Origin of the sequence: Psychrilyobacter piezotolerans (genome assembly GCF_003391055.1) — a bacterium.
Taxonomy (GTDB): Bacteria; Fusobacteriota; Fusobacteriia; order Fusobacteriales; family Fusobacteriaceae; genus Psychrilyobacter; species Psychrilyobacter piezotolerans.
In genome coordinates this window covers 1-57,671 of record NZ_QUAJ01000020.1, presented here as the reverse complement: position 1 = coordinate 57,671, position 57,671 = coordinate 1, and the positions used below count along the sequence as shown (strand labels likewise).

Annotated in this window: 54 protein-coding genes and 1 pseudogene (1 of these 55 running past the window's edge); 23 read left to right on the top strand and 32 right to left on the bottom strand. The window is 34.6% G+C overall.

All coding sequences use genetic code 11. The features are described 5' to 3' along the window. The 16 genes and pseudogenes from DYH56_RS11220 to DYH56_RS11140 all read right to left on the bottom strand — a co-directional run. Positions 1 to 865, bottom strand: partial view of a uroporphyrinogen decarboxylase family protein gene (locus DYH56_RS11220; protein WP_114642965.1) — the 5' portion only. 143 nt of this gene lie to the left of the window's left edge; 865 of the gene's 1,008 nt are visible here — the first part of the coding sequence; the start codon lies at positions 863 to 865; the stop codon falls past the left edge of the window. Between the two features lie 25 nt (positions 866 to 890). After that, the gene (gene saoL, locus DYH56_RS11215) at positions 891 to 1,544 is read right to left on the bottom strand and encodes a MerB-like organometallic lyase SaoL (protein ID WP_264328338.1); all 654 of its coding nucleotides are present in this window, start codon (positions 1,542 to 1,544) and stop codon (positions 891 to 893) included. An 11-nt stretch (positions 1,545 to 1,555) separates the two neighbouring features. Further along, positions 1,556 to 2,305, bottom strand: coding sequence for an ABC transporter ATP-binding protein SaoA (gene saoA, locus DYH56_RS11210; protein ID WP_114642963.1), 750 nt, complete (start codon positions 2,303 to 2,305; stop codon positions 1,556 to 1,558). Next, positions 2,305 to 2,439 (bottom strand): nitrate ABC transporter substrate-binding protein, encoded by a 135-nt coding sequence (locus DYH56_RS16530; protein WP_114642962.1) that lies wholly within the window; start codon positions 2,437 to 2,439, stop codon positions 2,305 to 2,307. The genes saoA and DYH56_RS16530 overlap by 1 nt, the downstream gene beginning before the upstream one ends. Before the next feature lie 39 nt (positions 2,440 to 2,478). Then, a complete protein-coding gene (locus DYH56_RS11200; RefSeq protein WP_114642961.1) occupies positions 2,479 to 3,108 on the bottom strand; it encodes an ABC transporter permease subunit in 630 nt (209 codons plus the stop codon). Beyond that, the gene (gene saoB, locus DYH56_RS11195) at positions 3,057 to 3,791 is read right to left on the bottom strand and encodes an ABC transporter substrate-binding (seleno)protein SaoB (protein ID WP_311144030.1); all 735 of its coding nucleotides are present in this window, start codon (positions 3,789 to 3,791) and stop codon (positions 3,057 to 3,059) included. Before saoB ends, DYH56_RS11200 begins: the two co-directional genes overlap by 52 nt. Positions 3,792 to 3,793: 2 nt before the next feature. Next, positions 3,794 to 4,846 (bottom strand): ABC transporter substrate-binding subunit SaoX, encoded by a 1,053-nt coding sequence (gene saoX, locus DYH56_RS11185; RefSeq protein ID WP_114642958.1) that lies wholly within the window; start codon positions 4,844 to 4,846, stop codon positions 3,794 to 3,796. A 25-nt stretch (positions 4,847 to 4,871) separates the two neighbouring features. After that, entirely contained in the window at positions 4,872 to 5,345 is a 474-nt protein-coding gene (saoC, locus tag DYH56_RS11180; protein WP_114642957.1) for a Cys-Cys-COOH (seleno)protein SaoC, read from the bottom strand. Further along, on the bottom strand, positions 5,342 to 6,403 hold the full coding sequence (gene saoE, locus DYH56_RS11175; protein WP_114642956.1) for an efflux transporter SaoE: 1,062 nt from the start codon (positions 6,401 to 6,403) through the stop codon (positions 5,342 to 5,344). The genes saoC and saoE overlap by 4 nt, the downstream gene beginning before the upstream one ends. Position 6,404: 1 nt before the next feature. Further along, positions 6,405 to 6,593 (bottom strand): annotated as a pseudogene (gene saoT / locus DYH56_RS11170) (thioredoxin-like (seleno)protein SaoT); the annotation flags it as partial. Between the two features lie 407 nt (positions 6,594 to 7,000). Next, on the bottom strand, positions 7,001 to 8,716 hold the full coding sequence (locus tag DYH56_RS11165; protein WP_114642954.1) for a DUF4091 domain-containing protein: 1,716 nt from the start codon (positions 8,714 to 8,716) through the stop codon (positions 7,001 to 7,003). Positions 8,717 to 8,725: 9 nt separating this feature from the next. Then, positions 8,726 to 9,823 (bottom strand): GNAT family N-acetyltransferase, encoded by a 1,098-nt coding sequence (locus DYH56_RS11160; protein ID WP_255414709.1) that lies wholly within the window; start codon positions 9,821 to 9,823, stop codon positions 8,726 to 8,728. An 11-nt stretch (positions 9,824 to 9,834) separates the two neighbouring features. Beyond that, positions 9,835 to 10,635 carry a carbohydrate ABC transporter permease gene (locus tag DYH56_RS11155; protein ID WP_114642952.1) on the bottom strand — a complete coding sequence of 267 codons (801 nt, stop codon included), beginning with the start codon at positions 10,633 to 10,635 and terminating at the stop codon, positions 9,835 to 9,837. Between the two features lie 9 nt (positions 10,636 to 10,644). Then, positions 10,645 to 11,580, bottom strand: coding sequence for a carbohydrate ABC transporter permease (locus DYH56_RS11150; protein WP_158539133.1), 936 nt, complete (start codon positions 11,578 to 11,580; stop codon positions 10,645 to 10,647). A gap of 13 nt (positions 11,581 to 11,593) precedes the next feature. Continuing rightward, positions 11,594 to 12,862, bottom strand: a complete 1,269-nt coding sequence (locus DYH56_RS11145; RefSeq protein ID WP_114642950.1) for an ABC transporter substrate-binding protein — start codon at positions 12,860 to 12,862, stop codon at positions 11,594 to 11,596. 1,215 nt (positions 12,863 to 14,077) lie between these two features. Beyond that, a complete protein-coding gene (locus tag DYH56_RS11140) occupies positions 14,078 to 15,664 on the bottom strand; it encodes a sensor domain-containing diguanylate cyclase (protein WP_114642949.1) in 1,587 nt (528 codons plus the stop codon). A gap of 128 nt (positions 15,665 to 15,792) precedes the next feature. On the opposite strand from DYH56_RS11140, the gene coaBC reads away from it, so the two are divergent. Together coaBC and DYH56_RS11130 are read left to right on the top strand one after the other, a co-directional pair. Then, the gene (coaBC, locus tag DYH56_RS11135) at positions 15,793 to 16,977 is read left to right on the top strand and encodes a bifunctional phosphopantothenoylcysteine decarboxylase/phosphopantothenate--cysteine ligase CoaBC (RefSeq protein ID WP_114642948.1); all 1,185 of its coding nucleotides are present in this window, start codon (positions 15,793 to 15,795) and stop codon (positions 16,975 to 16,977) included. A gap of 77 nt (positions 16,978 to 17,054) precedes the next feature. Continuing rightward, positions 17,055 to 17,459, top strand: a complete 405-nt coding sequence (locus tag DYH56_RS11130) for a LysM peptidoglycan-binding domain-containing protein (RefSeq protein WP_114642947.1) — start codon at positions 17,055 to 17,057, stop codon at positions 17,457 to 17,459. A gap of 82 nt (positions 17,460 to 17,541) precedes the next feature. Here the strand turns inward: DYH56_RS11130 and kdsB are convergent, their stop codons facing one another. Beyond that, complete coding sequence (gene kdsB / locus DYH56_RS11125; protein WP_114642946.1) at positions 17,542 to 18,279, bottom strand: 3-deoxy-manno-octulosonate cytidylyltransferase; 738 nt, start codon at positions 18,277 to 18,279, stop codon at positions 17,542 to 17,544. 216 nt (positions 18,280 to 18,495) lie between these two features. On the opposite strand from kdsB, the gene DYH56_RS11120 reads away from it, so the two are divergent. The 15 genes from DYH56_RS11120 (at position 18,496) to DYH56_RS11055 (ending at position 35,704) form a co-directional block, all read left to right on the top strand. Then, complete coding sequence (locus DYH56_RS11120) at positions 18,496 to 19,131, top strand: Rrf2 family transcriptional regulator (RefSeq protein ID WP_114642945.1); 636 nt, start codon at positions 18,496 to 18,498, stop codon at positions 19,129 to 19,131. Between the two features lie 195 nt (positions 19,132 to 19,326). Next, positions 19,327 to 20,583 (top strand): alpha/beta fold hydrolase family protein, encoded by a 1,257-nt coding sequence (locus DYH56_RS11115; RefSeq protein WP_114642944.1) that lies wholly within the window; start codon positions 19,327 to 19,329, stop codon positions 20,581 to 20,583. Then, on the top strand, positions 20,580 to 21,350 hold the full coding sequence (locus DYH56_RS11110) for an MlaA family lipoprotein (protein WP_114642943.1): 771 nt from the start codon (positions 20,580 to 20,582) through the stop codon (positions 21,348 to 21,350). Before DYH56_RS11115 ends, DYH56_RS11110 begins: the two co-directional genes overlap by 4 nt. 106 nt (positions 21,351 to 21,456) lie before the next feature. Next, entirely contained in the window at positions 21,457 to 22,713 is a 1,257-nt protein-coding gene (locus DYH56_RS11105) for an alpha/beta fold hydrolase family protein (protein ID WP_114642942.1), read from the top strand. Continuing rightward, the gene (locus DYH56_RS11100; RefSeq protein ID WP_114642941.1) at positions 22,710 to 23,462 is read left to right on the top strand and encodes an MlaA family lipoprotein; all 753 of its coding nucleotides are present in this window, start codon (positions 22,710 to 22,712) and stop codon (positions 23,460 to 23,462) included. The genes DYH56_RS11105 and DYH56_RS11100 overlap by 4 nt, the downstream gene beginning before the upstream one ends. A gap of 59 nt (positions 23,463 to 23,521) precedes the next feature. After that, positions 23,522 to 24,079, top strand: coding sequence for a TetR/AcrR family transcriptional regulator (locus DYH56_RS11095; protein WP_114642940.1), 558 nt, complete (start codon positions 23,522 to 23,524; stop codon positions 24,077 to 24,079). 95 nt (positions 24,080 to 24,174) lie between these two features. After that, positions 24,175 to 26,481, top strand: coding sequence for a TolC family protein (locus DYH56_RS11090; RefSeq protein WP_158539132.1), 2,307 nt, complete (start codon positions 24,175 to 24,177; stop codon positions 26,479 to 26,481). Positions 26,482 to 26,503: 22 nt separating this feature from the next. Next, a complete protein-coding gene (locus DYH56_RS11085; protein WP_158539131.1) occupies positions 26,504 to 27,586 on the top strand; it encodes an efflux RND transporter periplasmic adaptor subunit in 1,083 nt (360 codons plus the stop codon). 12 nt (positions 27,587 to 27,598) lie between these two features. After that, the gene (locus tag DYH56_RS11080) at positions 27,599 to 30,757 is read left to right on the top strand and encodes an efflux RND transporter permease subunit (protein ID WP_114642937.1); all 3,159 of its coding nucleotides are present in this window, start codon (positions 27,599 to 27,601) and stop codon (positions 30,755 to 30,757) included. A gap of 86 nt (positions 30,758 to 30,843) precedes the next feature. Further along, positions 30,844 to 31,128, top strand: a complete 285-nt coding sequence (locus tag DYH56_RS11075; protein WP_114642936.1) for a GNAT family N-acetyltransferase — start codon at positions 30,844 to 30,846, stop codon at positions 31,126 to 31,128. Positions 31,129 to 31,489: 361 nt separating this feature from the next. Next, on the top strand, positions 31,490 to 32,851 hold the full coding sequence (pepV, locus tag DYH56_RS11070; RefSeq protein ID WP_114642935.1) for a dipeptidase PepV: 1,362 nt from the start codon (positions 31,490 to 31,492) through the stop codon (positions 32,849 to 32,851). A 447-nt stretch (positions 32,852 to 33,298) separates the two neighbouring features. Further along, complete coding sequence (locus DYH56_RS16005; protein ID WP_158539130.1) at positions 33,299 to 33,448, top strand: hypothetical protein; 150 nt, start codon at positions 33,299 to 33,301, stop codon at positions 33,446 to 33,448. Beyond that, positions 33,435 to 33,809 carry a hypothetical protein gene (locus tag DYH56_RS11065; protein WP_114642934.1) on the top strand — a complete coding sequence of 125 codons (375 nt, stop codon included), beginning with the start codon at positions 33,435 to 33,437 and terminating at the stop codon, positions 33,807 to 33,809. The genes DYH56_RS16005 and DYH56_RS11065 overlap by 14 nt, the downstream gene beginning before the upstream one ends. A 56-nt stretch (positions 33,810 to 33,865) precedes the next feature. After that, positions 33,866 to 34,207, top strand: a complete 342-nt coding sequence (locus tag DYH56_RS11060; protein WP_114642933.1) for a hypothetical protein — start codon at positions 33,866 to 33,868, stop codon at positions 34,205 to 34,207. Between the two features lie 597 nt (positions 34,208 to 34,804). Beyond that, a complete protein-coding gene (locus DYH56_RS11055; RefSeq protein ID WP_114642932.1) occupies positions 34,805 to 35,704 on the top strand; it encodes a DMT family transporter in 900 nt (299 codons plus the stop codon). A 58-nt stretch (positions 35,705 to 35,762) separates the two neighbouring features. Here the strand turns inward: DYH56_RS11055 and yihA are convergent, their stop codons facing one another. The 12 genes from yihA to rimP all read right to left on the bottom strand — a co-directional run bounded on the left by yihA (position 35,763) and on the right by rimP (position 49,228). Continuing rightward, positions 35,763 to 36,401, bottom strand: coding sequence for a ribosome biogenesis GTP-binding protein YihA/YsxC (gene yihA / locus DYH56_RS11050; RefSeq protein ID WP_114642931.1), 639 nt, complete (start codon positions 36,399 to 36,401; stop codon positions 35,763 to 35,765). Between the two features lie 166 nt (positions 36,402 to 36,567). Further along, complete coding sequence (locus tag DYH56_RS11045; protein ID WP_114642930.1) at positions 36,568 to 37,134, bottom strand: nitroreductase family protein; 567 nt, start codon at positions 37,132 to 37,134, stop codon at positions 36,568 to 36,570. 11 nt (positions 37,135 to 37,145) lie between these two features. Beyond that, complete coding sequence (gene lon / locus DYH56_RS11040) at positions 37,146 to 39,452, bottom strand: endopeptidase La (RefSeq protein ID WP_114642979.1); 2,307 nt, start codon at positions 39,450 to 39,452, stop codon at positions 37,146 to 37,148. 70 nt (positions 39,453 to 39,522) lie between these two features. Further along, entirely contained in the window at positions 39,523 to 40,773 is a 1,251-nt protein-coding gene (gene clpX / locus DYH56_RS11035; protein ID WP_114642929.1) for an ATP-dependent Clp protease ATP-binding subunit ClpX, read from the bottom strand. Between the two features lies 1 nt (position 40,774). Continuing rightward, positions 40,775 to 41,359 carry an ATP-dependent Clp endopeptidase proteolytic subunit ClpP gene (gene clpP / locus DYH56_RS11030; RefSeq protein WP_114642928.1) on the bottom strand — a complete coding sequence of 195 codons (585 nt, stop codon included), beginning with the start codon at positions 41,357 to 41,359 and terminating at the stop codon, positions 40,775 to 40,777. 163 nt (positions 41,360 to 41,522) lie between these two features. After that, on the bottom strand, positions 41,523 to 42,812 hold the full coding sequence (gene tig / locus DYH56_RS11025; protein WP_114642927.1) for a trigger factor: 1,290 nt from the start codon (positions 42,810 to 42,812) through the stop codon (positions 41,523 to 41,525). Between the two features lie 102 nt (positions 42,813 to 42,914). Then, positions 42,915 to 44,609, bottom strand: coding sequence for a single-stranded-DNA-specific exonuclease RecJ (gene recJ / locus DYH56_RS11020; protein WP_114642926.1), 1,695 nt, complete (start codon positions 44,607 to 44,609; stop codon positions 42,915 to 42,917). A gap of 11 nt (positions 44,610 to 44,620) precedes the next feature. Then, positions 44,621 to 44,974: a 30S ribosome-binding factor RbfA gene (gene rbfA / locus DYH56_RS11015; protein ID WP_114642925.1), complete on the bottom strand. Its 354-nt coding sequence runs from the start codon at positions 44,972 to 44,974 to the stop codon at positions 44,621 to 44,623. Positions 44,975 to 44,976: 2 nt separating this feature from the next. Continuing rightward, positions 44,977 to 47,079 (bottom strand): translation initiation factor IF-2, encoded by a 2,103-nt coding sequence (gene infB, locus DYH56_RS11010; RefSeq protein ID WP_114642924.1) that lies wholly within the window; start codon positions 47,077 to 47,079, stop codon positions 44,977 to 44,979. Between the two features lie 16 nt (positions 47,080 to 47,095). Continuing rightward, the gene (locus DYH56_RS11005) at positions 47,096 to 47,614 is read right to left on the bottom strand and encodes a DUF448 domain-containing protein (protein ID WP_114642923.1); all 519 of its coding nucleotides are present in this window, start codon (positions 47,612 to 47,614) and stop codon (positions 47,096 to 47,098) included. Beyond that, a complete protein-coding gene (gene nusA, locus DYH56_RS11000; protein ID WP_114642922.1) occupies positions 47,607 to 48,731 on the bottom strand; it encodes a transcription termination factor NusA in 1,125 nt (374 codons plus the stop codon). The genes DYH56_RS11005 and nusA overlap by 8 nt, the downstream gene beginning before the upstream one ends. Positions 48,732 to 48,751: 20 nt before the next feature. After that, positions 48,752 to 49,228, bottom strand: coding sequence for a ribosome maturation factor RimP (gene rimP, locus DYH56_RS10995; RefSeq protein WP_114642921.1), 477 nt, complete (start codon positions 49,226 to 49,228; stop codon positions 48,752 to 48,754). A 467-nt stretch (positions 49,229 to 49,695) separates the two neighbouring features. On the opposite strand from rimP, the gene DYH56_RS10990 reads away from it, so the two are divergent. The 6 genes from DYH56_RS10990 (at position 49,696) to DYH56_RS10965 (ending at position 55,321) form a co-directional block, all read left to right on the top strand. Further along, positions 49,696 to 51,252: a sodium-dependent transporter gene (locus DYH56_RS10990; RefSeq protein WP_114642920.1), complete on the top strand. Its 1,557-nt coding sequence runs from the start codon at positions 49,696 to 49,698 to the stop codon at positions 51,250 to 51,252. Positions 51,253 to 51,290: 38 nt separating this feature from the next. Further along, complete coding sequence (locus tag DYH56_RS10985) at positions 51,291 to 51,392, top strand: MetS family NSS transporter small subunit (protein WP_114642919.1); 102 nt, start codon at positions 51,291 to 51,293, stop codon at positions 51,390 to 51,392. A 241-nt stretch (positions 51,393 to 51,633) separates the two neighbouring features. Next, positions 51,634 to 53,187: a sodium-dependent transporter gene (locus DYH56_RS10980; protein ID WP_114642918.1), complete on the top strand. Its 1,554-nt coding sequence runs from the start codon at positions 51,634 to 51,636 to the stop codon at positions 53,185 to 53,187. Between the two features lie 23 nt (positions 53,188 to 53,210). Beyond that, on the top strand, positions 53,211 to 53,318 hold the full coding sequence (locus tag DYH56_RS10975; protein ID WP_114642917.1) for a MetS family NSS transporter small subunit: 108 nt from the start codon (positions 53,211 to 53,213) through the stop codon (positions 53,316 to 53,318). 329 nt (positions 53,319 to 53,647) lie between these two features. Next, positions 53,648 to 55,183 (top strand): sodium-dependent transporter, encoded by a 1,536-nt coding sequence (locus DYH56_RS10970; protein ID WP_114642916.1) that lies wholly within the window; start codon positions 53,648 to 53,650, stop codon positions 55,181 to 55,183. Between the two features lie 36 nt (positions 55,184 to 55,219). Beyond that, positions 55,220 to 55,321 carry a MetS family NSS transporter small subunit gene (locus DYH56_RS10965; protein WP_114642915.1) on the top strand — a complete coding sequence of 34 codons (102 nt, stop codon included), beginning with the start codon at positions 55,220 to 55,222 and terminating at the stop codon, positions 55,319 to 55,321. Positions 55,322 to 55,372: 51 nt separating this feature from the next. Here DYH56_RS10965 and DYH56_RS10960 read toward each other — a convergent pair whose 3' ends face one another. The 3 genes from DYH56_RS10960 to DYH56_RS10950 form a co-directional block, all read right to left on the bottom strand. Continuing rightward, the gene (locus DYH56_RS10960) at positions 55,373 to 55,774 is read right to left on the bottom strand and encodes a VanZ family protein (RefSeq protein WP_114642914.1); all 402 of its coding nucleotides are present in this window, start codon (positions 55,772 to 55,774) and stop codon (positions 55,373 to 55,375) included. A gap of 245 nt (positions 55,775 to 56,019) precedes the next feature. Further along, positions 56,020 to 56,316 (bottom strand): hypothetical protein, encoded by a 297-nt coding sequence (locus DYH56_RS10955; RefSeq protein WP_114642913.1) that lies wholly within the window; start codon positions 56,314 to 56,316, stop codon positions 56,020 to 56,022. Positions 56,317 to 56,464: 148 nt separating this feature from the next. Further along, the gene (locus DYH56_RS10950) at positions 56,465 to 57,445 is read right to left on the bottom strand and encodes a glucosamine inositolphosphorylceramide transferase family protein (protein WP_114642912.1); all 981 of its coding nucleotides are present in this window, start codon (positions 57,443 to 57,445) and stop codon (positions 56,465 to 56,467) included. Positions 57,446 to 57,671 lie beyond the last annotated feature (226 nt).

Genomic DNA, 57,671 nt, shown 5'->3' with positions numbered 1-57,671 from the left:
CATGTAATTCTGCGGTTTTATCAGCTACCTCCTGTACACTCCCCCTTCCGAGAAGGTATACAGGATCTAAATTTCCTATAACGACTTTATCTTTAGGAAAATTTTCTATAATCTTTTCCATATCCATAATCTGGTCAAAACTAAATGCATCTATTTTCGTTTTTAATATATATGGATATATCTTAGTTGTATCCCCGCATATATGTACGCATTTCCAGCAATTTAAATTTTCAAAAATTTTATTTAAATTATCTACTACTATCATAGGGAATTTTTTTGGTGCCAGCATAACTGTAGATGGTTCCGCTATGGAGATCATCTTTACGCCTGCTCCTACTATGGCCCTTGCGTATCTATCCACTACCTCCCCTGTAAACTCCAAAAGTTTTTTTACAAAGTCAGGATTCTTTATAGTTGCCTTGAGTAACTCTGTAGCCCCGGCTAATTGTACAGCCAGAGTAAACGGCCCCTGGAGCGATACAAATAACGGTTTATCTATATTTTCTAAAATAAGCTTTAAACTTTTTAAATTTATTTTCATCCTTTCATTGGTATATGGATCCGGGATCTCTAATTTTTCCAGATCTTTTATACTTTTTACCGGATGAGTCATCACCATGGAAAAGTCATACTCTGGTTTTTTGAGAGGGACTCCCAATACATCACAGAATATATTCCCTTCATCCAAGGCATAGATAAAATCACTGGGGAATTTCTCATTCATTTTCTCTGCCAGGATCAGCTGCTCTTGGGGAGAACTATATATATCCTCCATAGTTTTCCCTGTCATAATAGGACCACTGGCTCCCATAAATGGCAGGAGATATCCCCTCTTTTCTTGATTTATATATTCCATCAAAGTCATAATCCGGCTCCTTTATAAATTTTTCTTAAATTTCAAACAACAATTTACTCACTTTAAATGCATCTTTTACCGGAAGGCAGTATATCCCGTCTTGGGTGTTATTCCTGTTTATCCAGTTTTTCAGTTCTTTCTCCCCACGGAAGAAATTCATAATATTTCAGCAGTCTCCTGCCCAGTTAGTGTGGTTGTTTAAATCCACATGAAGTATATGCAGGTCCTCGGGAGAATATGAAACCAGTTTTCCATCTGATAATTTTAAATTTACGCTTTCTCCGGTCTCACAGCATTTAGAATTAATCTCAATATCCTGGTGGAAGGTAAAGTGGGTTCCCATTGAATCTATTCCGCACATGGAATAAAATTCTTTTCCATCTTTTCTTTTTACCCTGTGAGGTGTAGGCAGTGCTGAAACAGGATATATAAATTTAACATCCTCATCAGCTACAAAAACTCCTTTTTTCTGCATCTCTATTAAAATATCATCTATATCCGGATATTTATTTTTTAATTCATTTTTTATATCTTTTAGAGAGGTTTTTGAATCAATTACAGACTCCATAATAAAAAGTCTGACATCCTGATATTTTTTCTTTAAATCCTTATATCTTTGTTTTAAATACAGCTCCTGGCTGGTATAATTTTCAAATTCCAGTTCTAAAAATTCTTCTTTTGTATACATCTGTTCTCCTTTTATATCCCTTTTAATGCTCTTTCCAGCAGTTTTTCAAGTTCTTTTTTATAATCTTTATATTCCTCAAATTCTCTGTTACGGGGTCTTTCCATCTCAACTTTAAAGTCTTTTATGATTTCCCCTTTATTTTTAGACATTACTATTACTCTGTCACTGAGATAGAGGGCCTCCTCTACATCATGGGTAACCATTACAGTTGTAATTTTAGTTTCCTGCCAGAGTTTTTCCAGCTGTACCTGGATAGATTTTCTCATCTGAAAATCTATTGCCCCCAAGGGTTCATCTAAAAGTAAAATTTTAGGGTTCCCTGCCAGAGCCCTTACAAAGGCTGTCCTCTGTTTCATCCCCCCCGATAATTCCTTGGGATATAGATCTTCCTTCCCCTGAAGGTGGGCAATTTTTATTAATTTTTTAAATCGTTTACCCATCTCATCTTTTGCTAATTTTTGTTGTTTCATGGGATAGAGTATATTTTCCCTGACCGTCATCCAGGGAAAAAGTGCATAATTTTGAAATACAAATCCCTTTTTGGGTGATGGTTTAGTTATTATTTCATCCTCTAACCTGATCTCACCAGAACTAGGCTTTTGAAATCCTGCCATCATAGTCAATAAGGTTGTTTTTCCGCATCCAGACGGCCCCAATAAAGTTATAAACTCCCCCTCATTAAAGGTCAGGTTTACATCTTGGAGCACGACATTTTCTTCCCCCTTTGAAGAAAATATTTTAGATATATTCTTTATTTCCATTATATTTCCCTCCAGCTGGTTAGGTGCTTATTTATCTGTAAAAGCCCCCTGTCTATTGTGTAACCCACTACAGCAGCCAACATCATGAGGGCAATTAATCTTTCCGTCTGCATATAAGCTTGAGCTTCTACCATTGAGTGACCGAACCCGGCACTTGTCGCTATGAACTCCGCTCATATAACCGACATCCAGCCTGTACTGATAGAAATCCTGGCTCCGGTCAGTATATCCGGAATAACAGCCGGTAGAGTTACATCTTTAAACAGACTAAATCTGCTGGCTCCCATACTTCGGGCAGCGTTATAATAATCGGATGAAATTCCTTTTACCCCTTCCAATGTATTTAAGATTACGGGAAATACTCCTGAAAATGCTATTAAAAATAGAGTAGGTCCGTCTCCGATACCAAACCAGACAATAGTCAGGGGAACCCATGCCATGACAGGAATTTGACGGAGTGCGTCAATGATTCCTCCCATAGCCTTTTCAACCGACCTGAAATACCCCATTAAAAACCCCAGAGGAAGGCCGAATAAAAGAGATAATAAGAATCCTCTCAGTACACGACCCATTGTAATCCCCATGTTTTTCAATACTTCCACATCTACTATACAATTGAAAAATTCTTTAATTGTAATGATCGGCGAGGGAAGCAACAGTTCATTGTTGTAATGCAGAGACATTATCTGCCATACAGCTACTATGCCTATAAATGCTATTGATCTATTGCATATATTTTTCATATTAGTTTTTATAAAATTTTGATCTTTTGAAACTTTGGTGTCGAGACATATTTCGGCCATTTCCCCTCCTTCAAATAAATTTTGACTTCATTTTCATATAATTTTTCATCATTTAATTCATCCACCACTTCATTATATTTTTCAATGAATTCCTTAAATTCTCTGGTTCCCATGACAGCTTTTCTGACTACCATATTATATGTAGTATAGTTCTGCCGGACTTCTTCATAATCCCCGGCTATGGTAATTGCCTTAATCCCGTCTAGTATAGCTGCATCAACTACATCTCTTTCCAGTAATATGGGAATAGAATTAACCTTTACAGGGTATTTTATCCTGTATTTTTTTATTAAATTTTTTTGATATTGTTTTTTCCCTTCATATGCAATTATTTGGGGATTTTTTTTATTTTTTACAACTATATCTGAATTTTTTATTGCACTTCCCAGGTTTTCAAATTCTGTATTTTTTCTAAATGAAATTACAGCGTCATCACATAGGAAGGCTATATCCAATACATCACTACTCAGTGCCCACTGAGCTGTGGAACTTCAGCAATCCTGTAATTCATATTCTCCTACCACTGTCTGAAATTCAATATTTTCACGGAGAAGTCTGTTAACTAAAAGGCCTGTTGTATCCTTCCCGCTTGCAATTCTCAGTGGTTTTTCCATTCTTTTTTCTTTTGGCAGGATAAAGGCTGCAACAAATAATATAATAAGAAAAATATTAACTTTTTTCATTTTTATTTATCTAATTCCTGAGCTTTTGCATACCATGAGTCATAATTCATGCCCAATGGAAAATTCTTCTCGACTTTTTCCGCTATGAACTTATCAAAATCAGGCACATCAGCTTCATTATAGATTGATTCATCTACAATATTTTCATATTTAACTTCTTTTGGAGTGAAGCCGCTTTCCTGTGCCCATTCCAATTCATTTTTAATTTCCTGAGGATCCAGTTTCCACGTTAAAGTCCTTCCCTCTCCTACGGTTTTTTTATAGATTGTACTCACAGCAACTTCCAAAGGAACATTGTAGTTATCGGCAAAAATCTTAGCTGACTTCAATGGATTTTCATAGATATATTCAATAGCTTTTGCATGGGCTAAGATCATTTTTTTAGCCAAATCTCTATGTTCTTCGATAAATTTTTTGTTCAAAGTGTATGTACAGCAGACCCCCCATTTATCGTTTAACAGTTTATTTTCAGTTCCCATAATCTTTCCAATGCCTTGATATTCCGCCATTGATGCCCATGGATCACATGCTGTAAAACCTTTGATTTCTCCCATTCTAAGAGCTGTCAACGCATCAGTTGATGAACCGATATCAATCCCCTGATAATTTTTTCCGTCTACAGGAAGGTTTAAACTTTTAGCAATTTGAGTCCATCCGGTTGATCTTTCTGGATGGGTACCTATGGCAAGTTTTTCACCGATTAAATCTTCAGGTTTTTCTACATCATTTGCAACAACCAGGTAATATGACCCCCCTTTATGGTTATTTGACCCTATTACAAGGGGTGCACCTTTAAGCTGTGATCTGAATACATTGTTAACTCCAATATATCCTACATCCATCTGTCCGGCAGCCATTGCCTGAGGGACCTTTCCGTTTCCGCTGATGTCTACCGAAAGTCCCATATCCTCAAATATCCCAGCATCTTTAGCAATAACCGATGCAGTCATATGATCACAGTTATAGTACCCCAGTTTAACAGTATAATCCTCTTCCTTTTTTTCACCACACCCTATTAATGCCAGTAATGATAAGCCTAGTATAAATTTTTTCATTCTTTTTCTCCTTTTTTTTATTTATTTAACAGCATTGATCCATACCCTCTCCAAAGAGATCTATGATTCTGTTATTTTCTATTCTATATATTCCGTAGCCCAGTTTACTTCCCCTATAGCCTGAAACTACAAATTCCATTTCATTTTTTTCATCGATATTTTTAAATCTGATACTCTGTCTTTCTATGGGGGCTTTTACACTATTAGTTAATTTATTTTCTCCCCCCAGAACAACAACCATTCCTTTTTCCGATTTAGATATATCATAGATGACTATTAAGTCTTCAATCCCGTCATTTGTGATGTCCCCCTCTTTCATGAGAATAACCTTATTTGAGTATTCACTTTGAAATATTTTTAATAGTGGATTTTTTTTGTCTATATTTTCATAATTTTCTTGAGATACTTCCTTTGAAGAATACATATAAAAAATAAATCCGATAAAAAATATAAAAAGGAAGGCGGCATTTGATTTAGTAAATTTTATTTTTTTTTTCATGCCATCACCCTCTCCTTTATTGCAGGTAAAATAGCCCTTGCTGCCAATAAAATAATCATCAGAGAACACAGATATTTAATATATTCCGGCGGCTCAATGAGCAGGATATTGGCAGCTTCGATAGAACCTAAATTTTTATTGAAGTCAATGACTGGTTTAAAATCCACCAATAAAATATTGGTTAAATATCCCACTCCCAGAGATGACATAACCATTGTTAAGGAATAGATTATAACGGTTCTTTTCCCCATGAGTTTATACATACTGAGTAATTCAGGTAAATTTGTTGCAGTCCCTGCCATTAAAAATGTAACGGCTACACCGGGAGCAGCTCCGCTGGCAACAAGGGCAGCAATAAAGGGAATATGACCGACAGCACACACATACATTATCATCGCCAAAATGGTTATGCTCCCCAGAGAAAGCACACTGGGGTCTCCCAGGTATTTTTCAATATAACCCTTGGGAAAAACGGTAAATAAAAATCCGGCCATAACCATACCTAAGATCACATATTTACTTACAACAAGGGCCAAATCATTGAATGCCCAGTTAAAACCGTCTATAATTTTTTCCTTAAAACTTCTACTGTCGTCATAATCAGCTTGGATAAACTCATCCATACCGGGGGCATGAAGTTCATCTTTCCCAAATTTATTCCCGATTATCCCTATTAAAAAAGGCAGACAGAAACCTGTCAAAACATAGATTCCGGCTATCTCAGGCCCCAGCAGTCCAAAAGCAAGTAAAACTGCCACAGGATTAATCATAGGGGTTGATGTCATAAAGGCTAAAACAGGCCCCAGATAAGCTCCTGAAAAATACATGCTCATACCCAGAGGGATAACTCCACAGCTGCATATGGGAAGGAGCATTCCAGATAATGTACTTTTAAGGATTGAAGATAGTTTTGTATTCCCAAGCATCTTTTGAAATTTCAAAGGATTCAGGATATTTCTTAAAAATCCGGCCAGTAAAAAGCTGAATATCAGCCAGATAGAAGCTGAATTTAAAATCTCAAATGAACTCCTCAATATTTCTTCTAAAAACTTTATCATTTTAAACCGCCTCATCTATTGCTTTTTTTATTATCTCTTCGGAAAGTGTCTGGTATTTTTTGGTTTCATTGATAATAAGTATTGATTTCATTACAGCTCCGTATTTTTTTAAATAACCGAAATCTTTTCCTGCCTTATAAATTTTAGCTGTTATTCCTTTTTTTTTAGCATAATCTTTCACGAAGACCTCAAACTTAGTGCATCATGGACATGCGTTGATAAATTCTATTCTTTCTTTCATAATTCTACTCCTTTTTAAACTTTTTTTGACACAGATTTAAAACTTCAAACCTTTTTGCCACTAATCTACACTAATCAATATACAACGCAGAGACACAGTGGTCATAGAGCTGCACGGAGGATGAAAAAAATTAATACTCGTATATTCTTCGTATAATCCCTCTGTGTATCTCCGTGTCCAATGTTTTTATTTCTTTCCTTAAAGTCTTACCCCCACTTTGACTACATTTTAGAATCTACTCAATCGATTAAATTCTAAATACTCGTGGATCGAGGGGGAACTAAAGGGGGCGTTAAGAACCTCTGACCCCTCACGCCATTTTGGTATTTTTTTGTGCAATTCGCGGCTAAATCTTATTAGTTATCAGTTAATACCTCTATAAGCTGATTTTTTATTTTCATATATTTTTCATAGTCCAGAGAATAATCCATCTCTACAGAAAATTCTTCCGTAGCTTTCGTATCCTTTTTATCTCCTAAAACTTCCATTAAAAGCTCATTTATTTTTTCCCTGCTCATCTTCCTTTCAGCCATCTTCATAATCTCCTGATCCTGAATTCCAAACCTGAGATTTTCCCATCTTATGGATCTTACGGGTTTCATATCTTTCCCGGGATAGACAAAGAACATGTCTCCTGCCTTCCATCTTGGATATTTATAGCTGATATTTTCAAAGGGCCTGCTTGTCCAGAGGGCATAGTCCCATCTTAAAAATCCGTTGAGTCCCATATAGTAGGAATACCATCCTGTGAGCCTGCTCTCCATAAGGGGTGAACTTATAAAGTGATTTAGTTTATCCGGGAACCAGCAGACATACCAGGTTAATTTTCCTAGAATTTTTTCCTCTATCTCACTTAAAATATTTTTACTTTTCAATAATAGAGGCAGGGACAGAGATATATCTGTAATCCCATCCAGTCTTTCGGTAAAACTATCTTCATGGAGGGCCATTTTTATAAGAAGATCCATTTTTGCTGAATCCTTTAAAAATTTTGACCATTTTTTAAAGGACTCCGGGTTCTTAGGCATATCACTGATTACCCTTACCCTGTCCATGAGGTTCTTCTCACTAAAAAATTTAAATACCTGATAGATATATTCTCCCAGCTCTTTTTTATTGTCTATATAACCATAAGTTCCCCTTTCTTCTGAAAAGAAACTTATCCTTATATAGTCATCGTAGTCCTTTAGAGGGTTTCCAAAATCCGTCCTCTGCCAGCTTGCCAGAAGGCCGAAGATATCGATTTCCTTTTCCATCCCATATTTAAAGCAGATATCCAGATACCTCTCAAGGGCTGTAAAGTCACATTGGATCTTCCCTGCCAGATTTTTTTTCACTCCTATAATATTATGCTCAAAAAGGTTTGAAGGATTTTCCTCCACCTGGAAACATCCCTGTCCCTCCCAGGAAAAATCAGAAGCTACCACAGTAATTACCTTTTCTCCCATTGAAGCCAGTTCTGCTGTATAATTTTCTATTATCTTAAAGTGATCATCACTCCAAAATTCCACCTGATACATCCTTGCCCAGGATGAAAGGTGCTGCCAGAGATCCAGATGAAAATCGGATTCTTTCAATTCAGGCAGCACTTCATCTGCTACAGTCACATCCAGGTTTATGACCTGCTTTTTTATTTCCGTATCGTAACCTTCCTGACTGAATAAATTTATGGCAATATTCAGATTATCTCCACAATATTCTTTATCCACTTTTCCCTCTACCCATATCATAGTCGGTTTATCTACCTCGTTGTATAAATACTCCTTCTTTAGTATGGGATCTGTTATGAGGGTCTTTGAATCATCATCCAATACATATCCCAGAAAATATCCCTTAAGGTCTGCGTTTTCTCTTTTTTCCAGGTCTATCCTTATTCTTTTTTTCAGCCCCCTGTAACCTATATGGTTATAAGATCCAAGGGAAAGCAGTATATTTTCTTCACTAGTTAACGCTATCTGAAATGCAAATTTTTCACCCTTTAACACCCTTAAATTTAATTTTTCTTCCTTTGGTAGATCTCTGCCGTCTATGTGTTTAAATGCTGAATTATAAAGTTTATATTGAATATTCATCGATTTCTCCTATTGATAATTTAAATTTTCTGTCCACGGAAAGGGAAGGGGAAATATCGTGTCTATCAATTCTTCCAATTTTCCCATATTTTTTTCTTTTTTCTTTTCTTTTTTCTCAAAAATTAATTTAAGAAGTTCCTTATGGGACTCTATCTCCAATTTTTCCGAACCTAAACTCAGCCGATATTTCCCGTCTGCTTCTTCAGCTTTAAAAAGACTTAACCCTTCATGAGGAAAATATTGTTCCAAATATGGTCTCAACTCCCCCATGAATCCCACGAAGTCTATTATTTTCAGAGTTCCTGAAAGAAACTCTTCTCCTCCCGGGTACCCAAGAGGAGCCCTTTCTCCATCTGTGAGAACATAGTCTATCCCCTCTACTCCCAGCTGGGTTCCCAGAAAAGCCAGGGCATCAAAAACTTCACTCTTCTCTCCCCCTGCTTCCTTTACTTCTATTTTTTCATGTGTTTTTTTCAGGATAATATATCCCCTTAGGCCATTTTCGTCTTCCAATACATATTTCTTATACGATGTATCCCCAAAGGGAAAGGTTCCTGAATCTAGAAGAATTTCAAAATCCGTTCCCGGTCTCAAATATCTGGTTCCCCGGGAGTTATAGATCTTCTTCAGGAACAAAAGGTCCTCTTTTTTGTATTCTCTTACAATATATTTCAGATGGGGAAGACCTGCTGAAATCCTGTATCTCCTGCAGTTTTTCACCCTTTCAGCTCCCCATTTTTTATACAGATTTCTCGTACCGGATATGAGGCAGAGATTTACTCCTGTCTCCCTCATTCTCTTCTCCACATCTTTTAAAATTCTTGAAGAATACCCTTTCCCTCTATGGTCAGAATGGGTGCATACACCTCCTATGGATCCTGCCGATACAGGGGTTCCTTCTATGAGGATCTTTCTGGGGAGATAATTCACCACGGAAATTATCATTTTCTCCTCTTTTATTATCCTCATATTTCCTGCATTTTCAGGGGAAAGCAGCAGGGGAAATTCCTTCTCCATGGTGTGTGGAAGATTTCCCCTTCCCGTCCTGAATACCTGGTTTATAAGATTGATTACCTCTGTCAATTCATCTTCCTTTGTTCCTCTTATTTCTATAGTTTCTATCCCTTTAATCCCGATAATGCCACCCCCTCTTCAAACTGCCTCTGAAGGAGAATATAAAATATAAATGAAGGCAAAAACGTCATGGTGGCTCCCGCCATGACCAGTCCGTAATTCACAGTATACTGGGCATTCATACTGGCCATACCTACCGTAAGAGTTCTCATGGAATTTGAGGTGGTAGCTATGAGGGGCCATAAAAATTCATTCCATGCCCCTACAAATGTGAATATTGAAAGAGCTATTATTGCCGGCCTTATAAGGGGCAGAACAATCTCCATAAATATTCTAAATTCCGAACAGCCGTCTATTCTGGCAGAATCCATGAGATCTCTTGGAATTTTTAAGATACTCTGCCTCATTATAAATACTCCCACAGCAGTTGGCAGGGGAAGTATTAATGCCATATAAGTATTTAACCACCCCAGGTGTCTCATTATTACATAGAGGGGCAGGAGGGTTACCTGGGAAGGTATGATAAGGGTCAATAACATGAAGAAAAATATTTTTTCCCTCCCCTTAAATTCAAGTTTGGCAAAGGCATAGCCCGCCATGGAACTGAATACCACATTTAATACCACTCCGCTGAGAGAGATGAATAAGCTGTTTAAAAAATAAATAATGAAACTTGTGTTATAAAAAATTTCCCTGTAATTTTTCAGTGTCAGATCATCTAAGGCAAACTTAAAGTTATAAGCCGTATAAGTTACCCTTAGAGATGTCATAAACATATAGAGAAATGGAATTATCATAAAGCTGGAGATTAATATTAAAATCAGCCTGCCTAGTTGTTTTTTCATCCTTTCCTCCTAATAAACTTCTGATTTTTCTTTTTTTAAAAAACTTTTCTGGACTATTGCCGCCATGGCCGAAAAGAAAAGCAGTATATTGGCTATTGTCATTGCATATCCTGCATTAAAATTTTTGAAGGCATTGTTATATATATGAAGTACCAGGGTCATGGAAGCATTTCCCGGCCCTCCTCCCGTCAGGGTATAGATAAGATCAAAGGTTTGAAGGGACCATACCATCCCTAAAAAAACTACCATTATTGTTGTAGGTTTCAGCAACGGCAGGGTTATATGATAAAAAACCCTCCATCTCCCTGCCCCGTCTACCCTGGCAGCCTCTGTATAGTTTTTAGGTATTTCCATCAATCCGGCTATATAAAGGATCATAAAATAACCTGTATTCTTCCATACTGTTATTCCCATAAGAACAAATAACACTATAGAGGAATCTCCCAGCCAGTTAGGCTGAGTTATATTCAAAATATTAAGGATCATATTGAGGGGAGATCCTTCTCCATTTAACAGTATCCTCCATACAATACTTACCAATACCATAGAAGAGATCACAGGAATAAACATGGCTCCCTTTACAAATTCTGTCAGCCTGCTTTTTCCCCTGCTTACCAGCCAGCTGGCCATGAATAAAGAGAAGATGGTCTGAGCCGGTACTACTCCCAATGTGAATATGAAAGTATTTTTTATAGATGCCTTAAAGGTTTCATCCAAAAGAAGATCTCTATAGTTTGAAAGTCCTATAAACCCTGGTTTTTTTATGATGTTGTAGTCTGTAAAACTAAAGTATATTGAAAGAAAGATAGGAATCACATAAAAAGTAAACAGTAGGAGGCTGAGGGGCCCTATAAAACCATAGGGCTTCCCTTTACCTGCTAATCTTTTTATGCAAAATCTTTTCTTAGGTTTTTCATCGATCAAAAGAATTTCTACATTCTGCATATCCAGCTCCTTATTATTTAGCCAGCAATCTGTTAGAATACGCTGCTGCTTCATCTAAAGATTCTTTGGCACTTTTTTCTCCGGCCATCATCATTTGAAGCTGTTTCCAAAGGTATTCATATATCTCTACTCCATGAGGTCCCACTACAAGAGGTCTATATACTCCCTCTTGGGTTTCGATCATCTTTTGCAGTCTCGGATCTCCCTGGTATGGCTCTCCCACAGCAATTGGTGCTCTTGGGTGATGTTTATGGAATTTAGTCATAGATTCAGTACTTAGCATATGCTCGATCAATCCAAAAGCTAATTTTTTATCTTTAGCACCTGACATAAGTACTAACTGGTCTACCGATGCAAAAGTTCCCTTATCCTCATCTTCAAGGGAAAGGATTATTCCATAGTTCAGGTCAGGAAATGATTTATCTAAGATCTCTCCTGCTGCTGAAGATAAAAATATAGAAAATAATGATTTTCCAGGACCAAATGTTGTCTGAAGCATCTCTTTATTGGTCTGTGCCATATAGTATGGAGGCAGTACATCATATTTAAATTTCAAATCTCTTAAAAATTCAGCTGCTTTAACTCCTGCTTTATCATTAAATCTTACAGATTTCAAATCGTCATTAAATATGTCTCCCCCTGCCTGCCAAAGGAATCCATACCAGTTCCAGTTCAGATCTCCAAAATAAGGTGCTCCCCATCCTTGAGAAAATCCCCATTGATCCGCTTTCCCGTCTTTATCCGTGTCTTTGGTAGCCTTTGTTGCACATCTTATGAAATCTTCCCATGTCACAGGAACATCTTCTCCTATCGATGCAAGGATATCTTTGTTGTAGTAGATTACTGCAGGGTTAGCTGCTTCTATCCCCAATCCATACATACCACCCATCATCTTTCCGTGTTGGATATATATATATTTTTCATAGTCTTCCTTTGTAAGGTAAGGTGTAAGATCTTCAACCGCTCCCATCTCTATAAACTGCGGGAACATCTCAGCATACATATATCCTACGTCCGGTCCCTGCCCCGAAGCAATACCGGCAGCATATTTTTCAGAATAGTTTTCCCACGGGATGATCTCTAATTCCACATCTACATTGTTTGCTTCTTCATACTCTTTGAGAATCGGTTCCCACACAACCTTGTCATTTTCCCCGATAGGCGGCAGCCATACAACCAGTTTTTCCTTCTTTTCTTTCTTCCCCCAAAAAGCCATGGCCTCTGTACTTGTTACTGCAGTCAATAAAATTACCGACAGTACTAACGCTAATATTTTTTTCATTTTTTCCTCCCTTTTTTTTGTTTATATAAAAAGATATGTTCACTTTTTTTATATTAATTTAAAGTGATTATTACCTTCTTAAATACATGCTTTTGTTCACTTTTTTTTATACATTCCCTCCTTTTCTCATTACCTGTTTGCACTCTGTTCAAACAGATAATGAGAAAAAGGCTAATGCCTGATTCATTTTCTATCTTTAATCTTATATTTTATATCTTTTGTTAATAACTGAACTTTTGCGCTGGTGTACGTATTTAAAACTGTAGAGTTGTTATCAGAAGTCTATTAAATTTAATCTATCTTATCGACATCCTTCCAGAATCAACTGAGGCTTGAAGGTTTAAGTAAATTTTTAAATCAATAATTTATCGTCTTCATATTTAACACATCACAAGTGACCCCCTGCTTTACAGAGAGATTATATTTTTGCATTAAAAAAAACATCTATTAATGATTGCTTGAAAATACAGCCTTATCATTCAAAATTTATTAAAGTTAATCTATCTTATCGACATCCTTCTAGAATCAACTGAGGCTTGAAGGTTTAAGTAAATTTTTAAATCAATAATTTTTCGTGTTCATATTTAACACATCACAAGTGATCCCCTGCTTTCCAGGGTGATTATATTTTTGCATTAAAAAAGGTGACATAAATAACTACTATAAATTAATAGTTTAATATGCATTGTGATTAAAAATTTTGTTTTTCATTTTCTTCGTTTTTTACAATGATTGTTGGAACTGGTTGTTCCGAAAGTAATTATTTTAGGAATAGATAGTATATTAAGGTCAAAATATCTCGTTAATATATTTATTTATATCCGCAATAATTTTAAAATGGGTTGGAAGTTAAAGAGTGAAAAGAAATATATGTTTATAATATTGAAGCAGTAAACACCACCTAATATCTCCTTTTTTCAGATTCTAAAAGTTCCATCATGACTTCATCCAGAAGTTTATTAGCTACTCAGGCTCAATTAAATCTTAATTTAAACATAATTCCTCTCCTTTAAAAATTTATTTACATAACTTATACCACTTTTTGTCCTATTTATCAATTAAAAAATGAATTTTAATTAAATCATTTTCTATTTAGTCCTCAAATTTCCATCCTAAATACACTCATTATGATCAATAAAAAAACTGCACTCTGCAGATAAAACGTTAAAAACGTCTACTTTGCAGGTTACAGTTTTTTTCCTTATAAACCAATTTTTATTCTTGATATTCTACCCTGTTTCTTCCATTTTTTTTTGCTTTATACAATAAATCATCGACCCTTCCTAAGAGTAAATCCAGTGTATCATCGGGGAATTTTTTTACGACACCCATGCTCACAGTAATTACAGTATTGTGCTCCCACGTCATTTTTTCTATGATCTGTCTCAATCTTTCACCAATCATAATCCCCTTATCTAACTTTGTATTAGGTAATAAGATTAAAAATTCTTCCCCGCCATATCTGCCGAATATATCTGTAGTTTTTATGTTATCCGATATCGCTTTGGACACACCTTTTAAAACTGTATCTCCAAATAGATGACCAAAAGTATCGTTTACTTTTTTAAATCTATCCAGATCAAACATTATTAAAGAAAAATTCAAATCAAATTTTTTTGATTGCTCAATTTCCTTTTCGATTAAATTTACAATGGCTCTCCTATTATAACACCCTGTCAATGGATCTGTTTCAGAGATATATTTTAAATCATTCTCTCTTTTAATAATCTCATAATTCATTTTTTTTATGGCATTGTTAATAAAACTCAATTCATTTTTTTCATCCATTATCTCTGTTAACTTATCTATATTTTCACTATATTTCCCCTGAGAAATACTATCAATAACACTAGATAATTGACTCAAAGAGCTGTCAAAATTTTTACTTATGATGGATAAAATAATGAGAATAAACACTATGGTCAACAGAACTATGCCAAGGATATAAAACTTTAACCTTAGAACGATATTATTTATATCCTTTTCATCGACACTTCCAAATAGGAGAATATCTAAGCCTTTTATTTTTTTTATATGGTAGAGTTTTTTACCCATGGGAGTCTTTTTTATAATTTTAAGATGATCCTTGGAAAATAAATCCATTTTTGAAATATAATTAAAGTTTTCCTGGTTGTCTCCACCATCTACTAAAATTTTATTATTTTTATCCACTATGAAAAATGATCCTGTATTCCCAATTTTAAATTTTGAAACCTCATTTTTTATATGAGATAAATCAATTATTGCTGCCAATACACCTACTATCTCACCATCTAATTCAATTTTTTTAGACAGTGTTACTATGGGTTCCCCTGTACCTGCATGGATAAAAACTTCCGATAGATAGGCTCCTTTGGAATTAAGAGTTCCCGTATACCACGGCCTTGTTGTGGGATCATAATCAGGTGGTAAATTCTGGTCTTCAGCTCTATTATTAAATATCATTTTCTTGTGGGGACTTCCAAAACCTATAAATTTTATAGTTTTTTCTACCTCAACTATATTTTCCATACGATTAATCATATGTTTCAGTCTATTTTCATTATCTACTTGAAGATTTAAAGAGGTTAAATCCCCATCTTTTTCGTTATATGAATCTGCTAAATATTTCAAAATTTCACTGACAGTATTGATTTCCTCACGAATATTTTTCTCTACATTTTGGCTGGTTAACTCCATCTTTTGACTTTCCACTTCCTTTATTTCCCCAGAAAATATAAAAAATGTAATTATCGAAATAATCAATACAGGTATTGTCGCTATAAAAAAAGTTAAGATAAAAATTTTTCTTTTAAGACTCATCTAATCACCCCTCATTGTTATAATTTATTCCCTGAAATCATATTTTCCTTTTTTTTTTAGTATGCTATACTTATAGATATAAAAAATCTTACACCAAAAGAAAAAATGTAAACAAAGGAGATATATCGATGAATAAAAATATATTATTAGGAATCACCGGAGGGATAGCAGCCTATAAATCTGCTAATATCTGTTCTCTTTTAAAGAAAAACGGATACAATGTAAAGGTAATCATGACCAAAAATGCTACTGAAATAATAACTCCTCTTACCCTGGAAACTTTGTCTAAAAACAGGGTGGCTATCGATATGTGGGCAGAAAAATCAAACATAGATGTGGAACATATAAGCTTGGCTGACTGGGCTGACCTGGTTTTAATAGCACCTGCCACATATAATATCATCGGGAAGGCAGCAAATGGTATAGCTGATGATATGCTCTCTACTGTGATCGCTGCTACCTGTGCCCCCACTTATTTTGCCCTGGCTATGAATGTAAATATGTATAACAACCCCATCCTGAAAGATAATATCAAAAAATTAGAAAAATATGGATATACCTTTATCGACGCCGATTCAGGCCACCTTGCCTGTGACTGGGTTGCCAAGGGGAGACTCAAGAAAGAAACCGATATAGTTGATATTGTGAATAACTACTTCGAATCTTGGGAAAGGGAAAAGTTTCTAGAGGGAAAAAATATTTTGATTACAGCTGGTCCTACTGAAGAAGCCATCGATCCCATCAGGTATCTGAGTAACCGGTCCACAGGTAAGATGGGATATGCTCTGGCAGCTGCAAGTGCTAAATTAGGAGCCAATGTTACCCTGGTCAGCGGGCCGACTAATCTTGAAGCTCCAAGTGGAGTAGAGTTTATACCTGTAAGGAGTGCCAATGATATGTATGAGGCCGTCTTTACTAAATTTGAAAAGATGGATATTGCCATCGGCTGTGCTGCTGTGGCAGATTACAGGATGAAGGAATATTCAGCCTCTAAAATTAAAAAAAATGACGGGGATCTGGTTTTTGAATTGACTAGAAACCCGGATATCCTTATGGAGATGGGCAGGAGAAAACAAAAAGAACAAATCCTCATCGGGTTTGCTGCTGAATCGGATAACCTCATAGAAAATGCCATGAAGAAATTAGAGAAAAAAAATCTAAATCTAATCGTAGCCAATTCCACCAATGCCTTTGGAAATGACAGCAACGAAGTATTCTTCATCGACAAAGAAAAAAACATTTTAGAGATCCCGCAAATGAAAAAAGATGACCTTGCATTTAAAATTTTAGAAACATTAAAAATAAATCTGTAATTATAGAGTTTAGATTGACTAATCCATAATTATGAACTATACTCCTACAAATATCAAATTAATTAGGAGGATTTAAAATGAAAAAATTATTAATATTATTGGCAGCACTTTCCCTTGTAGCATGCAGCAGCAATGAACCAAAAGAAGACATGACAGAAACTGCACCTGTAGTTACTGAAGTTGTTGTAGAAGAAACTCCAGAAATTATGGAAAAAACTCCCATGGTAGAGGAAGAAGATACAATAACTGGAGAAGCCCCAGCAACTATGGAAAAAACTCCCATGGTAGAAGAAGAAGTTATGGTTGAAGATGTTCCAATGGCAGATGAAGCTCCTATTAGCTACACTGTGGTAGAGGGAGATAACTTATTCCAAATAGGTTTAAAATACAATATGTCTTGGGAAAGGTTAGCTGAGGAAAATAATATCTCTAACCCAGATGTTATTGAAGTTGGTCAGGTATTAACAATACCTGCAGAATAAGTTTTCAATGACTGTCTAATTCAAATAAAAGATGATCTCTATATTTTAAGAGATCATCTTTTTTATTAGCTATATAAAATTTTTATATGGTAATCTTATTTTCTTTCACTATTTTTCTGACTCTTTCTAAGTCTTCTTTAGTATCTACTCCTACAATTTTATAGGGTGTCTCCAAAACTTTTATCCTATAACCATTTTCTAAAACTCTGAGCTGTTCCAGTGATTCCGAGACCTCCAGAGGTGTGGGAGCCATCTGTGAATATTTGATAACAAAATCTCTCCTGTAACCATATATTCCCACATGTTTAAAGTAGTTTTTCATATCCAGTTCCCTGGGGTATGGAATAGGCGATCTGGAAAAATAAATTGCATAGTCATCTTTGGTTGTAACTACCTTTACATTGTTCGGGTTCTCAACCTCTTCTATCCTATCTATCCTGTGTTTTAAGGTAGCCATACTTAAATCAGGCTCCTCTAAAAACGGAGTAATCAGGGCATTGATCATTTCTTTTTCTATGAGGGGTTCATCTCCCTGTACATTTATAATCACATCAAAATCACTATAAACCCCAGCGACTTCAGCTATCCTCGAAGTTCCATTGGGATGATCCTCAGAGGTCATAACAACTTCTCCCCCAAAGGATTTTACTTTGTCATATACAAGCTGGTCGTCAGTTGCTACAACAACCATGTCCAGGTCGGATAATAGGGTTCGCTTATATACCCATTCAATCATGGAATGACCGCCTATGTCGGCTAAGGGTTTCCCCTCTAACCTCGTTGAAGCATATCGTGCCGGAATAACTCCCAAAAATTTCATATTTCCCTCCAATTATAATTTTTTATTAATTATACAATATAATTGTTAAAAAAAAAAGGAAGTTGATTTTATTTAGAGTATACTAATTGGCACTCTTTTATTTTTAAGGAAATAAATTAACTATTGCTTTATTATAAGTAAATACTTATAATAGAATAAATAAAAACATTTTAGTTAGATATATATATTGTTTTAGAATAATGGGATGGTGAAAAAATGAATAAAAACATGTCTGAGGATATAGCTTTTTTTAACTTATTAAGGGGATTAATTGCACCAAAATTAGGAAACGAGACATTGGATTACACTATATCTATAAGTGATCTTGCCAATAAGATGGAAATGGATATTAAAATAATTTCTAAATTTTTGAAAAAATTAAAAGAAGATGGATTAGTTAATGTTTTAAACGGAGTCGATGGAAATGTTAATCTTCACTTTGAAAAAACACATGATAAGCTCTTAGAGATTATCTCTGTCGATGCAGTGGAAGAAACAATTTCTGATATGAGTGATTTTATAGAGAAAAAAAAATCACACTTCAATATCAATTATGAAAACGAATATATATCACGATATGCTCTGGAAATCAAAAATTTAATGGATGAAAAGGGGCAAAATACAGATCTAAGTGAAATTATTTCTAAAGGTATCAAAGAGATATTGAGTGAAGAGAAAAACAGAACTTTATTAAATAAAACTATATTTGAAATTGCTAAAGAGGCTGATGAAGATGATCTAAAAAAGCTGGAAGAAATTATCTATTTTAAATTAAATTTACCGGTAGAAGAAAATCCATTTTATGTGACTTTATTTTTAACGGCTATATCCTACCAAATTCAATATTTATAAGATTCTAAGAGGGCATAAACTATGCCCTCTTTTTATATGGAAATCAATAAATTTAAAAGATAAACTCTGGAAGCAAGCAGCACAGAGGACAGGAGAACGGAGATCTATGAAGAAAAAAGGAAATTGGAGGTTCCAACAGAATAAATATCTGTATAGGTGTGAAATAAATAAATAAATAAATAAGGATGGGATCATATGAAAAAAATAATATTGATATATCTGATGATAAGTTTGTGGGGGTATGGGTATGATTATCCACATAAAGATCCATATTTAGCAACAGTGCTGGCAACTCCTACTAAAGATATGGCTGAATTTAAAGATACAAATTTTAAAGAGATAAGGCTGGACTTAAAGGGTGACAGTGCTCCACCTAATCTATGGTATTTAGATGGATTCCGATTTGGATTGATGGCTCAAGATCATGAAGCTCCCCTGACATTTTTGCTGGCTGGAACAGGATCTAAATACAATTCCTATAAAATGCTGACTATGAGCAGAATACTGTATCAAAATGGCTTTAGCGTTATTATGCTTCCCACCAGCTTTGATTATAATTTTATAATTTCGGCTTCTAAAACTCATGCTCCTGGATTTTTAAAAAGAGATAGCAACGAGATCTACGATATCATGAAGCTGGCTCTGGATAAAGTAAAGGAGAAGATTCAGTATAAGGAAACTTATGTTACAGGGTTCAGCCTGGGAGGAACAACGGCTCTCGTCGTAGGAGAGATAGACAGCCGAAAAAAGCATTTTGACTTCAAGAGAATTGCTGCTGTCAATCCCACTGTAAACTTATATGAATCTGCAAAAATTTTAGATGATATGCTGGATGATAATATAAAGAGTGAGGAAGAATTAGATCAGTTACTGCAAAAAATAATTTTAGGTATAATGAAGTATGGTCAGGTGAATGGATCTACGAAGATCGATGAGGCTGCAATCTATTCATTGTTTAAACATTTAAATATGGAGGAGAAGGAATTAAAGATTCTTATTGGTGCTGCATTCAGGTTTATAGCCATAGATGTCAACTATATAAGTGATGTCATGACCAAAAGCGGGGTATATACGGACCCTAACAAAAAAATCACAAAATTTCAAAGTATGAGTGAATATTACAGTGCTATTAATTATAGTAATTTTCAAAATTATATAGAGAGGATTGGTTTTAAAACATATAAAAAATTGGATAAAACCCTGACTATGGAGAAGATGATAGAAAACAGCAGTTTAAAAACTATAGAGAACTATCTAAAAGAAGCTGAAAATATTGGAGTTTTTACCAATGAAGACGAATTGATATTGACTCCGGATAATCTAAAATATTTAAAAGAAACAATGGGCAGCAGGATAAAAATCTATCCCCATGGGGGACACTGTGGGAATATGTTCTATGAGGATAATATAGCTTCTATGGTCCATTACCTTAAAAGAGGTGAGTTAAGATGAAAAAAATATTTATTTTAATAACTTTACTTTTTATGGGCTGCACCGGTGTAAAGGTAAAAGAAAAGGTTTCTTCTGATAAAGCAGAAAAAATATTCATAGTAAAGAGTTCTAAACTTCATTTAAATGATGGAAAATCTCATATTATGGATGCATACGATCCATTTGAACCGTTGAATAGAAGGATATACTACTTCAACTATCAATTTGATAAGTGGGTAGGTTTACCTGTATCTGATTCATATAAATTTTTCCTGCCGCAAACTGCCAGAACTGGAGTAGGAAATTTTTTTAGTAACTTATATGAACCTATCAGTGCAATAAACGGAGTATTAATTTTAGATTATAAAGCCGTATTTACAGGGATAGGCAGATTTTTTATAAACACCACAATCGGAGTTGCAGGTTTATTTGATGTGGCGACACTTATAAATATTCCTAAACACGAACTTACTTTGAATGATACCCTTGCGGTATATGGGGTAAAGGATGGTCCATACCTAATCCTGCCATTTTTAGGACCAAGTGACCTGAGAAATGCCGGCTCCCTGCTGACCACCTTTGTCCTAAGGGTACCTTTGGATCCTATCAATATTTATAGCGGGTCTTTATGGGAAGACATAGCCATCAAAGGATTAGACGCAGTAGATGTTAGAAGTGAAATTAATTTTCGATACTACAGTCTGGGAACTCCATTTGAATATGAATATGTCAGACTCCTTTATTTGAGATCTATGGAAATAAGAGAAACTAACATTAAAAAAAATTAATTTAACGTTGACACCGACCTATAGGTAGGCTATAATGATTATGATATTCAGGAGGAAAAGAATGAATAGATAATTATTGTTTTAGGAAAAGATAAGGGCGGGTTGAATGAAAAGAATATTGATGATATATATATTAATAAATTTATGGGTTTACGGGTATGATTATCCATATAAGGATCCATATTTGGCTACAATACTAGCAACCCCAGTAGAATTTATGGCAAAATTTGAAGATGAGAATTATGAAGAAATGAAAATAGATTTGAAGACAAGTGAAATCCCGCCTAATCTGTGGTATTTAGAAAAATTTAAATTTGGGTTGATGGCACAGGATAAGGAAGCTCCCCTGATATTTTTATTGGCAGGAACAGGCTCGAAATATGATTCCCATAAGATGCTAACCATGAGCAGGATATTATATCAAAATGGTTTTAGTGTGATTATGTTACCCACCAGTTTTGATTATAACTTCATAGTTTCAGCTTCTAAAAATCATGCTCCGGGAATTTTGGGAAAAGACAGCAGGGAGATATACAGTGTGATGAAGTTAGCCCTTGAAAAAGTAAAGGATAAGATTCAATATAAAGAAATTTATGTTACCGGGTACAGCCTGGGAGGAACGACGGCTCTTGTTTTAGGAGAGATCGACAGCCGGGAAAAATATTTTAATTTTAAACGAATAATGGCAATAAATCCAACGGTAAATTTATATGACTCGGCAAAATTATTGGATGAGATGTTGGATAACAATATAAAAAATGAGGAAGAATTAGATCAATTATTGCAAAAAATAATTTTAGGTATAATGCAGTATAGTCAGAAAAATGGAACGATGAAGATAGATGAGGCTGCAGTCTATTCATTGTTTAAACAATTAAATATGACCGATCAGGAATTAAAGGTTCTTATTGGTGCTGCATTTCGATTTATAGCCATAGATGTCAACTATATCAGTGATCTTATGACCAAAAGCGGGGTGTTTACAGATCCTAATAAAAAAATAAAAAAATTTCAGAGTATGAGTGGGTATTATAAAGCAATAAATTATAGTAATTTTCAAGATTATATAGAAAAAATCGGCTTTAAAACATATAAAAAACTGGATAAAAATTTGACTATGGAAGAGATAACAGAGGAAAGCAGTTTAAAAACTGTAGAGACCTACCTAAAAGATAGTGAAAATGTAATGGTAGTTACCAATGAGGATGAGGTAATTCTAACTAAAGATAATCTAAAATATTTAAAAAAAATCATGGGCAGCAGGATAAAAGTCTATCCCTATGGAGGACATTGTGGAAATATGTTCTATGAAGAAAATATAGATTATGTGATAGATTTTTTATTAAACGGTGATTTTAGATGAAAAAAATATTTATTTTAATAACCTTACTTTTTATTGGTTGCAGCAGTGTAGAGGTAAAAGAAAAAGTTTCTTCTCATGAAGCAGAAAAAATAGTCGTAGCAAAGGATTTTAAACTTCATTTAAAAGATGGAGAATCAGATATTATGGATACCTATGACCCATTAGAACCATTGAATAGGAGGATATACTACTTCAACTATCAATTCGATAATTGGGTGTGGTTACCAATATCTAATTCATATAATTTTTTCCTGCCGCAAACAATAAGAACAGGGATAAACAATTTTTTTAGTAACCTGTATGAACCTATCAGTGCAATAAACGGAGTATTACTATTAGATTCTAAAACTGTATTTACAGGAATAAGCAGATTTATTATAAATACCACAATCGGAGTTGCAGGTTTATTTGATGTGGCGACACTTATAAATATTCCTAAACGCGAACTTACTTTGAATGATACCCTGGCAGTATATGGGGTAAAGGATGGTCCATACCTAATCCTTCCATTTTTAGGGCCAAGTGACCTGAGGAATGCCGGTTCCCGTTTAACTACCTTTGCACTGAATCCAATTCATTCGGGATCTTTGGAGACAGATTTAGTTATAAAAGGAGTAGAAGGAGTGGATACCAGGAGTAGAACAGACTTTCGATACTACAGTCTGGGAACTCCCTTTGAATATGAGGTTGTCAGGCTTCTTTATTTAAAATCTATGGAAATAAGAGAAACCAACATTAAAAAAATTTAATTTTTATTGACACCGACCTATAGGTAGGCTATAATGGTTAGGATATTTAGGAGGGGAAGATGAATAATACAAAAAGTGAAATAATCAGAGTAGCACTAAGGATGGTCAGTGAAAGGGGGTATGAATGGTTAAGTTTTAAAAAAGTTGCAGATGAAGTCGGCATTGCAAAATCCAGTATCTATCATTATTTTAAAAAGAAAGAGGATTTAGGGATCGCAGTAATGGAGGTAATAGAAGAAAGAATTCAAAAAAATAAAGATGAAATATTAACCTATGAAAGTGAAAAAGAAAAATTAGATGCCTATTTAATAAGAGCAGATAAGGAGGACACACTATACGCAGAAGCCATGGCACAATTAGCTTTTAATTTTAATGGGTTACCTCCAAAACTTCAAGAAAAATTTAGAAAACGTTCCATAAAAGATTATGAATTTGTCTTGGGAATCCTGAAAAGAGGGGCAGAAAAAAAAGAATTTAGTATAAAAAAGGATTTAGAAGAGGCTGCAATGGGGATAATACTCATGAGTATTGGAGGTTATCTCTATGGCAGGGTCTTTCATGATGAAAATGTAGATATCAGTAAATATATCACCGACAGCATAATAAATAAAAATTAATTTGTAGGGAAACCAACTGTTTTTCATATAATATAAGTTAGAAAAATAAGAAAAACGTTAATTCCCAATTTAAACAGTATATAGGAGGAATGAAATTGATAAAAAAAATAAGTTTAATTATTCTGTTATTTGTCATAAGTGTTTGCACCTTTGCTAAAGAAGCTGTAAATATTGCTGTATTATACAGTCAAAAAAGTAGTAATAATATGAAAAACTCTCAGAGTATCATGGAAAAAGAATTTACAGCTGTTTTAGAAGGAAGTTATAATGCGGTTTTTCCAAAAGAATATCAAATTATAGCAGAAAGCGGGAAGGAAGAGATTGAAAAAAGATACAATGAACTAGTTGCAGACAGGGGTGTAGACGTAATTGTAGGCGGAGATTTTATAGTGTCCAATGTAATTCTAGGGAAAAAAAAGATAAAAAAATTAAGTATAATGCCTTTTGCTCAATATATCTATCATGGTGAAACCAGTGGGGTGGAAAATCTTACCTATAGTGTTCAACCAGTGGGGTTTAAAAAAATATTCCAACTTCTCAAAAGTGTAGAGGGTGATTTTTCAGAAATTACACTTATAGCACCAGAAGAATTATTAAAGGCAGATGAAAGAATAATTCCTTTTGTAGAAAAACAGATAAAGGAAAATGGAATATCCAAGATTAAATGGGCTGCCTTTAATGGAGATTATGAAAAATTAGCTGCAGATGTCAAAGGGCAGAAAGTAGCTCTTTTAGGTGGTTTTTCAGACAAAGAAGAGTTTATTCAAATCATGGATGTTTTAAACAATGAAAAAATAGTAACATATGCAGATGGATATGGAACAGGAGTAAGTGACCAGGCATACCTCTCTTTCGAGGTAGATACAAATATCCAAAAAAGACTCCGAAAATCAGCTATCTCTCTCCTGGAAATATTAGATGGCGGCAGTGCTAAAAACCAAAAAGTTTATTTGGTTGGGGGAGAACTGAGACCGGTTATCAATCAATCGGTAGCTGAAAAAATAGGTAAATGGCCCAATTGGAGAACAACGGTGTCAGCTAAGGTAGTAGGGGAAAAAAGTTTAGGAAAGGAACTGACCCTCTATTCATCCATAAGAAAGGGTTTAGAGGACAATCTGCAACTAACAATAGATAAAAATGATCTAAATATCCAGGAATACCAAGTGGATGCAGTCCAATCATCCAGACTGCCACAAATAAAAGCAGCAGGTGGATACAAGGTCGTAGACCAGGGGCAGGCAGATGCTCCCAACGATGTTAAAAAAGAAAATACTTATGTAGGTGTAGGGTTAAGACAGGTAATCTTTAACGATAAGTTAAATTCAGCGGTATCTGTAGAAAAAAGTGTTTTCAATGCAGAAAAAGAAAGTTATAAACAAAGTGAATTAGATACAATCTTAACGGTTTCTACAGCCTACTTTAATGTATTAAAATTAAAGGCTTCTGAAAGTATTCAATACAGTAACTTAGAATTGACTAAAAAGAACTTGGAGTTAGCCAGAGTCAGGGAAAAAGTAGGATATTCCAGAAAATCAGATGTATACAGATGGGAGAGTAAGTTAGCTACAGATATCAGTAAATTAACTGACTCCCAGGCTAAACTTAAAAATGCCAAGGAAGGGTTGATGAGAATTTTAAATAACGAGCTGGATACAAACTTTCAACCTGTGGATATCCTGGATACTGAAGAGTTTTTAGGAATAGCAGGTTTGGAGTTAACTAAGAAAAACGTAATGGACGACACCTTAGATAAACTGATGAAATTAGGTCTTGAAAATTCCACTGAGATTAAACAGATCGATAGTTATATGGATGCAGCAGAGAGAAGGTTAAAGGAAGCAGATAGAAATTTCTATGCCCCTGAGGTGGCACTCACTGCTAACTACAACTACTATATGGATAGAAGTGGTAGTGGTAATCTATATTCTAACCCGGCAGACTCTGACCCCAGAAAGGAAGCATGGACTGTAGGAATAGAGGTAAGTATCCCATTATTAGAAGGGGGAGAGAGGATAGCCAAAAGAAATACAGCCACTGAGCAACTACAAAAATTAACAACTCAAAAAGAAGATGTTGAAAATAGTGTAAAACAAAATATCAGAGCTTCTCTAACAGATTTAGTAACGGCTAAAATAAATGTGGAAACTTCAAAAGATGCCAGAGTTGCAGCAGATAAAACTCTTGAGTTAGTGACGGATTCATACTCAAGGGGAGAGGTATCTATAACTGAATTATTAGATTCTCAGAATGTGGCAATTCAAGCCAAGGAAACTGAGAGTGCATCTAAATATGATTATTATACTAAGTTGATGATAACAGAAAGAGCTGTAGGAGTTTACCATCTATTAGACCCTGAAGCATATTTCGAATTACTAGGTGAAACTAATTTAAAGGTACAATAATCAAAAAATGAGGAGGAAACAAATGTCATTATACAAAAAAATACTAACTATAGGATTTGTAATAGTAGCCCTTGCAAGCTGCGGGACTAAAAAAGAAGAGGAAAAAATTGAATTAAGAACTGTCAGGCATAAAACAATAGAATTAAAAAGTCCGGCACAGTCTCTCAGTTTCACAGGGGATATAAAGTCTACTTTCGAACCTGAGGTAAGTTTCAGAGTACCTGGAAACATTGAAAAGATGAACTTTAAGCTGGGGCAGCCGGTAAAAAAGGGAGAAGTTTTAGCCACCCTGGATAAGATAGATTATGAAATTCAATTAAGAAAGGCTGAGAGTTCTTATGAAACTGCCAGAGCATCACAAATAGAGGCACAATCAAGCTATAACAGGATAAAAGAACTATATCAAAATGACAGTGTATCTAAGAGTGAATTTGACAGTGCAAAAGCCAGAATGGATTCTACGGCAGCCTCTTTAAAGGTTGCAGATGAAGGAGTGAAATATGCCAAACGTCAACTGAAATACACCCAATTAAAATCTCCTATAGATGGTACAGTAGCTGTTAAAGTCTCAGAAGTGAATGAAAATGTAGCTGCTGGCCAATCAGTATATATACTGAATACAGATGCAGATTTACAAGCAATAACATTTGTTCCTGAGAGTGCAATCGGACAAATAAAAATTGGATCACAGGTCAATATCTATGCAGGTGCATTGGAAAAAACTTATTTAGGTAAAGTTGTGAGAGTAGCTACATCATCACTGCAATACGGAGCCACATATCCTGTAAAGGTAGCTATATTAGATGCAGATAAAAGTTTGAAAAGCGGGATGTCTGTTGTAGTGGATTTTAATAAAGATGAGGTAAGTGAAAAAAATAAGATATTCATACCTTTAAATGTAATCTTAAAGGGTGCAGACACTAACTATGTCTTTATCGTAGAAAAAGCCGGTGAAGGGATAGGAATTGTCAGAAAAATTGAGGTTAAAACAGGTATGGTTACCAACAAAGGTTTAGAAATTTTAGACGGGTTATCAGAGGGAGATGAATTAATTACAGCTGGAATGACTAAATTAGAAGATGGTCAGCAGGTAAAATTAAAATAGGGAGGAATTTAGATGAATTTAACAGAGATGGCAATTAAGAAAAAAGTAGTTACATTTACTTTTATATTGCTTTTAGCACTAGCTGGAGTTTCCACCTACTTTAAATTACCAAAGGCAGAGGATCCAGGATATGTAGTAAGAACAGCTACTGTGGCTACTCTATATCCAGGGGCCAGTCCCAGCAGGGTAGAGAACTTAGTGACAGATAGGATTGAGCAGAGAATTCAAGAGATGCCGGAAGTCGACTATATCAACAGTGAGAGTAGGGAAGGATTCTCTTATATTACGGTACAGTTTAAGGATGAGTATAAAATAATGAGACCAATCTTTGATAAGTTGAGGAGAAAGGTAGATGACGCTAAAAAAGATCTACCAAGTGGTGCACTACCACCCTTTGTAAATGATGACTTTGGTGATGTTTACGGGACACTGATAGCTGTCACAGCTGATGGATATTCACCTGAGAATCTGAGAAGAGTCGCTAAGTTTACAACGGAAGAATTGTTGACCATGAAAAATGTAGGTAGAATAGTCCAGTACGGAGTCAGACCGGAAAATATATTTATAGATTATGATAATGCTAAATTATCACAATTTGGTATTTCTCCGGGATATCTAAAACAAGTTCTAGAGAACACAAATATATTATCCCCCGGGGGACAGATCCTTTTAGGCAAAGAAAGACTGAGTTTTGAACCCAGTGGAAACTTTGACTCTGTAGATGATATAAGAAATACAGTTATAAGACTTCCAAAGGGAAATTTGGTAACTGTAGAAGATATTGCTAAGGTAAGGAGAGCATACCAAGAACCTATCCTTACAAGGGAAAAATTTAACGGTAAGGATACCATCGTTCTTGGAATCTCTTTAAAGGAGGGAGGAAACATCTTGGACCTCCAAAAAGAGATAGATGAAAAAATTACAGCTGTAGAATCCAGCTACCCCATAGGAGTAGATTTTACATATTTAACCCAGGAAGCTGCCAGGGTAGATAAAAGTGTCCAGAGTTTCCTATCCAATGTAGCTCAATCTATACTTACAGTAATGCTGGTACTCATAATATTTTTAGGCCTTAGAGTGGGGGCCATCGTAGCTTCATTGATTCCTATAGTAATGGCATCATCCATGGTATTTTTAAGTTATTTCGGCTTAAGTCTTAATCAAGTCTCACTGGCAGCTCTGATAATTGTATTGGGAATGCTGGTAGATAATGGAATAGTAATATCAGAAGCAATCATGGTCAATATGGAAAAAGGAATGGACAAGATAGACGCTGCCTTAGAAGCTTCAAGAACGTTGAAGGGGCCACTTATGATCTCTTCTTTGGTTACCATATCAGCTTTCTTACCAATAGTGCTGGCAGCTGGAACTATGGGAGAATATACAGGACCTATAACCTATGTAGTTGCCATTTGTTTAGGATTATCATGGATATTAGGAATAACTTTTATTCCCCTGCTCTGTGTATTATTTTTAAAGGTAGAGAAGCAGGAAGCAGGCTATGACAGTAAATTCTATAGACTTTATAGAGGATCTCTTCTAAAAGCACTAAAACATAAGTTTATGGCAGGTATAATAATTATTGGAATATTCTTTATAGCTGTATTTGGATTTAAAACCTTTGTTAAGGTCAAATTCATGCCGGATAAAGATGTCCCTATATTGACAGTAGAAGCAGAATTGCCATTTGGAACATCTATAGAAACTACAACTAAGATGGTATTGGATGCAGAAAAATATATTCGAAAGGAATATTTCTTAGAAAATCCAAAGCAGGTAGAACCACCATTAATTGCCAATATCTTAGCAGGTGGAACTTTGGTTAAATATGAAAAAGAAGGAATATTAAGTACAGGAACATTTATAGGGGAGAGTGCTCCAAGATATATCTTATCTCATACTCCTAAGATGAGTCAGCCAAATTTTGCCTTTGCAATAATCAATACTACCAGTTTTGATATTATAAAATCTGAGATCCAGCCTAAACTTATAGCATGGTTTGAGAAAAATTACCCAGATGCTAATATTAAGATAGACACTCTGCAGAATGGATCTCCAAGTGACCGTCCAATAGAGATCAGGGTAAAAGGTAGAGATACAGATAAATTACATGAATATATTGCAGAAGTAGAAAAAATAGTCAAAGAAAATATTGTAGGCTTAGCTGATACAAAGACCGACTGGGGTGGAAAAAATAGAAAGTTTACAGTTAATATAGACCAGCAAAGAGCACTCAGAGCCGGACTTACAAGTCAGGATATAGCAATATCTTTAAACAGTATCCTAAGCGGAATAAAACTGACAGACTATAGAGAACAAGACCGGTTGATCCCGGTGATGTTGAGATCTCAAGGTACTTCCAGAGAAGATATAGAGGTCTTAAAAAATACACCGATCTATAACCAGACTACAGGTAACTCGGTACCACTTGGGCAGGTAGCTGAGATAAAAACAGTATGGGAAGCACCTAAAATAGTTAGAAGGGACAAGATAAAGGCCATGATGTTTCAAGTTGGATTAAGAAACCCAGCAACAGCTATGGAACAGACATTAAAAATCAAACCATTATTAGATGAAGCTGCATCTAAGTGGGAATATGGTTATAGTTATGAATTAAATGGGGAATACTATAACAGTACAAAGGCAAATGATGCACTAGCTGCAAAATTCCCCATAGCAGGAATCTTTATATTGTTACTACTTATAATTCAGTTTAATTCATATACGATATTAATCACAATTTTAGCTGCATTACCACTCATCTTAACCGGTATAACATTTGGATTGGGAATAACCCAGCTTCCATTTGGATTTATGCCTATATTAGGGGCACTATCTCTAGTCGGTATCATGATAAATAATGCCATTGTATTGATAGACAGGATAAATATTGAAAAGGATGAAGAGGGACGTGAACTACCAGGTGCAATAGTACATGCAGCACAGGCTAGATTCAGACCAATTGTCCTTACTACTGCTACTACAGTGTGCGGACTTATCCCATTATGGCTAGGTGGAGGAGTAATGTTCGAAGGAATGGCAGTAACCATGATCTTTGGATTGATCTTCTGTTTAGGTATAACATTAGGTATAGTACCAATCTTATTTGCAATCTTCCACAGAGTTTGTTATAAGGGATACAAATATGAAGATGAAGATATAGAGGGATAAAAAAATAAAATGGAGCCTAGTTTTTAGTTAGGCTCCCCCTTTTTAAAAAGATAGAATAAAAAAATTGATTTTTAGGAGGTTTTTGTATGGAAGAAATTAAAATTATACACTCATTGGATAAAGGTAAGTTTTTAGCCATGGACGGAGAGGTCAAGGTAGGATCTTTAGGGTATGAATTAAAAGATAGGGTTATATATATCAACAGTACCTATGTAGATCCAGAATATAGAAATAGGTTTTTAGGTAAAAGACTGCTCGACCAATGTATAAGTTATGCCAGGGAAGAAAAATTTAAAATTTCTCCTGTATGTTCCTATGTAGTAAAAATATTTAAAAAGACAGATAAATATGATGATGTAAAAGTTATTTAAATAAATAAGCAACGTGACGTTGCATCCAGATAGGCATAATTTCCTAGATAATAAAAAAGGTGATTTCTCATAGGGCAGGAGTCATCTTTTTTTAATTAGATCTTTGATTCTGTACAGGAGTAAATGAATTTGATCCTTCCCTAATAAATTTGAATGGATTTATAGAGGGATAAAGGCGTAAAAACTTAAAATAATAGTAAAATAGTACTGATTTTACATACAGTCCTATAAAAATTGTACTTTTTATGGTTAAATTGACTTATTTCCCTTGTAAAAATTTAAAATAGGTTATATACTAAAGGGGTAAAATATGAAAAAAAGTTAATAGAATAAAATAATTAAATATAAGGGGTGTTTTTAAATGTTACAAGATAAAATATTAGACTATAAAGACGATGTAGTAAAATCTATACAAGAGGCTATCAGAATTAAGAGTGTGGAGGAAGCTCCGTTACCTGGAATGCCATTTGGAGAAGGTCCTGCAAAGGCCCTGGCTCATTTTTTAGAATTAGGAGAAAAATTAGGATTTGAATCTACTAACTTTGATAACTATGCAGGGCATATTGACCTTGGAGACGGGGAGGAAACTCTGGCTATCCTTGGGCATGTAGATGTAGTTCCTGAAGGGGAAGGATGGGACCACGATCCATACGGCGGGATCATTGCTGATGGAAAGATATTCGGTAGAGGTACTTTAGACGATAAGGGCCCTATGATCATGTGTATGTATGCTATGAAGGCATTAAAGGATTCTGGGGTAAAGCTGGATAAGAAGATCAGAATGATCTTAGGAGCTAATGAAGAGACTAACTGGGGATGCATGGATCACTATTTTGGTACTCTAAAGATGCCTCAGCCGACTTTAGCATTTACTCCTGACTCTAGTTTTCCAGTAACATTTGCAGAAAAAGGAATTATGCAGGTGACTATGACTAAAAATGTCAATACTAAAGGGATCACTATCGAGGGTGGAAAAGCATTTAACTCAGTAGCAGAAAGCTGTGAAATGACATTCCCAGCTGAACTTTTAACTGTTTTAGAAGGTAAAGTAAAAGAATATAACGAAAACAATGAATATAAGATGGAGATCAAAGATGGAAAATTAATATCTTATGGTAAATCATCTCATGGAGCCAGACCAGAGAGCGGGTATAACGCTATATCTGCATTGATGGGAACTTTACAAGGGGTAGATTTAGGAGAGATCTCTGAATTTGTAAGTTTTTACAACTCTAAGATCGGGATGGAGTATAACGGTGTTTCTATGGGAATTGGATTTGAAGATGCCGATTCTGGAAAATTAAGTTTAAATATCGGAAAATTATCTATCAAAGATGGTAAGATAGAGTTAGGTATTGACATGAGATATCCTGTAACAACTAAAAAAGAAGCTGTTTTAGAAGGATTAGAAAAAGCTGCTGCAGAAAATAATCTTGTATTGACTGTAAAGAGTCATACCAATGCACTTTATTCTCCTAAAGACACAGTTTTAGTAAAAACACTTATGGATGTATACAAGGAGATCACAGGAGATGTAGATGCAGAGCCGGTAGCAATAGGTGGTGGAACATATGCAAGAGCCGTAGATAATGGTGTAGCATTTGGAGCATTATTACATGATCAAGAGGATAATATGCATCAAAAAAATGAATATATAGAGATCAGTAAGTTAGATACATTATTAAAAATATATGTAGAAGCTATCTATAGATTAGCTAAATAAGAAAGTGACGTTTCATCAGATAAGCATACAATAATTAAAGAGGCTTTTGTTAGAATTTTTTTCTAACAAAAGCCTCTTTTTTTAGGTATTTTTTTCAGACTCCTTCTGCCCTGCCGAGCACCTTCCTCTTACTCCTTTAACTCTTCCTTTGGATGGTTTCCCTTCGTAAAGGAAACCAAAGTTGAGATAAAAGCCTAAATTTCCTGAAGAGATAGAATAACGCCCCCTTCTCTTCCCCCTCTTAATATAAGTGGGGGAGGTAGAATTTTTTTGCTTTTTTAAGTATTTTATTAGTAATTGGTAGGTGAAATGTATTGAGAGGATAAAAGACATTGAAAAGGAGAGAAATAAGGAATATACTAGAGATAATAAAGGATTATAGGAGCATAAAATGACTAGCAGACAGAGTGAATCTGTACTTGAAGAAAAGTAAATAGGGGGAATAAATTGAAACTAGAGTTCAAAAAATATATAGAAACAGTAGTAAAATCAAATGATGCGAGAGAACTTTATAATGAAAGTGTTGTTTGTTATAAAACAGGGGCTTATAGTGCTTCATATTTAATGAGTTATTTTAGGTTTTATGGAAAGTGTTAGGTATAAAATTATAAATTCTAATAGACCCGAAAATTATCCGGTTGACAGGTGGGAAAGTGATGTATTACATAAAATAAGTTCAGAAGAAACTTGGGACAAAAATGTTTTTGAAATTCTTATTAGAAGTAGAAATCCAATATTTAACTTGTCGGAGGGATTAAAAACACAACTATATTATTGGAAAGATAGAAGAAATGACTGTACACATTTTAAAGAAAACGAAATTAGTTATTCTCATATTGAGGCATTTTGGTTATTTATTAAATCTAATTTTGAGAAATTGAGTGTAAATGGAAATGTGGAAGATTTATTGAATAAGTTTAAGGTCCATTTTGATGATTCTAAAACTATACCTGGATAATTGATGAATGTGTAAGAATTCTAGATGGAAGAACTGCAAAAAATTTCATTGGGAAAATGTTTGAAGAATTTGAAAATAATTTTATTTCTGATATCGATGAAATAATTTATAAAGTTCTAACCAAAAATGATGAAATAATAAATAGTGAAATTGTAAGTTGGATAAAATTATATAAAGAGGATTTGAAATTTGAAATAATAAAAAAATACCCTAAATTGCTAAATCATTTTGATCTTGCAGAACCAGATATTAGACACCTTTGGTATGAATTTAATAAAGGCTGGAATGCAACAGATGTAAAAAATACTTTAAACCATTATTTTATAACAAAACCCACAAAAAAGGAGCATTTATTGAAATTGCAAAAGATAATAACTTTAATTTACCTAGCGAAATAGAATGTTTTAGAGAAGATATATAAAATATGGAGGAATAGAGATATGGGAGAAGAGCAAAATGCAGTATTAGAGAAAAAATATAAAAATTTAGTAGGTAAGCCGTGAGGCTTATCATTACTGGGTCTTTTTTATTTTGTCTTAATTTATATACATAGATTTACTAATATATCCATCATACTTTCCCAAGTAGGTGGAGAAACCAAAGTAATTGCTTCAAAAAAATGCAATAGTTTTCTCTAGAGTTAGAGAAAACGCCAACAGGGAAGGAGTCTGAAGGAGAATTTAAATTATTTTATTTCATTTCAGCTATATCCTCTGTCTTTATTCGCATTTAAAATAAATACCTGAATATTATTCATTCCCCCGTCTTTATGAAAGAAGGGGGCTAGGGGGAAGTTCTGTATCATTTATTTTAAAAATCGCGATATTGGAGGAAAACAAGGAGAAAGTTCAGAGGCCTTTAGAAGTAAAATAATTTCCTTAGGAAGGTATAGGAAATGTATATACTCATGTAGTATATATATAGATAGTGAATATAAAATAAAAAAATATTTCTGATACAATACAGATATAATCAAAGATAAAGGAGAAGAGATAATGAATAAAAATAAAAAACATATAATAGCAGACCTTACCCTTGTTATTGTAGCTGTCATATGGGGATCAGGATTTACCGTTTCTAAGATGGCACTGGACAGCGGACTGGGGCCATTCTATATGATGGCATTCAGATTCCTGATTGCAGCAGTTATTATGGGTCTTGTTTTCTACAAAAAAATAAAAAAAATTGAAAAAAAAGACCTTATAGCAGGATCTGTTGTGGGATTTTTCCTCTTCTTTGCTTTTGCTACCCAGACGGTGGGACTGCAGTTTACCACAGCTTCTAAAAATGCATTTTTAACAGGTACCAACGTTGTCATGGTTCCCTTTATCTTTTGGGGGATAACCAAGATAAAGCCCGATCTCTGGTCCCTCCTTGCAGCTGTAATGTGTTTTTTAGGTATAGGGTTTCTTTCTTTTGACGGTAATTTATCCCTTGGGTTTGGAGATACCCTGTCTCTCATCTGTGCCCTTGGATTTGCCTGCCATATCAGTCTCACCGGGTATTACAGTAAGAAAGTAGACACTACCCTCCTTACACTCATACAGATGGCTGTAGCTGCTATTCTATCCTTTGTATCCGGTTTCTTCTTTGAGACCCTTCCTGCAGAGGTCGAAACTACCGGTGTTTTATCTGTAATCTATCTGGGGATTTTTAGTACTATGATTGCTTTTTTCCTGCAAACCACAGCACAAAAATATACTACTGCTTCCAGAACTGCTATTATCTTATCTACAGAGGCACTCTTTGGAACGCTTTTTTCCATCATCCTCCTTGGTGAGATCCTGACATTTAAGATGGTTGTAGGAGGAGCCGCTATCTTCATGGCTATTCTCACTGCTGAAACTAAGTGGGAATTTCTGAGGAAAAAGCAACGTGACGTTGCATCCAGTTAGATCTTACCTGACAAATTAAAAAAAGCTAACCATGAAAATGTTCCATGGTCAGCTTTTTTTAGTCTTCTATATTTTCATCTTCCTGATCTATTACAGGAGGAGTGTAGTTTTTGTATTCTTCTAAAGCTTCATCTAAATATTCAGCTAATTCCTCTCTCCCCTTATGAGATAGCGCAGAATAAAATAATACATCACTATTTTTAAATTCTATCTTCTTTCTGATATCCTTCAACTGCTTAAATTTTTCATTATTAGACATCTTGTCCACCTTAGTAAAGATAATCTTGTATGGTACATCATAATAATCCAGCCATTCCAGCATCTCAAGATCTTCTCCACTTGGTACCCTTCTGATATCTAACAATACGAAGACTAATTTACTTCTTTTAGAAGCTAAGTATCTCTCCATAGTGTTTCCCCAAGCTTGTTTTACAGCCTTTGGAACCTTGGCAAATCCATACCCAGGGAGGTCTACTAAATACGTTTCATCATTTATGATGAAATAGTTTATCAGTTGGGTTCTTCCTGGTGTTTTTGATGTCCTGGCCATTTTTTTTCTGTTTGTCAAACTGTTTATCAGGGATGATTTCCCCACATTTGATCTGCCTACAAAGGCAAACTCCAAGTTATTTATTGGTTCTGGATAATCAGCTTCAAATACTGCCGATTTTACAAAATCCGATTTTTTTATTTCCATTTTTTATTCTCCTCTATTTTACATCAGTTATAACTGAACTTTCATATTATAATAAATTTATATCATTTTTTTGACACAGAGATACACAGAGAAAAACTCTGTGAATCTCTTTTTTTACTCTGTGGGTCTCTGTGTTCCATTTTTTTAATTATTGTCTATAAATTTATTATTTAATATAATTTACTGTATTTTCTTTTCTTGCATGGGGCTTTGGACTTCCTTCCAATGATGAATAACCTAAAGTTACAGCATACTGAACTTCGTATCCCTCAGGAACTCCCATTTCCTCATTTCTTTTTTCTTTTTCTTCACCTTTAAAATATTCAACTACCAACCCTATCCAGCAAGTTGAAACTCCCAATGATTCAGCAGCCAAAAGCATATTTTGTGTAGCAGCACCTAAGTCTGCCTTCATAGAATAAGCTCCCTCTTTTTTACCTGATACAACTATTACTGTAGGTGCATCATATAAGATATGAAAACTTTCATTTCTTGCCATCCTTCTGAATATAGGTGTTTCACAATCTTTTAATGCTTCCTTCGTACCTGCACTTATTTGATCTATTATTTCTTTATTCTGTAAAACAGTAAAATGCCATGGCTGGGCATTATGACCGCTGGGAGCATAAAGTCCCGCCTCGATAATGGCTTCTATTTTTTCCTGTTCAATCTGCATTTCCTTATATTTTCTAATAGATCTACGTTTTTTTATATTTTCTAATACTGTGTTCATATTTCTCCTTCCTATTTTTCAAATGCTATTTTTTTGACATCTTCATAAGTTTTTGCAAAATGAATAGTCATATCTTTTTTTACTTCCTTAGGCAGTTCGTCTACATCAGATTCATTGTCTAGGGGTAATATTACCTCGTGGATTCCAATTCTATGTGCTCCGATTACCTTTTCCTTGATTCCTCCCACTGCTAATACTTCTCCAGTGATGGTAATCTCTCCAGTCATGGCTATATCCTGCCTTATCTTCCTCTTTGTCAGTACTGAGATTAAAGCTGTAGTAATAGTCACACCTGCTGATGGACCGTCTTTTGGTACAGCTCCTTCTGGGAAATGAAGATGTACATCTGTAGTTTCATTAAATTTTTCGTCTATTTCCAAGTCACCAGCAACCGATCTTACATAGGAGTAAGCCACATGTGCCGATTCCTTCATTACATCTCCTAATTTACCGGTTAAGAGGATCTTACCTTTTCCCTTCATAGATACCGACTGTACTTCTAATGTAGTTCCTCCTACACTTGTCCATGCCAATCCAGTGACTACACCTAATTTAGGTTTTTTCTCTTTGATCTTGTCAGGTCTGTATTTTACCTTTCCAATATAAGTTTCCAGGTTTTTTACTGTGATAGTTATTTTTTTTCTATTTTTCTCCAAAACTAATTTAGCCAATTTTCTATAGAGGCTGTGGATCTCTCTCTTTAAGTTTCTTACTCCAGCTTCTCTGGTATACTCATTTATTATTCTAAGGAGTGCGTCATCAGATATTTTTATATCTATCTCTGATAATCCATTATCCTCTTGAGCTTCATCCAATAGATATTTTTTTGCTATATGCATCTTTTCAAATTCGGTATACGAACTCAGATCGATAATCTCCATCCTATCTCTAAGTGGTCCCGGTATACCTCTCAGATCATTGGCTGTAGCTATAAAGAATACATTGGAAAGATCAAATGGCATATCCAGGTAGTGATCTTCAAAGTTCTTGTTTTGCTCAGGGTCAAGTACCTCTAACATTGCAGAACTCGGGTCCCCCTTGGCATCATTAGACATCTTGTCTATCTCATCTAATAGGATCAATGGGTTCTTAGTTTTAGCCTGTTTCATGGCTTTTATTAATTTCCCCGGCATAGAACCAATATATGTTCTTCTATGTCCCCTGATCTCTGATTCATCCCTTACTCCACCTAGAGATATTCTAGCAAAAGTTCTCCCCATGGCATCTGCTACAGATTTAGCCAATGAAGTTTTTCCTACACCTGGAGGTCCTACCAGACAAAGGATTGTTCCTTTCATATTGGGGTTTAATTTCTTAACTGCCAGATATTCCAGGATCCTTTCTTTTATCTCCTTTAACCCATAGTGATCTTCCTCTAACTTATCATGAGCTTTTTTTATATCCAATATATCTTTTGTTTTCTTATTCCAAGGAAGGTCTAATACCGTCTCTACATAGTTTCGCACAACACTGGCTTCAGCTGAAAATGCCGGCATCTTAGATAGTTTAGAGATCTCTTTTTCAACTTTTTTCTTTACTTCTTTTGGAAGTTTCTTAGCTTTTATCAGTTTTTTCAACTCTAAGATATCGTCGTCATCGGACTCATCTTCTCCTAATTCTTCCTTTATAGCATTTAATTTTTCCTTCAGGAAATAAGCTCTTTGAGCTGCATTCATCTTTTCTTTTACCTTATTTTCTATTTTTTTCTCCAAGTTTAAGATTTCCAGCTCTTTTTTTAAGATCTCTATTAATTTATACCCTCTTTTTTCTAAATTAAATATCTCTAAAAGTTTTTGTTTTTCTTCAGATGAAATATTTAAATTTCCGCTTATCAGGTCAAATTTTTTGTCTATATCCTTCATAGACTTTATACTTACCAGCAGGTCTGGCAGGATCTTCCCGCTTAATTTAGCATATCTTTCAAATGATTTTAATACCCTTCTAACTACAGCTTCTCCTATAGTTTCTTCCAGTTCCTCTGCCTCAACAGCTGTAGATTCTGCATAAATTATTCCATCGCTTTCCTCTACATTATCTAAAATAATTCTATGAGAAGCTTCGACTAATACTTTCACAGTATTATTTGGCATCTTTACTGTCTGCAGGATAGTAGCTTCTACCCCTACCTTATGTATATCATCGGTATAATTAGGTTCTTCCACTAAAAAATCTTTCTGCATACATAAAATTAATTTACTGTCCTCTGACAGTGATTTTTCTAATGTATTAACACTTTTTTCTCTTCCTATATAAAGGGGCATTATAGCTCCAGGAAAGACCACTAAATCTCTAGTAGGTATAAATGTAATCTTTGTCATCTTTGTCATCTTTTGCCTCCTAAAACAGCTTTTAGCCAAATTTATAATTGACCATTGAATTAATTTTCAACTATTTTTTTAGTTTTTTTGTTTTTTCTATTATTGTTGCTTTAGTATTATCTGTTACAGATTCTTCTGTAATTCTTACTTTTTCCACAGCTGGGTTAGATGGGATCTCATACATTAGATCTAACATTGCACTTTCCATAAGTGCACGGAGTCCTCTGGCTCCTATCTTTCTTTTAAGTGCCAACTCTGCCATTTTTTTCAGTGCACTTTCTTCAAATTCTAATTCTACATTTTCTAATTCAAAGAATTTTTTATATTGTTTTACCAATGCATTTTTAGGTTCAGTCAGGATCTTCATTAAGGCCTCTTCATCTAAGTTAGCCAAAGTAGTTATTACCGGGAATCTTCCTATAAGTTCAGGAATTATTCCTTGTCTTACCAGATCTTCCGGTAAAACTCTCATGAAAGCTTCTCCCTCAGATTCATTTTTTTCATTTATTACAGTGGCTCCGAATCCCATAACCTTTTTATTGGATCTGGATTTGATTACCTTATCTAATCCTTCAAAAGCTCCTCCTACAATAAATAGGATATTCTTTGTGTTTATCTTTACCAGCTCTTGATTTGGATGCTTTCTTCCACCTTGAGGAGGTACCTGTGCTTCAGTTCCCTCTACTATTTTAAGGAGTGCCTGCTGTACTCCCTCTCCCGATACATCCCGAGTTATAGACATATTTTCTGATTTTCTAGCCACCTTATCCAGCTCATCTATATAGATTATTCCTCTTTCTGCTGCTTCAACATCATAGTCTGCTGCCTGTAATAACCTTACCAGTACATTTTCTACGTCATCTCCTACATATCCTGCTTCTGTAAGGGTTGTTGCATCTGCTATGGCAAATGGCACGTGGAGGGTTCTAGCCAGAGTTTCAGCTAAAAGTGTTTTACCTGTTCCTGTAGGACCGATAAGCAGTACATTTGATTTCTGTAATTCCACATCTCCAGTTTTTCCCTTATGCCTGATCCTTTTATAGTGATTATATACCGATACTGCCAATACTTTTTTAGCCGCTTCCTGGCCTATTACATAGTCATCTAATTTTGCCTTTATCTCTTTAGGAGTCATAAGATTAATTTCATGAAAACTATTATCTTCTACAGCTTCTCCCATCTCTACCTGCATATCTTCTATAAGCATCCCGCAAGCTTCTATACACTCATCACATATATTTGCCTCTGGACCAGTTATTAATCTTGCTACTTCATTCTCTGATTTCCCACAAAATGAACATTTTTGTATTTCTCTTTTCATCTTATCTCTCACCTTCCACGAATACTCTGTCGATCAATCCATATTCCATAGCTTCCTCAGCTGTCATAAAGTTATCTCTTTCAGTATCTTTTTTTACCTGCTCTATAGTTTTTCCAGTTGTTTCAGATATTATTTTAGATGTTAATTCTTTCATTCTCTGGATCTCTTTAGCCTGGATCTGTATATCTGTAGCCTGACCCTGGGCTCCTCCCAAGGGCTGGTGGATCATTACTCTGGCATTTGGCAGAGCAAATCTTTTCCCCTTTGCCCCTGCTGTTAATAACAGTGCTCCCATAGATGCAGCCTGACCTATACACACAGTTTGTACATCAGGTTTGATATATTTCATAGTATCGTATATTGCCATTCCCGAAGTTATTACCCCTCCCGGGCTGTTAATATACATGATTATATCTTTTTCCGGGGCATCTGCCTCTAAAAATAATAGTTGTGCTACTATTGAGTTAGCCACCAGGTCGTTTATCTCTGTTCCTAAAAAGATTATTCTATCCTTTAATAATCTTGAATATATATCGTAGGCTCTTTCACCTTTTCCGTTATTTTCAATAACTGTTGGATTATACATAAATTTTTACCTCCAAATTTTATTTATTAGAAAAATAATCAATTTCATTAATTATTTTTCTAATAATCTAATTTTTTTTAAAACCCCAAAAAAGATGAGGGTCTATATATATAGCTTAAGGGACAAATAAAATTTGTCCCAAAAATCTATACACTTAATTTAATTATTTAGCTTGTGCTTGAATGAATTCAACAGTTTTTTGCATAGTAGCATCTACTCTTAAGTTCATTGTGAAGTTCTCTAAGTTGTTTGCCTTAGTTAATTCTTCCTTTAACTTGTCAGCATCCATCTTGTACATAGAAGCAACTTCAGCTAATTTAGTTTCTAATTCTTCATCAGTTAATTCAATCTTTTCGATCTTTGCGATCTCATCTAAGATAAGGTCTAATTTGATCTTTTCAATTGCCATAGGTCTAACTTGCTCAGTTAACTGCTCCATTGTAGATCCTGACATTTGTAAGTACATCTCTAAGTTCATTCCTTGAGATTTTAATTGGTTTTCCATCTCAGAAATTCTTCCTTTGATCTCTCTAGCTACCATAGATAAAGGTAAAGTCATTTCAGTGTTAGCTAAAACTTGGTTTAATAAAGTTTGTCTGTATTCTCCCTCTACTCTAGCTTCTTCTCTGTTTTTGATCTCTTCAGTTTTCTTAGCTTTTAAATCTTCTACAGATTCAAATCCTGCTTCCACTGCGAATTCGTCGTTTAATTCAGGAGTAACAGTTACTTTTATTGCGTTTATCTTAACTTTGAAAGTTGCTTCCTTTCCAGCTAAGTGTTCTGCATTGTATTCAGTTGGGAAAGTTACTACTATTTCTCCCTCTTGATCTTTTTCGTATCCTACTAATTGCTCTTCAAATGTATCTATGAAAGATTTAGTTCCTAATTTTAACATGTGTGATTCAGACTTCCCGCCTTCGAAAGCTACACCATCAACAAATCCTTCAAATGCAAGATCTACAGTATCTCCCATTTCAGCTTTATGACCTTCAGCAGCATCTTCTAAGTTAGACTTAGCTGATACCATCATTTCGATCTCTTTGTTTACAATTTCGTCATTCATTTCGAATGTTTCCTTTGCAGCTTCTAAACCTTTATATTCTCCTAATTTGATCTCAGGGAATACATCTACCATAAATGTAACAGCAAATTTATCTCCATTTAAGTCTACTTTAGTTGTCTTTATGTAATCTACAGGATTAATTTGCCCGTCTTTTAAGATAGCTTCATAGTGTCCTTTTAAGATAGCGTCTGTGATCTCTTCTTTGATTACACCTTCATAATGAGATTCGATAGCTGATGCTGGTGCATGTCCCTTTCTGAATCCTGGAATTTCAGCATCCTTAGCTATTTTTTTTACAGCGTCTTTTTTAGCAGTTGATACTTCTGCACCTTCTACCTTTAATGTGATTTCAACTACTGAGTTATCTAATTTTTTTACTTCATAATTCATGTTCTTTGTTCCTCCTTGTATATGATTATATATATTTAAATGCTCTAGGCACTTATTGATTCCTACGGGTAATTCTTTGTAAGGGTAATTCATGAATTACCCCTAACTTATTATTTTTATGTCTTTTATCTTAATCTGAATAATTTTATTGTTATTATAACATATTTTTTCTGGGTAATATGCTATTTCAAAGGTTTCATTCATATAATTATCCTCATCTATCTTATGGGCCAAATTGAACCCCACAGCAGAATAAAGTTTTCCATTTTTTTCTAAAAAAGTTTTAAAATGTTTATCTTCAACTCCGAATTTTTTCACCCTGATAAATTTGAGATCTTTATCTACAAACAATGGATAGGGATTAGCCGATCCAAAGGGTGCAATTTTGGAAAGTTCACCTATAAAGTTATCATCGACCATCTCCAACGGATAATTATAATCTATCTTTATGATGTCTTTCTTATATTTTTTTGTAGACTCACCGATACCTTTGGCAATAGCTCTTTCAACTACTTCTAGTTGGTCTTTAGCCACTATAAATCCAGCAGCTAAATCATGCCCTCCAAATCTAATCAAGGTATCGGATATATTATTTAATATATTAAATATATTTATTCCTGCTACACTCCGGCAGGATGCCTTCCCAAAATTATTTTGCAATGAGATAAGGATAACCGGAATATTATACCTGATAGAAAGTCTGCTGGCTACCACCCCAATAACACCCGGGTGCCAATCATGGGATTTAAAAAATAGATATTTCAAACTATTTTTATCCTCTATTTTTTCCACCTCATCATTAATCTCATTAAAAATTTTTCTTTCCAGAATACGTCTTTTATTGTTGGATTTTTTCATATCCTCTATAATAGAATAAAGTTCGTGATCATTTCCTTCTAAAAAGAAATCTGCCCCTGTTCTTGATTTCCCAATCCTTCCCAAGGCATTTAATAACGGCGATACAAAAAAACTAATATCTGTTGTACTGATATCCTTAGGTGACAGCTTTAGATATCTGAGGAGGGATTTAAGTCCCTTTATCTTAGTCTCTTTTAAAGCTACCAATCCATTTTTTACTATAACCCTGTTTTCATCGGTTAAAGGCATGACATCTGCTATAGTTCCTATCATCACTATATCCAGATGTTCATATAGATGTTTTGGATCGGCACCTAATTTTTTATACACAGCACAGGCTACCTTAAAAGCTACTCCGGCACCAGATAAATATTTAAATCTGTAATTTTTACTCAATTTAGGATTAATTACTAAAAGTTTTTCTTTTTTATCTTTTATTATTTTATGATGATCGGTTATTATAACGTCGATACCCAAAGATTTTGCATATTCAAAATCTTCTACTGAATTAATTCCTGTATCTACCGTTATAATTACCTTTCCACTTCTTTCATTGACATAATCTATTGCCTGCCTATTCAGACCATACCCTTCATCCATACGATTTGGAATATAATACGAGGTTTCTACCCCGATAAGATTAAAGACAATAGTCAGATAAACAGAGGCCGTTATACCATCTACATCATAATCGCCATAGATAAATACCTTACTTTTACCATCTTTAGCCCTGATTACCTTTTCTACGACCTCCTCCATCCTCTCAAAATCAAATGGATCTTCTAGATCTTCTACACCTGCATTTAAAAATTTCTGGATATCGTCATCGGAATCAATCCCCCGTGATAGGAGGAGTTTTACCACTTCTGTGGATAAATTATGCTTCTCAACTTTGTCTTTCACCTGGGACTCATCATATGTATTATATTCCCAATACATACCATATCCTCCTAATTGTTAACTTTATCAATTAAGTTAGATATTTTTATCGCTCTAGCCACTGTATCATCTAAAAACACTCTGATTTCCGGTACATATCTAAGGTTAGTTTCTTCAGCTACTCTTTTTCTTAAGTATTTTCTGATCTCATTTAATCCTTCCAACACCATAACTTCATCCACTTGATTATCTCCAACAGATAGTACACTAAAATATGCATCTGCATATCTAAGATCCTGCGTTACCTCTATCTTAGTTACCGATACCATCCCTTGGATTTTTGGATTTTTTACTTCCATAAATAAAGCATTGGATATTATTCTTGTCATTTGTTTTTCGATTCCTAATAATCTTTGTTTTCTCATAATTATTTCACATCTTTTAGTGTTCTTTGGATTTCGTCGATTCTGTATGCTTCTACTATATCGCCCTCTTTAATATCATTAAAGTTCTTGATATTTAATCCACATTCCTGACCTACGATAACTTCTTTAGCATCATCTTGATATCTCTTTAATGAAGCTAATTCCCCATCGTATACCATTACACCGTTTCTAAGAATTCTGATTTTTGAATCAGCATAGATCTTTCCATCTTCAACATAACAACCAGCTATATTTCCAATTTTAGATACTTTAAATACTTTTTTAATCTCGATTCTTCCTAAGTAAACTTCTTTATATTCAGGATCTAACATTCCTGATAAAGCTTGCTCGATATCTTCTACAATTTGATAGATGATACTAGAAGTTCTGATCTCTACACCAGCTTTATCTGCATCTCTCATGGCTTTTGTAGTAGGTCTTACGTTAAATCCAAGGATGATTGCATCTGATGCTTCTGCCAGTCTAATATCTCCTTCAGATATTGCTCCAGATGTAGCTTGGATAACGTTTACTGCTACTTCTGATGTAGATAATTTGTTTAATGATTCCTTCAGGGCTTGTACAGAACCTTTTGAGTCAGCTCTTATGATAAGGTTTAATTCTTTTAAGTTAATATCATCCATATGCTGGGATAAAACTTCTAAAGAGATATGCTTTTTCTTGTTTTGATCATTTAATTTTCTGTCTTTTTCAACTTCTTCTACGATTCTTCTAGCATGCTGTTCATTTTGAACTACATACATTACATCTCCAGCTTCTGGAACTGTGTTGAATCCTATAACTTCAGCTGGTTGAGATAGTGAAGCAGCTTCTGTTTTTTCACCTTTATCGTTAAGTAATGCTCTTACTTTACCATAAGATTCTCCAGCTACTATGATATCTCCAATTTTAAGAGTTCCCTCTTGTACTAAAACGTCGGCAATTGGTCCTACTTTTGGATCCAATCTAGATTCCATAACTACACCTTTTGCTCTTTTCTTTGGATTACCTTTTAATTCTAACATCTCTGCCGTGATTAAGATAGTATCTAAGATTCCTTCTAAGTTTTGTCCGAATTTAGCAGAAATTTCGATAAATTCTACATCTCCACCCCACTCAACCGGTACTAATCCATGTTCCATAAGTTCGTTTTTAACTCTAGATGGATCTGCTCCCTCTTTATCTATCTTATTTACTGCTATTATAATAGGTACATCAGCTGATTTTGCATGGGCTATCGCTTCTACAGTTTGCGGCATTACACCGTCATCTGCTGCTACTACTAATATAGCTATGTCAGTAACCTGTGCTCCTCTAGCTCTCATTTCTGTGAAGGCCTCATGTCCTGGAGTATCTACGAAAGATATTTTCTTTCCATCTTTTACTATTTGGTAAGCACCGATCTTTTGAGTGATCCCACCAGCTTCTCCATCTGCTACATTAGCTTCTCTGATAGCATCCAGTAATGAAGTCTTTCCATGGTCAACATGTCCCATGATAGTGATAATCGGAGCTCTCTCTATAAGGTCAGACTCTTTATCTTCTGACTCTAAGTTGAATTTTTCTCCAAATGCCATTTCTTCTACTTCTTCCTGCTCTACCATAGCATCATAATCGTCAGCTAATTCTTCAGCCAATGTCATATCTATAACACTGTTGATAGTCAACATCTGACCCTTTAAGAATAACTTTTTGATAAGTTCAGAAGCATTTACTCCTAATTTCTCAGCGAAGTTACCCAATGTAATCTCCCCTCTGATCTTTATTAGTTTCATTCCATCTTCTTCGATAACTTCATTTTCTACTTCTTCTGTTTTATTCATAGTAAATTCGGTTCTCTTACCTTTTTTCTTCTTTTCTTTCTTCTCTTTAACAACTTTTTCTTTCTTTTCTTTTACCTTAGTTCCTTTCTTTTTTTTCTTCTTTTTATCTTTTGATCCCTCGGCATTTTCACCTTCAAAATGATCTGTAACCAGAGTTACCTGCTCATCTGTAAGACCGGAAAGGTGTGAACTCACCTCTAACCCTAATTCATGTAACGTATCTAAGAACTCTTTATTTGATTTATTATATTTTTTCGCTAATTCATGTACTCTTATTTTCATATATACCTCCTAGTATCTATTCGGTCATACCACGAGCTACCTTCTTACTTTTTATACCTATCAGATTTACCTCAGGTTTATCAAAGATGGCACCTAACTGCACCTTTGATCCGTAATGAATGTATTTTATATTATTCTCTCGTGCTAATCTCATAATTCTTTTATCATTTTTTTCACTGATATCTTCAGCAATTATTAAAAAATGTATTCTTTTTATATCTTCTGTAACCATGTTGATCCCAAAACTTAAAAATTCAGAACGTTTCATAGTTTCCAACAAACTCAAGTAATCTTTTTGAGCTTTTTTTACTGTTATTGCCATTTTATACAGGTCTTCATTGGACAGGTTTATTTTTTTATTTTTAGATAGTCTCTTTATGCACTCATGGGTTTTACATACATATGTACCCCTTGCCTGCATTGTTTGATTTTCATCAAACATATACTGACCGTCTATCTCTACAATTCTGAAAAGTTCAGATTTATCTTTTTTTTCCCTGCATACAAGACAAGTTCTAGTAGGAGTACTATTCATTTTCTCCCTCAACTGTTTCTTCTAAAGAAAGCTCCTCAGACAATTTTGCTTCCTCTTTAGCTGCCATTACATCTTCAAGGGTTTTAATGTCTACTCTCATCCCTGTCAATTTAGCTGCTAATCTTGCATTTTGACCTGCTTTACCGATTGCAAGAGACAACTGACTTTTTTCTACTATTACTCTAGCTGTTTCATCGTCGTCTAATATTTCTACAGATTCTACCTTAGCCGGGCTAAGAGCCGCCTTAACAAATTCTTTTTTATCCGCTTTCCACTCGATGATATCTATTTTTTCACCATTAAGCTCATTTACTATATTCTTTATTCTAAGACCTCTTTGACCGATACAAGCTCCTACAGTATCTATATCTGTATTATCAGAGTATACAGCTACTTTCGCTCTCGATCCGGCTTCCCTTACTACTGATTTCAACTCTATTATTCCCTCTTCAATTTCAGGAACTTCCAGTTCAAATAATTTTCTCAAGAAGTCGTCATGCTTTCTAGTGATTATTATCTTAGGATATTTATTTGTTTTTTCAACTTCAGATACATATACCTTAAGTCTGTCTCCAACTCTATATAGATCAGCAGGTGATTGCTCCTGTATAGCTAACACAGCTTCCTTCATATCAAATTCAATATGGATATTTCTTCTTTCATCTATCCTTCTAATGATACCATTTAACATCTCGTGCTCATTTTCTTTAAAGTTATCATATAGATGCTGTCTTTCTGCTTCCCTTACTTTTTGAATAACAATTTGCTTTCCATTTTGGATAGCATTTCTCTTGAACTCTTCACAGTTTTCTTCAATCTCTACTACATCACCGATCTTTGCTCTTTTCTTTCCTGGTATCAGTTGAGCTTCAGATAATTCTATCTCTAACTCGTCATCTTCAACATTTGTTACCACTGTCTTTGGAACAAAAATAATTATTTTTGCTTTCTTTTCGTCTATTCTTACTGATAAATTATCGTATTCACCATAATTTTTCTTATATGCTGCAAGGATAGCCTGCTCTATTGTCTCTATTAATTCTTCCTTACTAATTCCTTTTTCTTTTTCTAACTCATCTAAAGCTTCTAAGAAAATTTTAAAATCTTTTTTCGTCACTTTTGACCTCCTACTTATCTCTAATTGTCTTTAAATTCAAAAACTATATTGGCTTTTTTTATCTCCTCAAAAGGAATTTCTAAAGTTTTTTCCTCAGTATTCAAATAAACCACAGATTCCTCACATTTTTCTAATTTCCCAGTCCAGTTTCTCGAATCTTCAACTTTATGTTTTAATATAACTTTGATTTTTTCCCCAGCAAACCTTACAAAGTCCTTCTCTTTTTTTAACGGTCTCTCTAAACCTGGTGAAGACACCTCTAAGAAAAATTTATCCTCTATCATCTTATCTACATCTTCTGAGATACTATTGCTCACCTTAGCACATTCATCTAAGGTAATTTCACCACCAATTTTTTCAAGGTATATCCTTAAAAACCAATAAGCTCCATCCTGAATATATTCCATATCTACCAGTTCTAATTCTATGGGTTCTAATACTGGAACAAGTAATTTTTCTACTCTATCCAATAGTTTTTCATCCACTTTTTTTGCCATATTTTTCACCTCTCTTCTGTAAAAAATAGGGAGAGAACTTCTCAGCTCTCCCCCTCCTTTATTATTTATTTAATTCTTTCCTAGATTCTAACATAAATACCTTAAAATAGCAAGGTATCTTCTTTTTTCTAGGAGAAATTCGGCGGAACACAAACAAAATTCTTTATTTTTTTTCATTTTAATTTATTTTTTATTCTTTCTTTATTACTTTTTAATTCTTTTAATACTATGTACTTAAAAGGGACTTTTTCCATTTTTTTTGCACTATGTGAAAAAATGAATTAGTTTTTTAGTATTGACTTATCAAAAAAATGGTCTATACTTATACTAATAAAGTTGTATGTCTTTACCAAATCTATGGACGTATTCAAAATTTAGTATTGACATATCAAAAAAATAGTATATAATATAATGATAATTTTCATTAAAGTTTATTCTATTAAAAAAAAATTAAGGATGTGATATTTATGAGTAAGGAAGAAAACAGAGGCCAGTGGGGATCCCGTTCAGGATTTATCCTCGCCGCTATAGGTTCTGCCATCGGGTTAGGTAATATCTGGAGATTTCCATATGTAGCTGCAAGTAATGGTGGAGGAGCATTTTTAATCCCTTACCTGGTTGCACTATTTACAGCAGGTATACCATTATTGATCTTAGAATTTGCCATGGGACACAAGATCCGTTCCAGTGCTCCCGGAGTATTTGCAAAATTGAACAAAAAATATGAAGCTATCGGATGGTTTCAAACACTTATCGCATTTTTTATAACTACATATTATGTTGTTATTATAGCCTGGTCATTTAGTTATTTATTCTTCGCTTTCACAGGTGCATGGGGTACAGATCCAAAGGCATTCCTGTTTGGAGACTATTTAAAATTAGGAGATGCTCCTAGTACTCTTGGTAACCTAGGTGCAAGTTTAGGGGGACTAAATCTTAAAGTTGCAGTTCCACTGCTGTTAGTATGGGGAATCAACTATGGTGTTCTTAGAATGGGTGTAAAAAATGGATTGGAAAAAGCAAATAAGATCTTTATGCCCCTTTTAATTATTGCGTTATTAGTTATCGTAGTCAGAGGAGTTACCCTTCCTGGTGCTATGGCTGGATTAGATTATTTCTTTACCCCTGATTTTTCTAAATTAACCGACCCGAAAGTATGGTTGGCTGCATACGGGCAGATCTTTTTCTCCCTTAGTATTTGTTTTGCTATCATGTACGCTTACGCAAGTTACCTGCCTAAGAAATCAGATATTGTCAACAATGCCTTTATGACTGGGTTAGGAAACTGTAGTTTCAGTTTAATCTCCGGTATCGGGGTATTCTCTATCTTAGGATTTATGGCTCACACCCAGGGTGTCAGTGTAGCTGAAGTTTCAACTGCCGGTGTAGGATTGGCATTTATTGTATTCCCGGAAGCTATCAACCAATTACCGGGGATGAATGGGTTGATCGGCGGAGTTTTCTTTATTACACTTATCTTTGCAGGATTGTCGTCATCTATGTCTATCATGGAAGCGGTAGTAGCTGCTATCTCTGATAAATTTAAGTTAACCAGAGTACAGGCACTAAACAGATTCGCACTTACTTCTGGAATCTTATCACTATTGGTTGCAACTAATGGCGGATTATATGTACTGGATATCGTAGACTATGCTACCAATCAATATGGAATAGTTATTGCCGGTATCTTAGAATTAGTCATCTTAGGGTGGTTCTTCAACCTTGAAAGTGTTAGAACTTATGTCAACGAACTATCTGATTTCAGAGTTGGAAAATGGTGGATTTGGGCAATCAAAGGAACTTCTGTCCTTCTAGTTGTTATCTTGGCACTTAAGATAAAAGGTGAGATTGCTGCTCCATATGAAGGTTATTCTTGGACTGCACTGGGAGTTTATGGTTTAGGATCTATGATCATCATCACAGTTGGATCATTCATTATGGCAAAGAAAAAAGGATCTCAGGAATTTGAGGACAAAATATACACCGAACCTATGAAAAATGAGCTTGAGTTAGATTTAGACTAATAAAAACATTATTTAAATAATAATTAGGAGGTATTTATATGAGTACTGGAGCTATTATCGTTGCTGTTTGCAGCATGACCCTTCTTTGGGGCGGATTTGCTGTCTGCCTAAGAATAGCAATGAAAGATGAAAATAAATAAGACTAAATAAGAATAAACTGTAACCTGTAAATTAGACCCTAGTGTCAAAGTTTACAGGTTTTTTCTATACTTGAAATAAAGATTAATAGAGTTTAGAATTTTAAAAAAATTATTTACTAAACTATCTCGCATTTTTTTCTCTCCTCAAAAGGAATTTCTTAACCTGCACTGTATAACTAAGTGTAAGAAAAAAAATCCATAGAAAAATCCTTGGATTAAAAAAATTAAGGATGTGATATTTATGAGTAAGGAAGAAAACAGAGGTGAATGGGGATCCCGTACAGGATTTATCCTGGCAGCCATAGGTTCTGCCATAGGATTAGGTAATATCTGGAGATTTCCATATGTAGCTGCAAGTAATGGTGGAGGAGCGTTTTTAATCCCTTATCTAATTGCACTTTTTACAGCAGGTATTCCATTACTGGTCTTAGAATTTGCCATGGGACACAAGATCCGTTCCAGTGCTCCTGGAGTATTTGCAAAATTGAATAGAAAATTTGAAGTTATCGGATGGTTTCAAACACTTATTTCATTTTTTATAGCCACATACTATGTTATTATTATCGCCTGGTCATTTAGTTACCTCTTCTTCTCCTTTACAGGAGCATGGGGTACAGATCCAAAGGCATTTTTATTCGGAGAGTATTTGAAATTAGGAGATGCCCCTAGTACTCTTGGTAACTTAGGTGCAAGTTTAGGGGGACTGAATCTTAAAGTTGCAGCTCCACTACTGTTAGTATGGGGAATCAACTATACTGTTCTTAGATTAGGTGTAAAAAATGGATTGGAAAAAGCAAATGAGGTCTTTATGCCTCTTTTAATCGTCGCATTATTAGTCATTGTAATCAGAGGAGTTACCCTTCCTGGTGCTATGGCTGGTCTGGATTATTTCTTCACTCCTGATTTTTCTAAATTAACCGATCCGAAAGTATGGTTGGCTGCATACGGACAGATCTTTTTCTCCCTTAGTATTTGTTTTGCTATCATGTTTGCCTATGCAAGTTACCTCCCTAAGAAATCAGATATTGTCAACAATGCTTTTATGACCGGGTTAGGGAACTGCAGTTTCAGTCTGATCTCCGGTATCGGGGTATTCTCTATCTTAGGATTTATGGCTCACACCCAGGGTGTCAGTGTAGCCGAAGTTTCCACTGCCGGTGTAGGGTTAGCATTTATCGTATTCCCGGAAGCTATCAACCAATTACCGGGGATGAATGGATTAATTGGGGGAATTTTCTTTTCTACACTTATTTTTGCCGGATTATCGTCATCTATGTCTATTATGGAAGCGGTTGTAGCAGCCATCTCGGATAAATTTAATCTGACCAGGGTTCAGGCTTTAAACAGGTTCACACTCACTTCCGGGCTTTTATCATTATTGTTTGCAACTAACGGTGGTTTATATGTGTTGGATATAGTAGACTACGCTACCAATCAATATGGAATAGTTATTGCCGGTATATTAGAGTTAATCATCTTAGGCTGGTTCTTCCACCTTGAGAGTGTTAAAACTTACGTCAACGAAATATCCGATTTCAGAGTTGGAAAATGGTGGATTTGGGCAATCAAAGGGACTTCATTTATTCTAATTATTATCTTGATACTTAAGATTAAAGGTGAAATCATCAGCCCATATGAAGGTTATTCTTGGATTGCACTGGGAGTTTACGGTTTAGGTGTTATGACCGCCATTATAGTCGGGTCATTTATCATGACAAAGAAAAAAGGTTCTAAGGAATTCGAAAATAATATATATCACGATCCTCTCGGTAACCACCTTGAACATGAAGATTAATAAAATAATTAGGAGGGGTTTATATGAGAACTAGTGCTATCATTGTTGCTGTCTGCAGCATGATCCTGCTTTGGGGCGGGTTCGCTGTTTGCCTGAGAATAGCAATGAAAGATGAAAATAAAGAAAAGTAAGTAAAAAATAATCAAAATAAATTAAAACCTGTAAATCAGACCCTAGTGTCCAACTTTACAGGTTTTTTGATTTTTTCCTCAACAAACTTCACTTTCTTTCATCACAATTAGTTTTTAAGTATAGATCATTTTTTTAGTATCCACTTAATAAAAAAATGTTCTTCCTATAAAAACTAATATATATTAATACCAATAAAATTATATGTTTCTACCAATTTTATGGTCGTATCTAAAAAATAGTATTGACTTATTAAAAAAATAGTATATAATATAACGATAATTTAGTAAAAATTTACTTTACTATTAAAAAAATTAAGGATGTGATGTTTATGAGTAAGGAAGAAAGTAGAGGCCAATGGGGTTCTCGTTCAGGGTTTGTTCTTGCCGCTATAGGTTCGGCAATTGGATTAGGAAATATTTGGAGATTTCCATATGTGGCTGCAAGTAATGGTGGAGGAGCGTTTTTAATCCCTTACCTAGTTGCACTATTTACAGCAGGTATCCCGATATTAATTTTAGAATTTGCCATGGGACATAAGATCCGTTCCAGTGTTCCTGGAGTTTTTGCAAAGTTAAACAGAAAATATGAAGCTCTAGGATGGTTTCAAACATTTATTTCATTCTTTATAGCTACATATTATGTGGTTATTATCGGCTGGTCATTCAGTTACCTTTTCTTCGCTTTTACAGGTGCATGGGGTACAGATACAAAGGCATTTTTATTCGGTGACTATTTACAATTAACCGATTCTCCTATGAATCTAGGTGGATTAAACCTTAAAGTCGCAGCGCCATTAATATTAGTATGGGGGATCAATTATACTATTATCAGATTAGGTGTAAAAAATGGATTGGAAAAAGCAAACAAGGTCTTTATGCCGCTTTTAGTTGTTGCATTATTAGTTATCGTTGTTAGAGGAGTTACCCTTCCTGGTGCTATGGCTGGTCTGGATTATTTCTTTACCCCTGATTTTTCTAAATTAACCGACCCGAAAGTATGGTTGGCTGCATACGGACAGATCTTTTACTCACTTAGTATTTGTTTTTCTATAATTATTGCTTATGCAAGTTACCTGCCTAGAAAATCGGATATTATTAACAATGCCTTCATGACTGGTTTAGGAAACTGTAGTTTCAGTCTGATCTCCGGTATCGGGGTATTCTCTATCTTAGGGTTTATGGCTCATACCCAGGGTGTCAGTGTAGCTGAAGTTTCCACTGCCGGTGTAGGATTAGCATTTATCGTATTCCCGGAAGCCATCAATCAGTTACCAGGAATGAATGGATTAATTGGCGGAGTATTCTTTTCTACGCTTATCTTTGCAGGGTTATCGTCATCTATGTCTATCATGGAAGCAGTAGTAGCCGCTATCTCTGATAAATTTAAATTAACCAGAGTACAAGCTTTAAATAGATTTACACTTGCTTCCGGTACCTTATCACTATTAGTTGCCACTAATGGCGGATTATATGTATTGGATATCGTAGACTATGCTACCAACCAATATGGAATAGTTATTGCAGGTATCTTAGAATTAGTTATCTTAGGCTGGGTCTTCAATCTTGAGAGCGTTAGAATTTATGTCAACGAATTATCTGATTTCACAGTTGGAAAATGGTGGGTTTGGGCAATTAAAGGAACTTCATTTATTTTAGTTATTATGTTACTACTTAAGATAAAAGGTGAGATTACCAGCCCGTATGGAGGTTATTCTTTAACTGCATTGGGAGTTTATGGTCTGGGAGTTATGATGATTATGACAGTTGGAGCGTTTATTCTGACAAAGAAAAAAGGTTCTCAAGAATTTGAAGACAAAATATATGATGAACCTATGAGCAACGAACTTGAGTTAGAATTAGAATAACAAAATATCATCGAACAATAATTAGGAGGTATTTATATGAGTACTAGTGCTATCATTGTTGCTGTTTGCAGCATGATCCTGCTTTGGGGTGGGTTCGCTGTCTGCCTGAAAATAGCAATGAAAGATGAAAATAAATAAGTAAAACTTAAAAAGGAAATCCAGATGGATTTCCTTTTTTTTTATGACTCATCAACTATCTTTGTGGGATTTAATTTGTAGTTTTCTCCCAAAAATCATTCCAATTATCCCACCAGCACAATCTATAAGCACATCTGAAAACTGTCCACCTCTTCCCGGGATAAAGGTCTGGTGTAGTTCATCGATACAAGCAAATATAAATATTCCTAAAAATACCAGAAGAAGAGTTTTTCTATCTACTATAGAAAAAGATAATACCACACTAAACCCAAGGAACATATATATACCAAGATGAGCTAATTTTCTAAAGTCTATTCCCATAGATTGAAAGTTTATTCCTATTAAATCACGAACGAATTGAGACTGCTTTAAAGAGATATCTATTGGCTGACTGGAAAAGTAGATTATGCTAATCATTATTAATATTGATAATAATTTAAAAAAAATCTTCATTTTTTTTGCTCCTTTACAGATTAGGAAAGGCCGATTCCACTATCTCTAAAATTATTTTAATTTTTTTATCTGTTCTTTAATTTTTCCAAAATCCGCCCATTCAATCTATTAATTCTGAACTAATTACACAAAGTATCATTAACTAAATAAAAATAAATATTGGATATTTAGGTACAAAAACAATATTTAATACTTCTAATATCAACTCATTTTTTTAATTAAATTTAATTTATAAAATATAGTTGCTATTTTTTATAGCTACTTAAATAGTAACTAACTAATCTCATAGCAAAACTCTGAGTAAACGGTAATACATAAAACAACATCGAATACACTCCTATATCTTTTGTATCCCCTTGTGAAAAGTCTATAACTCCATTTCTTTGGGTTGCTTTCATCAGGTAATCTATTGCTTTTTCTGAAGCTTCCTCACATTCTTTTGATATCCCTTCTATTTTTGAGCCATTTATTAAAAACCATCCAAGTACTGCTGTAGTTGAAGTGTCAAATGATGTTTCTCTTCTGTTATACTCCAGATCCAACCTCCATTTTTTTGCTGGAATCCAAGCGTAAATTTTGCAAATTTATAACACTCTCTGTTAAGTTTTCTTTATATTCATGATCTTCTGGCAGTCCATTCCAAGCATCAATTAAGTCTATAGTAACCCCCCTAAACAAATTCTTATGGTTCTATTCGCTTCGTCCGTCGACTGCTGCTATCCACCTATCTCCTGATTTATGCAAATCAACGTGATGCATTCCTGCAGCATTCCATCCTTTACCTTTCTTTGTTACTATGGGTGTCTTTGAGGCTATTTTTTCTTTATATGAATTTTCAGTTAGTTCAGTTATTTCAAAAGCAAAAACTTGAGTGCCGTAGCTGGGATTAGCATCCTGTGCTAGTCTGTAAAGTTGTTCGTTATAGGTGAAAACCCTACCGGCAGGTCTTGCGATATTTTTATTAAACTTGATTATAGGATTCTGAGGATGGGGTTTCCAACCTTTTAACAGTTCTTCTGAATAATAGAGATTTAAGACATCGTTACCTGAAGACGCAAACAGCCACCACTTGTCCTCATGTTGAAATATTGAAGGATCTACATAATTATGTCCAGATAGCAGGTTTCCGATATATTCCCATTTATCGGGAAAAGATACTGCCCTATACAGTCTTACTGACAGATCCGCACCACTTTCTGGAATAAGATAATCGTCATTATCCCAATGAAAAATATATGGATACGATTGGTGAAATGGTTCAGTTATTATAATTTTTTTAAACTCCCACTGAAGGCCATCGCTACTTTCCGCATAACCTATATCTCCCTGATTAGTCGCCTTATTCAATACTTCAAAAAACATAGTATATTTTTTATTTTTGACTACTATAAAGGGATCTGCAACAAAACTAGCATCGAGAGAAGTAATATTTTTACCCGTTAAAACTGGATTGTTGATATTTTCACTATCATTTAAGTTAAAGGGACTCGAACCTTCATAAATTCCAATGGACCAAGGTCCATATGGAGTTATCTTTTCAATTAAATAATCATTTATTGATTTTATGTATTTATAGGGGAAAACTTTATTTTTGTAAATTAAAATTCCATAAATAAGACCTGATACTAAAATTATTATAAGGATAATAGCATAATATATATATATTCTCATAACTTCCTCCCTATTTGTAAATAGTTTTTTTAATTAATTTTCCTTGATAACTCAATGTATCTATTAAGTTTTTAACTTTGTTAATTTGACAAATAATTACTTATTTATGGATATTTCATAGTATTTAATACTGAAAACAAGAATTTTTGTATAGCAAACAAACGTCCTCACTATTTTTTTTGAAGGCCTTATTCCCTCAATATTCTTATGGCAACTACCCTCCCAT

Coding starts and splice junctions, on each gene's coding strand:
- saoA (WP_114642963.1), bottom strand. CDS start 2,305: ATGGAAATAAAGAATATATCTAAAATATTTTCTTCAAAGGGGGAAGAA.
- DYH56_RS16530 (WP_114642962.1), bottom strand. CDS start 2,439: ATGGTAGAAGCTCAAGCTTATATGCAGACGGAAAGATTAATTGCCCTC.
- DYH56_RS11200 (WP_114642961.1), bottom strand. CDS start 3,108: ATGGCCGAAATATGTCTCGACACCAAAGTTTCAAAAGATCAAAATTTT.
- saoX (WP_114642958.1), bottom strand. CDS start 4,846: ATGAAAAAATTTATACTAGGCTTATCATTACTGGCATTAATAGGGTGT.
- saoC (WP_114642957.1), bottom strand. CDS start 5,345: ATGAAAAAAAAAATAAAATTTACTAAATCAAATGCCGCCTTCCTTTTT.
- saoE (WP_114642956.1), bottom strand. CDS start 6,403: ATGATAAAGTTTTTAGAAGAAATATTGAGGAGTTCATTTGAGATTTTA.
- DYH56_RS11165 (WP_114642954.1), bottom strand. CDS start 8,716: ATGAATATTCAATATAAACTTTATAATTCAGCATTTAAACACATAGAC.
- DYH56_RS11155 (WP_114642952.1), bottom strand. CDS start 10,635: ATGAAAAAACAACTAGGCAGGCTGATTTTAATATTAATCTCCAGCTTT.
- DYH56_RS11150 (WP_158539133.1), bottom strand. CDS start 11,580: ATGCAGAATGTAGAAATTCTTTTGATCGATGAAAAACCTAAGAAAAGA.
- DYH56_RS11145 (WP_114642950.1), bottom strand. CDS start 12,862: ATGAAAAAAATATTAGCGTTAGTACTGTCGGTAATTTTATTGACTGCA.
- DYH56_RS11140 (WP_114642949.1), bottom strand. CDS start 15,664: ATGAGTCTTAAAAGAAAAATTTTTATCTTAACTTTTTTTATAGCGACA.
- coaBC (WP_114642948.1), top strand. CDS start 15,793: ATGAATAAAAATATATTATTAGGAATCACCGGAGGGATAGCAGCCTAT.
- DYH56_RS11130 (WP_114642947.1), top strand. CDS start 17,055: ATGAAAAAATTATTAATATTATTGGCAGCACTTTCCCTTGTAGCATGC.
- kdsB (WP_114642946.1), bottom strand. CDS start 18,279: ATGAAATTTTTGGGAGTTATTCCGGCACGATATGCTTCAACGAGGTTA.
- DYH56_RS11120 (WP_114642945.1), top strand. CDS start 18,496: ATGAATAAAAACATGTCTGAGGATATAGCTTTTTTTAACTTATTAAGG.
- DYH56_RS11115 (WP_114642944.1), top strand. CDS start 19,327: ATGAAAAAAATAATATTGATATATCTGATGATAAGTTTGTGGGGGTAT.
- DYH56_RS11110 (WP_114642943.1), top strand. CDS start 20,580: ATGAAAAAAATATTTATTTTAATAACTTTACTTTTTATGGGCTGCACC.
- DYH56_RS11105 (WP_114642942.1), top strand. CDS start 21,457: ATGAAAAGAATATTGATGATATATATATTAATAAATTTATGGGTTTAC.
- DYH56_RS11100 (WP_114642941.1), top strand. CDS start 22,710: ATGAAAAAAATATTTATTTTAATAACCTTACTTTTTATTGGTTGCAGC.
- DYH56_RS11095 (WP_114642940.1), top strand. CDS start 23,522: ATGAATAATACAAAAAGTGAAATAATCAGAGTAGCACTAAGGATGGTC.
- DYH56_RS11085 (WP_158539131.1), top strand. CDS start 26,504: ATGTCATTATACAAAAAAATACTAACTATAGGATTTGTAATAGTAGCC.
- DYH56_RS11080 (WP_114642937.1), top strand. CDS start 27,599: ATGAATTTAACAGAGATGGCAATTAAGAAAAAAGTAGTTACATTTACT.
- DYH56_RS11075 (WP_114642936.1), top strand. CDS start 30,844: ATGGAAGAAATTAAAATTATACACTCATTGGATAAAGGTAAGTTTTTA.
- pepV (WP_114642935.1), top strand. CDS start 31,490: ATGTTACAAGATAAAATATTAGACTATAAAGACGATGTAGTAAAATCT.
- DYH56_RS11065 (WP_114642934.1), top strand. CDS start 33,435: ATGGAAAGTGTTAGGTATAAAATTATAAATTCTAATAGACCCGAAAAT.
- DYH56_RS11060 (WP_114642933.1), top strand. CDS start 33,866: ATGTTTGAAGAATTTGAAAATAATTTTATTTCTGATATCGATGAAATA.
- DYH56_RS11055 (WP_114642932.1), top strand. CDS start 34,805: ATGAATAAAAATAAAAAACATATAATAGCAGACCTTACCCTTGTTATT.
- yihA (WP_114642931.1), bottom strand. CDS start 36,401: ATGGAAATAAAAAAATCGGATTTTGTAAAATCGGCAGTATTTGAAGCT.
- DYH56_RS11045 (WP_114642930.1), bottom strand. CDS start 37,134: ATGAACACAGTATTAGAAAATATAAAAAAACGTAGATCTATTAGAAAA.
- lon (WP_114642979.1), bottom strand. CDS start 39,452: ATGACAAAGATTACATTTATACCTACTAGAGATTTAGTGGTCTTTCCT.
- clpX (WP_114642929.1), bottom strand. CDS start 40,773: ATGAAAAGAGAAATACAAAAATGTTCATTTTGTGGGAAATCAGAGAAT.
- clpP (WP_114642928.1), bottom strand. CDS start 41,359: ATGTATAATCCAACAGTTATTGAAAATAACGGAAAAGGTGAAAGAGCC.
- tig (WP_114642927.1), bottom strand. CDS start 42,812: ATGAATTATGAAGTAAAAAAATTAGATAACTCAGTAGTTGAAATCACA.
- recJ (WP_114642926.1), bottom strand. CDS start 44,609: ATGTATTGGGAATATAATACATATGATGAGTCCCAGGTGAAAGACAAA.
- rbfA (WP_114642925.1), bottom strand. CDS start 44,974: ATGAGAAAACAAAGATTATTAGGAATCGAAAAACAAATGACAAGAATA.
- infB (WP_114642924.1), bottom strand. CDS start 47,079: ATGAAAATAAGAGTACATGAATTAGCGAAAAAATATAATAAATCAAAT.
- DYH56_RS11005 (WP_114642923.1), bottom strand. CDS start 47,614: ATGAATAGTACTCCTACTAGAACTTGTCTTGTATGCAGGGAAAAAAAA.
- rimP (WP_114642921.1), bottom strand. CDS start 49,228: ATGGCAAAAAAAGTGGATGAAAAACTATTGGATAGAGTAGAAAAATTA.
- DYH56_RS10990 (WP_114642920.1), top strand. CDS start 49,696: ATGAGTAAGGAAGAAAACAGAGGCCAGTGGGGATCCCGTTCAGGATTT.
- DYH56_RS10985 (WP_114642919.1), top strand. CDS start 51,291: ATGAGTACTGGAGCTATTATCGTTGCTGTTTGCAGCATGACCCTTCTT.
- DYH56_RS10980 (WP_114642918.1), top strand. CDS start 51,634: ATGAGTAAGGAAGAAAACAGAGGTGAATGGGGATCCCGTACAGGATTT.
- DYH56_RS10975 (WP_114642917.1), top strand. CDS start 53,211: ATGAGAACTAGTGCTATCATTGTTGCTGTCTGCAGCATGATCCTGCTT.
- DYH56_RS10970 (WP_114642916.1), top strand. CDS start 53,648: ATGAGTAAGGAAGAAAGTAGAGGCCAATGGGGTTCTCGTTCAGGGTTT.
- DYH56_RS10965 (WP_114642915.1), top strand. CDS start 55,220: ATGAGTACTAGTGCTATCATTGTTGCTGTTTGCAGCATGATCCTGCTT.
- DYH56_RS10960 (WP_114642914.1), bottom strand. CDS start 55,774: ATGAAGATTTTTTTTAAATTATTATCAATATTAATAATGATTAGCATA.
- DYH56_RS10950 (WP_114642912.1), bottom strand. CDS start 57,445: ATGAGAATATATATATATTATGCTATTATCCTTATAATAATTTTAGTA.